We start from the raw sequence: 57,671 nt of genomic DNA, 5'->3' as shown, positions 1-57,671 counted from the left end.
TCAGGATATATTTATCGTTTCTTTTTAGCGGATAGGCTGCTTCGAAGGCATTCGGAACTTGTTTCATAGGTATCCCCCCGCTTCTGAGAATGGTTGTCATATCATCCGGGTCGATCTCCGCCCATCCCATTCCATCGAATAGATGACACCATGTACCAAAATAACTATAAACCGAACCGTCATCGTCTTTCAAAAACTGAGCATCAAGAGCCGGCAGCTCTTTTAGGCCGGTACCGACTTCAATAACGGGTTTTCCTGCATTCACAGGCTTCCAGGGGCCCATTGGCGAATCAGACACGTATCCGTAAATATTGCAACCGAACTGACAATTTCCCATGTAATAATAAAACCGACCATCGTCGCCCTTCTGAACATCGGGTGCCCAAACATTTGTAAGTCCTTCGGGAACATCCATATCCATCTCATAATTGAACCAGTTTACAAAATCCTTACTGATCCACACCTGTGGTTCTCCCGAAGCCAATTTTATTCCATCAGTTGTAGCATACAGGTAATAAGTATCACCAAATTTTTTGATGGTTGGATCAGCAAAATATCCTGGCAAAATGGGATTTCCTGCATCAGGTGAATCAAAAGTCATATCCTGAGCGTTCATAAAAATACACCCTGATATCAAAATCAATGACGCAAGCAGCTTCTTCCAATTAATCATTAACTTAGAATTTTAACATCTAATCATTATTACATTATAAACGCCCAGGAGCACTCCGAATGATTATCACTCTATTGTGACATTAAAAACAAAAGTAGCCTGAACCGATTTATTCGTTTCATACTCATATACCAGGGCCTGTCGGATTGTATACTCATCACCCACAGAACACTGATCGGGATATTGCCCTATTGAAAAACTGAAATTGGATTCATCAAACTCAGAAAACAATCTGGCTTCAGCGCCCCATTCACAAACACTACCATTGGCATTGAACCAATGTCCGTAGCCATTTGCAGTGGTATTGGCATTCAGAGTGCCATCGGGTTCAACCGCATAAAAAGAGACATCCTGGCCCAGTTGACCCGAAATATCTCCGGGCTGAAGGACAAAAGCTTTTGCCAGATCGGTCAGATCACTGCCTTCGATGGTAACAGAAGTTCCGGTGTACTCAGATGAATTAAAAGGGAAGCTGATATCATAAGTTAACTGAATATCTTTTGGTGTTTCAGAACCATCAAATGCAATATTCCCGTAAATATCCGTATTTGAAAATTTCACTTTATATGGCCACTGGTCATCATTGGAATTATCATCATCCCAGGCATGGGGGGAATAGGTATTCGGAGCACCGGTTACTACAAACCATAGTTTGCTGCAATTTTCAGGAACTGTAAAATCAACGATATTTTCTGTACCGCTATTCATTTCTCCATAAATCCGTGTTCCGTCAGCCAGCAAAGCCACATATCCGTAACGCCATCCAGCTCTGTCGGGGGTATCAACCTGATTGAAACCGGATTCATTTACCTGACCTGTAAATTCAGTGGAAACAACACTCCCGGCTTCAGGCACATTTAAAGGAATCACATTATAGCCAGTGGTTCCGGGACAGCGGTCATAAGCTACCTGATAACTCCCATCATCCAATTCATTATACTTAAATGTTTGTTTTCCGATATAATCCTCTCCCATTTCCCGAAGGGCATCAAAATCCCACGTTACCGATTTCGTTGCGGCCTCATAAATTTCGTCATTAAGTTGCGAAACGGAAATATCGGTTATTTTCATGTAGGTCTGAAGAGGATCTTCAGGTTTTTCAGCTTTTCTCCAAAGCTTTCCAATGATATCGATACCATGCTTTTCAGCCCAGTAATAATGAATAAAATAACTGGCATATCGATAATCTTCATGACACAAATGGCGATGATAATTGTCGCAATAAACCGAAAAATGATTTGAATTAAAGACTTCTTCAGGATAACTTTGATAGGCCTGCCATTGAGCACATTGTTCCCAAAAAGCATTGCCATCGTTTCCGCCAAAACCGTAGCGATATCCGGCAGTTCCGCCCAGATCACAATTCACCTGATACTGGAAACTATGCCCGATTTCGTGAGCTATTGTCGAACCTACAGGCTGACAGGTATTCGGACTTAACCATAAAGCACCGATAACGTCATCATATCCGGCCCCTGTTGCATTCCATTCCTCCTGGCAGAAAAGGAATATCATCATTTTGTACTCATCAAGGTTGGATTTTCCTACTCCTACTTCAGCGAATTTTAGTTCATTGACATTCAGATCATAAAATTCTTCAGCCTTTTCCAACAAATCATCAATATCTACACGGTAAGTTTCCGGCACTTCAGATGAGCCCGGATCTTTGTCGCCATATCCTTTTCCCCAGAACACAATAAAGTTTTCCGACTCCCGGCTCCGTTGATAACACCACGTACTGTTTTCGTCGTTGAAATCTATGTCACTAAATTCCTGAGGGATGTAAATATCTTTTGTGTCGGTTTCATCGATAATTTCTTCCTCTTCTTTATTAACCAGTTCCTGTTTATCATCACTACAGCCGATAGTAGTAACAAAAGAAAACATCAGAAAAACAAAAATTGAAAGATATAATATCGGATGATGAAAGTTTATTTTTTTCATAGCTTGTTGGATAATCTTGACAGAAACCTAAAGTTAGAGAGAAACTTAAAGATAAATTCATTCACAGATCATTATTCCTGAGATCACCGCAGAAAGAAACTGCGGTGATCAATCAGGATAATGTTCTCATTAGAGATAAAAAACTCGAACCAATCTATTAATTGTAAAGATAATTTACTCCAATGTGGCAGTAATAATGAAACGAATAAACTTCATCTCATCAGTTGTATCTCTGAATCCCAATCTGATTTTGTAGGTTTCACCAGCTGATAATGCAGGTGCTCTGCCGATATTTAAAACACCGTCACCGACATTGACCTCAGCGTATAAAGTAAAACCATCATCCCCCCAGGAACAAACCTCGCCATCAGCATTCATCCAATAGCCGGGGGGATTAGCCGTATAATCACTTGAAGTATCCCATTCTCCGGTTTCGTTGTCTATTACATACAAACGAATAGTACCACCTTCGTTACTATCGAGATTGGCAAGGAATTCATCTACAGTTAATCCCAAATTATATTGTATCACATCGGCATAATCGTAAAGATTAATTCCTGCTGCCGCATAGTCTCCTTCAGGAATACTAAGATTTGCAAGAATCAGTGACGGATCAATAGTGGCAACATTAAAAGTAAAGCGCACATAGTCGTCATAGTCAGGTCCATTCAAAGCAAAACCAACATTGAATGAAAAAGAATGACCCGCTTCGGCTTCATCAGCCACATCGACAATCAACTGCTTTGCATCCTTGTCAATATCAAGACTCGCAACATAATCTTCACTATCGGCCGATAAACCACCGGCAGAATTATAGTACCATCCGGTGGAGCCTTTAGTCGGCTCTGTCTTATCCCAATGCCCACGGGTAACGTTGATGTTATAGAATACTACGCTCCCGTCACTCAGTCCGTTAATAACTTCATCAACGGTCATATTCATTTGTTCCTGGAACAGGTCTGTATATTCTTCCAGATTTACAGTTTGTGCCTCATAACGCCCAACTTCAAATTCCATATCATTGGTAATAGTAGCTCCTACGCCCGTTTTGAGGTATGGATTCTCATCTTCTCCATACACATGCTTACTTGTTGCATCCTCAATACTATCCTCGCAGGAGTAAAAGGAGAAGACCAGGCAACTCATTAGTATATATAATAATTTACTTTTCATATTAATCTTTTTTATATCAAAATTAAATTTGACTATTTATTAATGTCTGTCCATAAAGTACCATTAGCTTCGTTACGCATACTGCCAAAATACTCATCCCAAAATGTCGGGACTCCGTTTTTAGCTGCTTTGCAAGCCTTTCAATTGGCGTTTTTTGAACAGACACACATAAGGTGAAAATTTTTGTGCGTTTATAGACGAATACTTATTAATTTCCGTAACCAGGATTTTGAATAAGATTCGGGTTTCCGTCCATAAATTCTTTGGGTATGGGGAAGATATCAGCATGATTGTCTGAAGGATCACCTTTAGCTTCTTTACAAAACCATGATTTTCCATTATATACATTCTGATTTGTACCTTCTATTCTAAATCGCACCAAATCCTGACGGCGATGGTGTTCGGCAACAAATTCCCATGCAAGATCATCTAACAAACCCCCTAATTCGATGTCTTCTCCACCTTCATTGGTTGTAATCCAAACATCTTCTTCTCCCATTTTTCCCTGGTTTTCACGGTAGCCGTAATCATAAACGCTTCCGCCCTTAAGTTCTTCGACAGTACGTACTGCTTTGGACGGATTGTCTTTAAAGGCTCGTTGACGCACCTGTGTTACAAGAGCAGCTGCATCTTGTTCTGATTCCCCTTTATAGCCGCCCAATCTTAACAAACACTCAGCCTTTATCATATAAGCATCAGCTAAACGGAAAAAAGGAACATCATCATAACTGGTACCAAAATCGCCTGGAAGAATCTCGTACTTTGTTAAACGTGCTCCTTCGAAAGGATAGCAACCAGGATTATCAATACTGTGAAGTTCTTTTGTATAAATTAATGGTTCTCCGTCAACCATTATTGGATTTCCATTCTGATCGTATTGTTGCCCAACAGTCCAGCAATCATTAAAGCGACTGTCATCTTCATCATAAGTATCAAGGAATTGCGGTAAAGCAGCACTTCCACCGGTTGCCCAGCCATTAAATCCCCAGACAGCTCTTCCGGCAGTATGTATCCATTTGTTGGCGTAATAATTGCCAGAAGCATATTTCTCTTCGAAAGGAATGCCAAAGATAATTTCAGGTGATCCCGATATATCTTCCTTAAAGTTATCGGAATAACTGGGTGCCAATGAGTACTTTCCACTACTTATTATTTCATTGATCTCGTCAATGGCTTTACCATAGTATGAGTTATCCGAATGATCGTTGAACCATGCATTATGATTCAAATACATTTTAGCCAGAATCATATTAACGGTATAATCGTTAATTTGCCCCATACCGTTATCTTCACCTACTTTACCTTTGATATCTTTTAATTCACTAATAATAAAATCCCAGGTTTCCTGCGGCTCTGCCTGATCAGGCAACCATCCTTCCGGATGATTATAGGTAGTATCCAGCGGAATATTCCGGAACAAATCAAACAAGATGTAATAGTATAAAGCACGGTAACCTCTCAACTGAGCAACTGCAGCTTCTGAATCCTGCACAGACTTAACGGCCAGAAGTTTATTACAGGCATTTATGCCTGCATAACCATAATTCCATTCCGTCCAGTAATGTCCAATCTGAGAATGGAATTCATGTTTATGCATGGATACATAAAGATCACCCCAGCCAATACCTATACGATAAGGGGTACACCAAAGATCGGATGATTCAGCCTGAATATCGCAATAGCCGTTCCATCCCCAATAAAGGTTACGTAAATTACTGTAGACAGGGGCAAACATACTGGCTGCATCCTTTTCTGAAAACTCATACTTTTCTGCAGCGATGGTATCATAAATGGTTTCATCCAAATCAGTACAACTACTGAAGGAAAGCACAAATACGCTTACTACTGCCACCACGATGGATATATATTTATTCACTTTCATAGATACAAAATTTAAGATTTTAAAATGTGACATTTACCCCGAATGTAAATGAACGGACTACAGGGTATTTATCTCTCCAATCGATTCCCAGTGAACGTACATTATTGTTGGAAAGTTCGGGATCCAGCCCATCATATCCGGTGATACAAAATAAATTATCACCCGAAGCATAGGCACGAATCTTCTTAATATAATTGTTTTCGCCTACAGGAATGGTGTATCCAATCGTTAAATTGGTAAGTTTCAGAAAGTCACCATCTTCCAGGTAATAACTAACGATGGTTTGTTTTTGTGAAGAAGACAAAGTATACTCGCCTCCATAAGGCGGCTTCTTTACTGATCTCAAGCGATTATAGGCAATAGAATTGTTTTCATAAAAAGCGCGTGGCTCATTCAATATTTTAAATCCTAACTGGCTGATCATTTGAAAACTTAAATCAAAATTTCCGTAACGGAATGAATTGCTCCATCCCAAATTCACATCAGGCATTCCGTTGCCAAGATACTGACGATAATCATCATTGTTAAGCATATTGTCAGTAAACTCTTCGGCTTCTCCGGTTTGAGGGTTTTCAATTAACCAAAGCCCGTTCTCGGAAACACCTACAGATTTAAGTCCGAAAAAATTACCAAGTTCTTCACCTACCTCCAGACGTTGTGTAGGGATGGTAATGGGTTCACCTAACCAGGCTTCATCCTGCTCATTGGCAGTTTCATACATATCATTGGATAAACTCAAAAGCTTGTTGGCATTATGTGAAGCAGTTAAAGTAGTATTCCATTCAAAATTCCCGGCTTTCACAGGTGTGGCATTAATGGCAACTTCAATACCTCTGTTTCTCATTTCTCCCACGTTTGCCAACGTTTGAGGATACAAATTCGGAGGAGTAGGTACATCAAACCACCAGAGCATGTCGGAGGTTTCTTTATTATATACATCAATAGACCCCCCCAAACGATTCTCTAACAAACTAAAATCTAATCCAATATTATACTCTGTAGATTTTTCCCACTTTAAATCAGGGTTCGGATTGGAAGCTACTTCTAATCCGGGCATCCATTCACCATCTTCGTAATAGTAAGAACTACCCAAATTATATCGCGTCAATGACAAATAAGATGAATTGGGAATAACACCAGTAACACCAACGCCTGCACGCAACTTCAGATTATTCAACCATTCTAAACTGCTCATAAAGTCTTCGTTACTGATAGTCCATCCCAGTGAAGCAGATGGGAAATTACCCCATTTATGATTTTCTCCGAATTTGGATGAGCCTTCACGACGGATACTGATCAATGCATTATATTTGTCAGCATATCCGTAACTGATTCTTCCAAAGAATCCGACCAGCTTGTTATCATTTTTGTAACTACCCATTCCTGCTTTACCTTCTTTCAGAGCAGCACCAACAGACAAATTATTATACTTAAAAAAGTCAGTTTGAAAATCGTAGTTATTAGCGTTGAATCCCTGATTCAGGTTATACTGATAACTATAGCCGACAAGCGCATTCAAACGATGATCATTAATTCTTTTGTTATATTTTGACGTAAGCTCAAGATTATCCGTTTTGCTGTCTGATTGTGAATGATAAGCATAACCGGTATGATTATCCATCTTCTGGCTGTAATATTTTGATGTATAATATCCTTTATCATGGGCATTTGATCTACGGGTAGCCAACATCAAATTGGTTTCCCACCCTTCGACAGGCTCGAAAATAATATTCCCGGTAATACGTGTCCACTCGGACTCGTAAGTACCTTTTCTTTCCTTTATCATTCCCACAGGATTGTAATAATAATTGACCTGGAAATCCTCGTAGTAGGTTCCGTCCTCATTCCAGATTGGTTCTGTCGGATTTCGGATAATGGCCTGCCTGTAAATATTAGATGCTCCGTTGTTACTGGCATTGGTAGCACTGTTTTCATGAAGTCCTTTTACAATATTCAGGTCCACCTTTAACATATCATTCAGCATCCAATGGGATATATCCAAATTCAACCTCATCTCTTCATTATAGGTATCTATAATAACCCCTTCTTCATCCCTGTAATTAATATTTGCTGAATAAGTTGTTTTCTCATTTCCTCCGGATATGTAGAAGTCATGATTATGAGTAAAAGCTTTACGCGTAACAGCATCCAGCCAATCTGTATCATATCCCTTATCCTTAAAGTCAGTCAATCCCTGACGTATTTCATCAGGTCCCATGAAATCCAATGTCTTGCCAAACTCAGACATCGACATATAACCTGAATAACCAGCACGTGTATTTGTTTCACGTCTTCCCGATTTAGTGGTTATGAGAATAACCCCGTTAGCACCACGCGTACCATAAATTGCAGCAGCTGATGCATCCTTCAGAACATCAATTGATTCAATGTTTTCGGGAGCAACTGTCCCAAGACTTCCTTCAACACCGTCTATTAAAACCAATGGCGTGGAACTACCTTCCAGCGATATAACGCCACGAAGCCTTATAGTAGACTCAGCGTTTGGGTCGCCTGTTCCTTTTGAAATTGTCAGTCCGGCAATTTTCCCTTTTACCAGTTCCGCAGCATCTGAGACTTTCCCCTGAATAAAATCTTCAGATTTGACACTTGAAACGGCACTGGTTACATCTCCTTTTCGCTGGGTTCCATATCCAATCACCACTACTTCATCAAGTCCGTGCACCTCAGGTTCCAGGGATACATCCAATTGGGTCTGATTCTCAATCACAATCTCCCTGGTTTTCATCCCAACGAAAGAGAAAACCAGGGCTTCAGCCTCCTGCGAAACCTCAATTGAATAATTACCATCCATATCGGTAATTGTTCCCTTACTGGTACCTTTTACCTGAATAGTTGCACCAGGGATAGGCTCTCCATTTTCATCAGTTACAATTCCGGTAATGGTTCTCTCATCCTGCTGAAATAAGTAATGCGTTTCAATAACACTATTATTTCTTTTTCCACTATCATCCGGATATTCTTTATCCTGATGATTGTCGGCAAACATGTGAACTGATCCTGCCACGAGTAGTAACACGGATATTTTCACAATCATTAAGGTTCGAATCACCGTATAAGACTCAAGTCTCATACAATTACATTTCTTTTTCATAGACAACTCAAATTTTTATTTATTTACAAAACACTTCCGGGTCAACAACAAATAGACCTTACTTAATTTGTAAATCAAAGGTTCTTTATTTGGAAGAGGTTAACTATAACACATGTGTAAAAAACTTACACAAATGTGTAAAATCCTTAAAAGCGCTGTAAAGACGAGTCACTTGATACTCATTTTAACATTTGCCTGACAAGAAATATCCGCCCGTAATCTCTACTTTTTACAACCAGAAAAGCTGTTCTATTCCTAACAGGAAGTTGTATTAATGGCGAATTTTTTTAACATTAGTTTGGAAGAGGAAAAAGAGGGTTAGACAGAAGATGGTTAGAGGTTAGTAATCGACAGGCAGAAGTTTGCCAGGCAGAAGGCAGAAGTGTTAAGTTTTGCAGATAAGAATTTTGCCGTTAGTACCGAAAATTGGCCTGATAAACAAAAATCCAACTCCGCAAAACAAATGATTGATATAGAGTGTTTTGTAACTTGAGTCAGATAAAAGATATTAGATTTTAGGAGCTTTATATGGTCTTGAAAATCTACCCTCCATAATATTCTCTTGGTGATTGACCGTAAAACTCTCTGAAGCAACGTGTAAAATATGCAGGACTGGAGAATCCTGTCTCATAGGCAGCTTCAGTAATATTACATTTACCGGAACCAATAAGTTTTGCGGCTTCTTTCAGGCGTATAATCCGGATAAATTCAGTTGCTGAGCAGCCGACAATTCCTTTAAGTTTTTTGTGGAGCAATGACCTGCTTACACCAGTCTCATTGATTAAAAATGTTACATCGAGTACTTTGCAGCTAAGATTATCTTTAACCAGGTTTGTCAGTTTCTCAAGAAAAATTTTGTCCGACTCGGAGCACTGTAACTCACCTGTTGAAAAGGCCGTATCATCACGAAAACGGTCAATAACACGCTGACGGGTATTTAATATATTCTCGATAACCTGTACAAGAATATCCGGATAGAAGGGTTTTCCAATGTAGTAATCGGCCCCTGTCATCAGACCTTCCAGTTCATTCTTAACGCCCGATTTGGAAGTAAGTAAAATTACCGGGATGTGAGAAGTGTTAAGACTGGTTTTGATCTGTTTGGTAAAGGTTATTCCGTCCATAACCGGCATCATAATATCGCTAATAATCAGGTCCGGATTAAATTCCTCAAGCTTATCCAGTGCTTCCTGTCCGTTAAAAACCGATTCAACAAGATAATTATCTTCCAGGATTTCGTTCAGAAACTTAACCAGTTCAACATTATCCTCCACCAATAAAACCGAAGGCTTCCCGGTACCAGAAATTAACGGATCGAAACCATTAATAGGTGATGGACTTTGGACAATCATCTCCGGCTCGTGCCTAATATCAGTATATTGTTCCTTCTTGTTTACAATTTCATCTTCAGAAAAATCGGACAGTGACGCCGGGATGGAAACAGTAAAAGCAGATCCTTCACCAGGCTTGCTCTCAACATTAACAGTACCCCGGTGGAACATAACAAGACTCTTCACATAAGCCAGACCAATTCCTGAGTTGAATGATTGACCATCACCATCATCCACCTGAAAAAAACGGTCGAAAACCTTGTCGATCATTTCAGGCTCAATACCTTTACCTGTATCGGACACACAAATGCTCAAATCCTGTTTTTCTTTTGCGAATTTTCCACCTCTTGGCTTAACATCAACAGAGAGCTCGACTTTTCCTCCTTCGCTCGTAAACTTAAATGCATTGGAAAGCAGATTAATGACAATTTTATCAATCTTCCCGCTATCGAACCATACTTCTGGCGGATTGTCGGGAACAAAAACGGAGAATTCAATATCACGTGCATCTGCCATCTCCATGAAAGAATCTGCTATATCCTTTGTTAAAATGGAAATATCGTGACACGAAACTCTGAGTTTATCCTTTCCGGTTTCAATCTTCCTGAACTCCAACAACTGATTGATCAGATGAAAAAGCCGCTGCGCATTACGCTCTATCCCGGTGAGACATTTTCGAAGTGCAGGACTCATCTTTTCTTCATTCATCAACCGGTTAAGGGGGCCGATAATCAATGTTAAAGGAGTTTTCAGCTCATGCGAAATATTTGTAAAAAAGTCCAGTTTCACCTGGTGGATTTCATCAGCATGTTCCCGTTCCCTTCGTTCAAGCATTAACTGGGCTTTCGACTTCTCTATATTCTTACCCACTCTTAAGACCAATATTGAGAACAAAATGGCCACTAAAAAATAGCTGACAAAAGCGCCTCTGGAGAGCCACCACGGAGGACGGACAATAATCTGCAATACCCGTCCACCTGAAGCACTTCTAATATCGCCCGATGAGGCTTTGACATGAAAATAATAAGTTCCCGGACTCAGGTTTGTATAAGTAGCAAAGTTTCGGGTGCCAACATAATTCCACTCATCCTCAAATCCTTCCAGATAATAGGCATACTGACAACGACCAATAGCCGAATAAGCAAGAGCTGCATATTCAAGAGTCAGAACATTTTGATCGTAGTCCAGTACAATTTTCTCCGATTTGTTTAATGATTGTTTCAGCCTGCGATCCTCTGCCGGTAAAACATATTCATTAAAAAGCTTCATCCCGGTAAACATAACCTGCAGATCTTTGCGTTCCTGCCTGGGACGATCCTCGTTGAAAGAAACCATCCCGTTATTGCCGCCAAAATATATATTCCCTTTGCTGTCGATGAATGATGCCCTGTAGTTAAACTGATTAAAAGGTATTCCGGAGTTACTGTCATATAATATATATATTTCCTCTTCAGGCGAAAATCTCACAAGACCTTTATCACTGCTTGCCCAAAACCATCCATCTTCACCTTCTTCCAGACTAAAAATCCAGGAAACCGGAAAACCGGTCTCTTCGTTGAAAAACTTTGTTCTCCCGGTTTCTTCATTGTACCTGCAAAGTCCTTTATAACAGTCGCCAAACCAAATATTTCCTTCCGAATCGGTTTTCACAAAGTTGATGTTATTCATCCCGGGAACTTTATCGAAGGTAAATAGTGAGTCGCTATGCGGAATATAACCATAAACGCCGGCAGCAGAGGTAAACCACAGTTTGCCGGACGACCTTGCCATGCTCTCGAACTGGAAAAGGCCCAAAGCATCGGACTTTAAGGGTGTAAATTTTTCGGTTGTTCTATCGTAAATAACGATTCCGAGCGAGGTGGATATGTAAACAGAATCTCCGACCGCCAAAAAAGAGTATATGGCATTCGATGTAAGACCTTCTGTGTTTTCCGGGGTAAGAAACCTGATATCGTTGGTTTTGGTATTTAAAACGTTAATCCCTCCTGTGTATGTTGCCATCCATAGTTCATGTTCGGAAACAAAAAGGAGATCGTGAAGATTGTTGTAAGATAAATGAGCGGGGCCTTTATCTTCAGCATAGTGAGTAATGACGCCGGAATCGCGATCATATTTGTTAAGTCCGTTATCCTCAAGACCGATCCAAAGATTGCCTTCCGAATCTTCCGTCAGACAACTAACAACATTACCTCGCAACTCTCCATCGCCCAAGCCGGGATTCCATGTCCTGAAAAAGCTCTCTTTATTGCTCCAGAAGTTAATGCCTCCAAAATAAGTTCCCAACCACATATTTCCCTCTGTATCGCAAAAAACGTCATATATCGGATTACTATTCAATCCGGTTGGATCATGCAAATCAAAACTATGCAACGACAGATGTCCTGTAACCGGGTCGTGAATGACCAATCCGTCTTCACTGCCGATCCAAACACGCCCCTGATGGTCCTCGGTAAGGCAGTGCACCAGATTATGGGGTAAATGATAAGGCTTCTCCAGTTTTTGCGAATACACCCGATACGTCCCTGTGGGTAGATGAAAGCGTACCAGACCGTACTCAAACATTCCCAGCCAGGCATTTTCTGCTGAATCGATAAAAAACAATGTGGATTGCTGGTCACCTAATTCTTCAGGAACATCATAGCTCTTAACAGCATCCCTTTCCTTGTCAATGACAACAATTTTCCCATTATCCGTCAGAATAACAATCCTTCTACCGGATTCAATTAGATTATTAAACCCCATCCTTTCCGGAAAAGAAACTGATGCAAAAACGGATTCAATAGGTTGCTCATTTCCTGTGGATGCATTCAGAAAAGTTATTCTGTCAGGCCGGCAAATCCAAAAACCACCTCTGGAAGGAACAATAGCAAGGACAGATCCCAATTGATTTAAAAGAGAATAAGGACGAAAACACTCCTGATACTCATCGAAGAAATAATATTTTTCTTTTATGGTACGGGTAATCAGAAGAGAATCAAAGGCCAGAAAAAGTCTATCACCGAAAATCCGGACTTTTTCATCAGCATTATCATAAGCAGGGAATTCCTTAAACGCCTGCCCATCAAACCGGGTTACTGCAGCCCTGGTTGCAAACCAAATGAAACCGTCGGCATCCTGAATGATGCTTTTTACATACGATGATGGTAAACCATCTTCATTTGTATAATGAACAAATTCTGGAGAATTAATTTCAGACTTAACCAGTGTTGCCAAAAAGCAGAAAAACAACAACCAAATCAATCGATTCATACACGTCTCCTAATAAACACCATTGAAATACAAAAAACATTCCTGAAAAAAGTTAAGATTTTAACGTGTAAGAATCCGTGTTTAATAAATCCAACACTCAAATAAACCCATACCGTATTTCCTGTAAAGATTGTTGAAATGTTTGTATATCAACATATTCTCAATTTTTAGATATCACAAATATAAGCATATTTTCAAACCACAACATCTCCCTTTCCTGGTACATAAAAGTCTTCTTTTGCTAACCCGCATTCATTTGCAACCCTTTTACAATAAGCCAGCCGTCCCGCATTCATATTTCGTGAATCGGAACCAAAGGTAAATTTCAGACCCTGCTCTTTACACATCAGAATGAATTCTTTGTGTGGCGTATGCGACATATCGTTGATCTCTATAGCAATATTACTGGCTTTGGCTGCCGATATAATCTTTTGCATTCGTTCCTGTGTCCAGAGTTTGTAATAATCGCGTGCAATACAAACCGGCAGAAAAAGAGGCCACCCAAAAATATTCAGTGGTTCATTCTCTAAAACAGAGATGGTATAATCCATATAGCGACGCATAAATTCATCGGTATCCTCCACATAGCATGACAATTCGTAAATGCGCTGAAATCTGCCTCGTCCAAGTGGAATGGTTTGGGGATCCATTAAAATATAATCCAGGCTTTTTAATAAATCGGGAGAAAATCTTTTTGTCCAGTTGGGAGTCATTGGTTGAAGTCCGACATAAACGGGATATTGCCGAAGCTTATTGATATAGGCTTTCAGATCGGCATCATCTTTGATTGCCCAATCAGCCGGATGTTCTACGACTCCAAACCTAACACCTCTTTTTTCAGAAAGTTCCATCAGATGGTCGATGGTAAAATCCCTGGTAAGATGAACGTGCAAGTCTGTAAGAGGGAAATCAAACTTTTCTCCGGAAGCATTGCAACTCCAGAGGGAGGGCATAGCCATCAGGCCACCGGCAATGCCGGCATTCTTTAAAAATGTTCGTCGATTCATAGTATAGAGTAAATGATAAAGTTTGAGACAGATAAAGTTAGCGTTTTTCTCCAATAATCTGATCAAATCTCAATCCGCTCAAACCCTCTCCGCGACCTGTTTCTTTATGGATGCCGATCCAGTTAAATACTTTTCCTCCATGCCACCTGGTTCGCTGGAAAGATTTTTTTACCTGAATACCTGCACGAGGAACCTCCTCTTCGAAGACGAAATAGGGGACTCTTTCATTTTCATCGAGACCAATACGCAAAATAGTAGTTCGCGGCTTTACGGAATTGAATGTATTATCGGCATTCATGCGCGGCATAGAAGCGCGCTGAAGTTGTATTTCACGTTGGGAATGATCAACATGAACAGGGATGAAAGGGATCCAGTTTTCGGGTACAGTATTCATTAACTGGTAACGAATATCGGCCATTGACTCCTGGTCATCACCGCCGTTATTTCCTTGAAACAGACGGTCATAGAAAGATGACAACTCACGGGCTGCTTCTATCCCTTTTTTGGTATCGCCAGAGGGCAAAGTAATATCCGTTTCTATAGCCCACACCATATTTGCTATCTCATCCCGAACAAAGACAACGCTTTCTATCGGAGGGCCCTCCTGAATTTTGAGAACAGTAGGTAACATCAACAATGAATGATCCGCTTGTGCGACGGCCTCGGTTCCTTCACGGTTCACTGCGAACATCGTCCACCGTTGCCAGTCGTTATCGGCCCCTCTTCCGGCAGGTTCGATCAATGTTCTCTCACCGAAACAGTTGGTCACCACTAATCCTTTTATTTCGGAAATAGATGCTGCAGGCAATGGTTGTGGAATCATAAACCAGTCGTTGGCATAAAAAAGAGTGAATTCCAGAAAGAGTTTTGAGATATCGGTTGTATCCGGTTTGATATCACCCAGGAAAGTTTTACGGTCCTCAAATTTCCACCAACGCGTATCCGGCATTCCTTCATAATCGATATTTACAGGGATAAAAGTAAATTTGGATTCTCCAACAGGAATTGTTTTCTCAGCTTTTTCATCCTCTGCGTTTGGAGAAGTATCCCCTTCAACATGTAACTCAGAAACAGAATCATCCAGGGTCAGGTTAAACCAGTCAAGGTGTCCCGAATGATAGCCATCTGCTTTGTAGACTTTCTCTCTTGCCTCAAATGGTACTGAACACCTGAATTGATATTCCAACCTGGAAGGAAGATATGCATTTTGTCCTTCATTCATTGGCTGAAGAAAGAAATTATTCACCCATTGGATAAACGCTTCGCGATATTCTTCGATGATTGTTTCGTCATCTATTTCAACCTCATCAACGCCCGGCTTACCTGTGGTCAAATACAGATAAAATTCATATCCGTCCATTTTTCGCGATGCGGCTGCAGCAAATTTCTGCCAACTTTCGGGATGTGCAAGAATATCAGCATGCTGTTCATCCACAGGCGATTCAGGAACTCTTACAGGATATTTCCCGGCATACAATCCCGCCAGTTCCCTATTGGCTCCGATAAGTTTAAGCCAGTATCTGCCCATCATAATCCTTATATCCAGTGAAAACACTTTCTCGTTCATCACAAAGGGAACGGGCATCTGCTCAACCAGTCCTTCCAACGGAATATTGTTCCTGTACATTTGCGAAGCATTGCCGGCCGGTTGAAATTTTCGCAGTCTTTTTTTGTTGCAATAAATTTTTGCCAGTATCGGAGACCCGGCATCATCGCCCAAAAATTCTCCCATCTGCCATTGCCGGGTCAACATCCATAACGGATCGCGAATTTCCGCACGTAAAGCTCTGGAAAAGTCTTCTCTTCTCGGACGGCCTTCCACGCGGTTCCACATAGTAATGGTGGGATTTATGCCAACCTGAAAATCGGGTAAAACCTGAAAATGTTTTCCGTTACTCATTGTATGGGTGTTTGATGGTTCATGTAATATTGATTGGATGACAGATAATTGGCCGAAATACTGACAGGCCGGGCCGTTATCGCAGCAATAGTGGCCGGCAAAAAGCAGGCATAGCCCGTTTTATCGATCTGTTGCGGCTCCACTCCGCGCATCTTTACTTCATCGAGTGTTTCATTCACAACATCAACCAAATCCTGCCACATCCAATTGGAGTTCGTTTGCGGCGACACAGCCAGCAACATGCTCTGTGGAGGTTCTGAATTGGGACGGTCGTAATGAAAAGCGGTTCCGGCTGTTTCTTCTTCCAACGGAACAGTCTCAGTCCATTCATCAACAAGCAAACCACAATAAGATGCATGCCCCGAAAACGGATGATGGTACCAGGCTGTGTAGAGCAAATGGTCGTTTTCCAGAAATACTTTCTTTAAATTTTCAGAATCTGACTCCGTTACAGCTCCAAACTCCATGGCAAACCAGGAACATGGTTCCACACAGGGAAACTGGGCCGGTGTTAGATCAACAGATATATTGTTGAATGCTTCAGCCCAAAACATGACTTGTTCAAGATGGCTTGCCTTTTCACGAACACGAGCTACCCCATGGAACCAATCATCCACAGGCAGTGGATTTTTACATTCCTGTTGCTGATAAGCCAGTAGCCTTCCTATACGATCGGAATCAACGGCATTTGCCCATTCTTCACTCCTTTCGGGAGTCATCCTGAAAAATGGAATAATCTTCATCTCTTCGGTCATCAGTTCAGCACACATTTGTTGAGCAATTTCCACTTTTGCCGCCGGGATGCTTTCTTCGTTGTATTGACCTCTTAAAACAGAATAACGTTCGAGCCGGCCACTAATATCTGCCTTCAATAATTTCGCTTTGGCATAGACATCTTCGGCGAATATCATACAAGCCTTGCGAATATCACTGACATCTATTGGAATGGCATCAAAGGATTCATAATTCGGAATCCCCTGATTTTGAAATTGAGTCAGAGCAAAACCGACCCCCTGGTAGGATTGTTTCAGAAATTTATCAACTTTTACTTTATAATTCTCGAAAGCTGTCCGTTGCACCAAAACCTCATTATAGAAAGTCACGGAATCGGACCATTGAGGAAGTTGCGTGGAAATAAGATTCCAGGCCTTTTTAAGGATATTGAGTTTTTCTCCCTCAGGTAAACCGGTATCGTATGTGTTTATTAACACATCGAACTCAGTGATTTTATTATTCCAGCGCTCCAATACTTCGCTAATTTTATCCGACAGGGCAGACATCTGAGTCTTTTCCCATTCCGCCAGGAAACCATAACCGGTATTAGGGAGGCCCGACAAAGAAAGAGCGTGCAATACCTGCCTCAGATCAGATATCCATCCGTCAAAATTATTTAAAACCTCATCTTCATTCAGCCAGGTGTCATTATTCCTGTTTTCTTCAATTTTCGAAACCAAATCAGTCAATGACTTGCCACTTCCGTTTTTATTTAATATTCTATCAAAATAATTCGATGCTCTTTCTAATCTTTGAATATCATAACCAATACCGGAGTCCTCTTCAGAAGTTATGTTCTCATTGGGCAGCATGACATCGGAAGCTCTCAGAGGGCGGGAACGTAACAAAACAGAATAAAGACTTTTGACCAGCGGAACCAATTCAAAAACAGAGACTTCATCGCCGGCTGCGGCAAGTCCGGGAACATAATATTTTATGCTGATGTCAGCATCAAGCCCCGGTTGAGGGGTAAAATGGTTCAGCACATAATGAACAATCAGGTCATCGAGGCCTGTCATCGACCGACCCGATTCATCACCTGTCAAAAACAAAAGATCGACGGGCTCTACTCCTAACATTTGCATGCTGACAGGATGATTTTTCACTTCAATGTTTAATCGGGGATTCTTCACAGATACATGACATATAATTTTATCGAGCTCAGGAAGAACCTCTTTCACGAATAAATTCAATCCCGGCTCTGTCATTGCCCTTGGCGAGTTACTGTTTTCAAAAGTCTCCTCCGGGGCCGGATTAATATGAATGCCCATCCTGTGTGTAACATTCACCCCGGTGCGCGGCGTTTGAACCACCTCCGGAATGTCCGGGCAACCACCTTTGCTGAAGGTATCAAAAGTACCGGCAGCTCTTTCATAATTTCCCTGAACCACCTGATGAATTCCTTCGGCAAGTGCAAGATCGGCAACGGCATCGTTAACATCCCGTATTTTGTTGATGGCATCAATAATCACTTCTCTTTCTTTATCTGAGGGATTGGTCAGTTCCAGGGCATCAAAATAATCCGATTCGCCGTTTGTTTCGATACGTGCTTCCACAAATTCAACAAGCGCAGCACCGTCTACAACATTGTTGGCTTCAATATTTTGAATGGGCGCATTAACATAGTCGTCCTCCTCAGTAGTTGTCGACTTCATTTTATCTGCAACAAGCGGAAACTGACGTCGAAGAGAATAGATGTGCCTGTGCGGAAAAGTTCCGTTAATGAATGCCTGATCCCGCAGATGTCTTTCAAACCGGTATCCCAATAATGCAGAGATATCCTGCCCCTGGCGAATGCCCTCCAAAATACCTAATGCATTCCGGACTCTTTCTGAAGACAGGTTAATGCCATATATTTCAGCATTTTCTTCAGAAGCATGCGACAGGTAGGCATTACGCAACACAGCTGCAGTAACGGCATGGTTTAATGACGGAGCCTGAATGTATCCCTGATTGGTATTGTCTTTATAAATCGGTTTATTTCCGTCCGGATGAAAGGCATCCTGAAGGTCATCATCGTCAAAGTCGGTAATGGCTGTAAGGGTTCTATTTTCAGGACGCACCTTTTCGAGCCAGCCATAAGCACCAAGATACAATCCACCCTGCCCGGAATAATCATCACCTTCATGCTCCTGCTGCTGATCTCGTAGCCGGTTGAGGTGATAATGAATCAGTCCTTCTTTCCAGGCATCTAAACGATATGAAACGCAATCGATATGCTCGGAAAGTAATCTTTCGAGCCGGGCAGTTGGCAAATCTTTCAAATATGTCAAAGCATCCAGTTGATCATTCAGATAACTTCCCGGAATGGCTTGTCCGTGAAGACTTTCAGAAATGAACTCGGAAACGGTCTGCTCACGATTTCCGGTGATGGCCTCTACTTTCTGTTCCAAAAAGTAATATCTGCTTTCACTGGGAAAAACAGAGTGAGCCGGTTTTCTTTCCGGTTGTGAGTTGTCTTTGTTCTTCAGTCCACTTATGTGAATAAAATCGGGCTCCCGCCGGGCACATCGAAGCATTTCTTCAGTGGTCAACAATTCATGCGATTGATAGAGTTGCAAAGCTGTAGAAAAATATCCCAGTTCCATTGCATGATGGAGCATTTTGTATAATAAGGCCTGAGGTTCCTTATTGTCCGAGAATCCCTCTCTGGCCCGGAGCTTACTCAGCGATTTACCCGCATCCATCAACCATTCAATATAATTGACCTGTTTTTCGGAAGGCTCATTGCCGGGAATAGTAATGGTTGCATAGTTTCTGAGCTTCTTTTCTTCCGACAGGGGTTGGTCGTCAATCAGACAATCAACCGGAAGCGCTTCACCTGTAAAAAATTTATCATAGATTTCAGGAATCTCACGTTGATCGTACCCCAGCTTACCCAGCAAATCCCAACCGGAATGGCTTTGTGCCCAGGCATCCAGATAGTTTTTACTGGCCTCATAAAGTCTTGTCATATCCATATCGGTCGTTGCCGTAGCATATTCCTCGTACAATAATTTGAACACATTGTACAGATGATTGAGACTTTGAGCCATCCGTGTGTGAAATTCCACAGACCCGCCATGATGTCCCAATATATCCATCATTTTCTGGTGGGGATTCTCACCTGGTTCAACGTGGGGAACCGATAAAGACATCCCTTTCCAGTCATCCTGAATTTTCAATAATACGGCATATAACTGATTCAGAAAATTGTGAAATGAGTTTAGATTTTTTTTCATGTGGGTCAGTTGCCCGTCGAATATTTCATAAAACCAGGAAATACGCGAAAAAACGGTTACCGGCAGTATCCCATAAGGCTGATCATCTATACGAATAGAAGAAATCGGGCCTCGTCCTGACACATATTGAGTAAAAAACCATCGAACGTTCTCAATCTGATCATCATTAAGTACCGGCCTTAACATTGTATCCAGCATATAACCGAGTGTGGCCGGCCAAAGAGCCGTATTCATGGCCTTTGCTTCCTGCTGATCGGTAGTGACCTTTGATTTCGAATGTTTCAGAAAATTTTCAGAAAATCCAATCAGCTTATTGAATACTTTTCTGTCCGACTCCTCAAAAGACTCATCGTTTGCAGCATCATCAGACTGAAACATCAAATCAAAAGAATCGTTTGAATCTTCACTCTCCGTATATCCCGATTCTTTATCCTGTATATTATTGGTTGCAGTACCCACTGGCAGTAAGCTAAAGCCCGAATTACCGAAATAATGATTGCGAAAAAGATTCTCAGCAAGTTCTTTCCCGGTTGTTTTATCTGCAGTTAACCTGATGCCAACAACAATAAGCCGGTCGTAACCTTTTTTTACATCATGATCATAATCGTCATCGTCGGAAATATCAAAAGCCATTCCTGCATTCTGAGCTTCATTAAAATCGACCATCCATTTCATTCCCTGTGTTATTTCCAGTTCGCCGTCAAGATAGTCGATCTTATCCCCTTCCTCCGCTGACGGATCGGGCCCACACTCCAACACCAGCGGCACCTTATTGCCCATTACTTTCAACTTTTCAACATTGTCGCGGTAACCAATGAGATAAAACCGCTCGGGCATGATACGAACCTTTGGTACCTGCGTCCAGGTATCCCGCTGAGAATCAACATCACTATCGGGAGAAAAAACCACACACATCACGGTAACTTCCGCACCATCTCTGTCTGCAATGAAAGAAAAATCATCTCCAATATTCCTGGGCACAAAATGCGAAAGCAAATAGTTTACCCGTTCTGCATCCCTTCCTTCCGAAAAGGTATTAAAGGCACTTGCAAGTCGTTCCACATTCCCGTTGGCCCGCCAAACCTCTTCCCAGTACAGCAAGAGTGCATTCTCTTCATTATCCTCCTCCTCAAGGTCACCCTGAACCACCGGAATGACCAGTTTCACATAATTCCCGTCATGCTCTTCGACATCAAAAAATTCGTTCTTATTCAAGGGCTGGTAATGATCATAAATATATTGTGCCCGCCCGGCGCCATGACTGTCGACCAATGTTCGCCAGGCCCCTCTTTTTTTTGTTTCATTTCCAGCGGCAACGGCCCAGTCTGTCCAAAAATCACGGGCATTTGCAATCTCTGCGTCCGAAAGAAATTCTTCAAAAGTATCGATGGAGCAATCGTCAGGAAATATTCTCACCCACAGATGGTTTATTTCTGCACTGTCAATTTTTTTAAAATTGTGTTTCAATTCTGAGTGGCATCATCAAAACCGGATATTGAGAGCTGAAAAATTTGGACATATTCTTCTCCGGATCTGCAACCGTTTCCTGAAAACGATTCCAGCTCTCATCCAGACCACTAAGTTTATTATTAAGAGACGCTTTAACTTCCGTTATTTCAGCATTCAGCTGTTCTTTCGATTTCTCAAGTTGCTCAAGCTTCAGCCGATGTTCAGACACATCAGAACGAAAATGTCGTTTCAGATCAAGCATCTGATTCTGAACCTTTTTAAGCGTTTCTTTTTTGAGATGCAGCTCCTTTTTTATAAGGTCGGTTTCCTGCCACAAAACATTGACTTCATGCATAATAAATCCTGTTAAGTTTTAAATTTTGCGAAGCATTTCACTACCATGAACAGCCATCATCACCGGTGCCTGGTAAAGAATGTAAGCAAGGTCGGATGAGTTGATGCGGCATCCTTCCCCATTACACCATTCTATCTGCTTATCTTCAAAATGTTGACGACGAACTTCATCCTTTTCACCCTCAGGATCGTCTCCGGTAATAGAAAACGAAGGCATATCTTCGACAATACGGATGAAATTTGACGCTGAATCATCACCGCTCCCGGCAATACTCCCCCATGTCAGATCGTTCCAGAAGGTTAGCTTTTCAGGCACAGTTTCACCTGCATCCAGACCAAAGCGGGGTTCACCCGGCCGTTCTTTAATAACAAAAAACCAGCCGGGTTCCGTTTCACCATCTTCACCAGTGCCTCCTTTTGCTGTGTCAGCATCCAGATCAAAGCCGAAGAAATAAATATCTGGTTCTGCTTTGGCCTCATAAAGTGGTGTTTTCACTTTAGTGCGGGGTGGGTTGTTTAACTCTTCTGTTTCCAGTTCCATCAGCAGGCGAGATTCTGTATTGTCAATATTCCCCTCATCGTCGTATTTCCATTTGGCCTTATGGGCGTAAATTACAGCATTCGGATAACGCTTCAGCAATTCTCCCCTAATGACCAAAACCACTTCTGTCTTATCTCCAACATCTCCACTTTGCAAGGTTTCCGAAAGCTTTTGCTTTTTATACGCCTCTCTGTGATCATGATCGCCCAGGTTGGAGAATTTAGACCATAAATGAAGTTTCGGAATATCTTTAAGGCTTTCACGTATTTCATCAGCAATAAAAGCCTTAATTTCTTTTTCGTCAGCATCCTCCCCAAGATGGGCTTTGGCATTATTATAAAATGCATTCAGCTCTTCTTTTTCATACATAAAATCGGACACGTCCCAAAACTGACGGAAATAACTGCCCCGCTGGTCGGTAGGATACTCCCTCCATAACAATTCACGGGCAAACTCATGATTAAGCCCCGTCATGTAAGCTTCAATAAAAGGCTGGTTTACCTCAAGTAGCGAAATAGAATTCTGAGCCACGTAATTGATATTAGGCAAAAACATATCGGAAGAAAAATCCAGCAGCGGCTTATACATAGGAATATCAAACTCAGGATAGGCCATTGCTTCTCTGAATACTTCCTTCTTAAATTCAGCCACCAAACGGGGAGGAAGCGAAACTCTTGCCTGAAGAATATAGCCGGGAATGGTAATATCGGGGTCGGTTTTTTCAAGAATAGCATCTGAAATAACATCCAATTTCAGAGGCGGTCGATATTGCTCCGATCCACGAACAGCATCCAGAAAATCCTGCAACAAAACATTGACTTCTCTAAGCGCTGTTTTGAACCTGGCCGACTCATCGCTATCACTGTCACCAACCGAAAAATGAGTGAAGTCGCCATAATTGGTCAACCTGAAATCCGGCTTTTGCGGTGATTCATCGATGGCTTCGGGCGTCTGTTTTTCCGTATCAAACATTCGTGAAGCACTCATATTCTTTTCCCACTTGCGAATGGACAGAAAAAGATAGATGAGCAGCAAAGCAATCAATAAAGCAGCGCCTGAGACACTGCCCAACCCGGGTGTTATAGAACTCAGTCCGGGTGCCACAAAAACAGACAAAAGGATAAGAATGATTAATGCAACAGCCAGAACAAGATATTTGAACCATTTGTATTTTTCGATCCATCGCAAAAGAAAAGCCGGAACTTTTTGCGGAAGAAACGAATCCTCCATTACACTGGTGGTGGCAATGCCCTCAGGCACCTCTTTGGGAGGAGCTGTCAAGACTTCGCTGTTATTTATCTTTTCAATTAATCCGGATGCCTTTTGGGAAGAGCTTTGCAGTCCTAATGCCTGTACCAGCCGGCTGCCCGGCCTGGAAAATTTGCGCATACTGTAAGAAAAGACAACAGGCGGTACCTTGCCGGTTTTTACCTGATGCTTCACAGTGGTTGCCTCTTCATTATCTGCCCCTGCCTTCGAAACAACCCGGGACTGGAGCGGTTGTGTGAGCCACAAGAAAGCACCACTATCCACATTGCGTATGGGTTTCAAATATTTATTATACCAGCGACGTGCTGCAAACTGTGCCAAACGGGCCTCCCGAATGCGACGATTGGCTTCCACAACTTCGCCCACCTGCTGCCAGGCCGATTCCATATACTCTTCCTGATGGGTCTGAATTATTTTGGTGCCAAAACCGGCGGCCACCCGGTAACGGGGATCCAGATTAAGTCGATGCACCCAGTTATTGTCGGGTATGCCATCACCCTCTTTCAGCAATTCAGGATTGAGCGCATGCCAACGGCCATAAAGCGGAGGCGTAATTAAAGGATCGGGATCGGAAGATTCTGTACCCAATTGTTTTATTTTTGTTGGTAAGTGGGGATCGGAGAGACTGTTTTTTACGCCCTGTTTTGAAAATTTCTCAGATAAGTTAATAAATGAAGCCAGCTCTTTTTGAAATTTTCGAGGATAAGGGACATCCCAGTTCTTATATTTCTCATACGTTTCCCGGTCTTCCCCCGAAATATTAATTTCCGGAATGCGCAGGACACCCCCTAAGCGAAGCACGCCGTTGAGTGACGGATATTTATCTCCATCCGGTTTGAGTTCATCATCCGAAATCCCGTCTATATAAACACCGGGCCTTGTTACATCCATATCACGGCGCCCAACTCTGGAATCAACCGGTTGTGGTTCAAGTAAACGCACCAGGTATTCAAAATCACCAACTTTACCGGTTCTAAAGTGCCACCTGTAATAGACAGGAAATTTCTGAGCTTCTACGCGTTGCAAAGTCTCATCTACCTGAGAAGCCCAGGCCGGTGTATATGGCGTATAGTCATTATTTTCAAAAATATCTTCCACATCGAGCCCCAGACCGGCCAATCGCCCACTTTCAAATGCAGGCACCAAAAACGCATGATAAGATGTATTCTCTTTGAGTTTAATGGGACAAATAACCCTGGAATAAGCCATATCGGGGTCCTGACCGCGTACTTCTTCAAATCGGGAAAGTACCGATTCCATTTCAGATGCATCAGCCTTTACCGTCTCTACTCCTGACAAATCGGGAGGCACCTCAATGTCCGGATCATCATTCGTGATCAGATCACGATTAACATGAACATGTGCCCAGGCCCACAATTCCCCGGATGGCTGGAAAACATTGACCGGTTCTATACCCTCTTTCAGCACGATATAGGGCAACGGCTTATTGGTCATATCCTTCCCGTTCTCAAAAACATCCTCTTCGAGTACTATCAATGCAAGCCATGGACGCAAACGGCCATGTTCGTCAGGCTGAACCGGAGAATAGCGCCAAGGAAAATCCTCATCGTAAAAATCGATGGATGGCAAATAATTGGGTTCAAAATTGGTAATCTGATCCCGCGGTTCGGTCTTTATTACGTTCTTCCTGTCGATACCAACGACATCGCCGGGGCCGTATAACCTTATGCTGCCTGCAATATCGGCATCAGGTTTATTCTCTCCGATACCGCTTCCCTGAATGGAAAAACCCACATTCAGTATGGCCCGGAGCTTGTCAATATCAGGATCCGTTGCCGTTTGATTGGCGATACCTTCCCTGAGCCAGGGAAGAAATGAATATGTGTCCGGTTTATTGCTCATACAGTAATATTAACTTCGTTAGCCGGTAAAATTTGTAATGCACCTGTCATCTCAGGATTATTCATCACTTCGTTGGCAAGAAAATGCTCAGCCTCGCTGTGAGTATCGAAAGCAACATCGGGTTTGTATGGCTTATTGTTCATGGCATTGACAACCATAAAACTCCCTTCTCTGATGGTTACTTTTTTATCGAATGGCTGATGCTCCTTTCTAAAACGGTCGGACAACAGCGACCTGGATGCAGCATTGTTGTGCAGGAAAAGAGAGAACAAACTCGTAACACCTCGAATAAATCCATGGAAAACACGTTTAAACGCTGTATCAATAATAATTTCTTCATAGCGTACATGACGCACTACCGCTGTCGATGATCTGATGCTCCCGTTATCGGGTTTCAGATAAGCGCCTCCCTTGTATTTCTTAGTAGCCGGTTTGCTCAATAACTCACTGGGACCCATATCGAAGAACTGACCGGGCGCAAACGATTCTTTAGCATCTTTATCAAAACTGAAATTCCCTCCGTCAAACTTCAATTCAAATCTATTGGCATCGGCAGGTTTCTGATTACCCACTTTGTCGATCTTTTTATCGAGCAGAACAGCCCGCTGACTAATTTTGATCTGCCCCACCGGATGCATGATAATATCCGTTCCGCCTGCACTATTTTGAGCTTCCAGGTCGCGAAGGGTAACCAAAATACTTCCGTAGGGAGGAAGAACGGCCTGCCAGTTTTGACTGTTGTTAAATTCTTTTGCCAGAATTGGAATAACTTCAACCGGAGGCAGAGTCGTATTTTTACTTTCTCCCCACTTCTTATCAAACCTGGCCTTAAATGTGACAAACAGAATTTTAATTTTTCCATAACCTTTAGCTCTCCAGGGAGTCGGACCTTCAAGCGAGAATTTCGCAGTAATGGAAAACAGTCCGGCACCGAATACTTTCAGTGAAACCTTTCCGGAAATCTCTATTATGAAGTAGAAAGGATCGAATTGAAACAAAGCATCAAAGCCGAGATACCCTTCAATTCTGAACTCACTGAACTTGAACCAGATATCTATTTTAGAGCCGAACTGAACGGTGTTGGTTGTGATGGCAAAATATCCTTCCAGCCGGATTTTTCCCCAGGATTTATTGAGGATACTAATGGCAACCCGCCTGGGTACCGGGAAAGGAAGTGGCGGTGGAGAAAAGCGTGGATGAAAACCACCGACGCTGATAATGAAATCGGGATTGTCCCCCCAGGCCACCAGGACGCCCATTTCTCCCTCTATCGTGAAAGCAAGTATTCTTGAGTCGAAAAGAGAGGCAAAAAAGAAAGCCCGTTTCGTAGTAAAATCAACTGCCCCGATAAAATTCACCTGCAAAGCAAGAACGGCTTTATCCTCTTCCGGAAGAATACATTTTATGACGCCAAGAATGGCAATACGCTCAAGGTTTCCTCCATCATCGGTCTTTATTTCCAGTATAATCCCGACAGAAAGACTGATCAGGGCCGGCTGTCCCCATCCCAGCTTGATCATCGGCCCTATCAAAAAATGATTCTGTTCTATGGGGAAAAAGACTTTGATATCGCTGATGATCCTGGGCGCATTTTCAACAACATTGGTTGGAAATAAGATATTGGCAGTAGCCCCGCTTCTTACACCTTCTGCAAGAGGCGTAAGTTTTGCAGTACGATGAAGTCCCAGTAATCCGCCGGCTCCCAGAAAAACAAACCCCATGCCTATCTGGATAGTAAATTCGGCTGTTATTATTATTAAAAGAGAAAATCCGTCCGATCCATCGGGCATTTTGGTGGAAATTAGTCCTATAGCCTTCAGCGATAAAAAATCCTGAAATGTGAGTTCAAGAGCGCCTGCATATTCACCACGGTCATGGTCAAAGAAAAGATAACCGGCTCCTTTAACAACGGTGGCATCCACAGATAGTGCTACCCCATTGGGGGGCTTGAATCCGAAATCAATATCAACAGGGCCGGCATTACCTTTCCGGTTATCAGGAAAACCAAAACGTGCCTCTACCCCGATGTGATCAACCGCAGCAAACAAAGGTCCCATTTTAGCTGCAAAGGAACTCGATATTTCAAGTGGTAAAGCCTTACCATCGACTCCTAACCTGAAATACAATCCGGAAATATCAAGAGGTCCGAGAGATAAATGGACAGGGAGCTCTATTTCCAGCCCGCCGCTGCCTTTAAAATAAACACCTTGCTGCCCGGACCATCCGACAATTATGTCAAAATTGGAATTAAGCCCGTCTGATGGTAATATCTGAGATAAAAAGCCATCGGCACCTTCCGCTTTAAAACTGAAAACGCCTTTCAGGATGCCGGCTTCAACAAAAAAATCGAAGGTATTGCTGCCGGTCAGACCAATGCCCGAAGCCACATAAAGTTTTTCTGCTGTCAGGTCTGAGCCACCGGGCAGACTCAAAATAGTAATTTTGTTGGCTTCCTTTTCACTGAATGCAAAAATAAGTTTCAATTTGCCCGTGGAACTCCATCCGTCACTCCCTTCTGAAAATAAACCGGAAAGAATCTGCATTCCCTGATCGGGCCTTATTGATAAGACAATGCCATCCTGCAAATCAATTTCCGACTCCACTTCAAAAGCCAAACGATCGGTAAGGGGAAAAGTTAAATCCGCTGTTCCCCTAATAAAAGGTGAAAAGGCCATGCCTGCGTCCGTTGAACCGGCAGATGTTTCACGCAGTCCAAAAAGGGACAACCCGATATCGGTTTCATCGTTGCCAAGCCCTTTCAGCAAATGGACAACAACTTGCGGCAAGGGATTAACCCCTCCTGCAATTCCGGTAATTTTTTCCTCCACTTTCAAAGGAAGTTCACGTAGATAAGCCTCTCCTCCGAAAGCAATAATAAATTTGGCCAGATTGGTAAGGAACAATTCTAACTTAATGTGATCGGTACCCCAGCCATAAACCTCTTCAGCAATATTTAACGGATCACTGAAAATTTTAAGCAGCATCGGGTATTCAATCTTATATCTAAGATGCCCGGTCTGAAAATTATCCGTGTCTGCATCTTTCTTTTCGATCGAAATCACTCCTAATAGCTCAAGAGAAGCAAAAAGTGGATAATAACTGTTTTGCAGATATTTGATGATTAACATATCAATCAACCTGACAAAGAATTCCTCCTTGATCCTGGTCTTTAACAGATAATCATTCGTTACGCCGCTGATATCTGAAACAACATCTATGGAGTTATGAATATTTCTGAGCAAGGTACTTAATGCAGACAATAACCCGGCATAACGCTCAGCCATCAGCATGATATCATTTTGCTCTTCGGAGGTAGATTGTAAGATGTTTTTCAGCTTTTCCAGAACATCTTCAATTCCCGAAACAGCAATCCCAAGGTCTTCAACGCCAGGCGGAAGCTCCCATCCGAGACTATTAATTAGTAATCTGCCCTGCCGGGGGCCTGCCAGCCCGGTCTTTAAAGGGGCAAGTAACCTGGCAATCTCCCTGGTTAGTATGTCAATTGTTGAAGCTTCCATTTTTTGCTTTAGTTAGTGCGTGTCTATAAACTCGCAAAAAATTTTTACAGTAGGGTGTGTCTGTTCAGAAAGTGTCAATTACGGGAACCGGTATTTATCAAAAATCCAGATTAAACGAGTTCACCTCTGTCATCACTTCCAGTACACTAAAATTGTTCTGTGGAACACCGGCTTCCCGCAAAAAATCGTCCGGGTCTTCTTCGGCATTCCATTCCAAAATTTTTGAACTGCTATGTACAGGTGGATTACTGCTAAGACCGGCAAGTTTTGCAGCCGCTTTATCTTTCCAAAGCTTCAACCATCCCTGCGAAGGCCGGTTGGTAAGCTGTGAATCACTAACATTGGAGATACCCAGATGCTCTGACCATAAGTTGCGTCGCAAATCATCAGGGACTTCACTGCCAGGCTGGCCATCAACATTGTTGTAGATAACGGCATTGAGCTCAATGGCCCGCTCTTCTCTAACATCACGATTAGTGACAGGAGGGATAATATGCTGACTCAGATTAAGAGAAACACCATCCAGATTGGCACTGCCTATAGTAGCCCATTTATTATCTACAATGGCTACTTTCGAATGCACATAATTCCTGATAATTCTTTGTTGCGGGGTTGTTTCATGGCTCCACAGGGTATAAATGCCGATACGGTCGCGGGCATTAGCCGCCTGAAGTTGACGCAGAAGCTGACGAACCAGAGAACGCTGCCACCCCTGATAAAAAGGAATATCAACCGCATTATTGATGAGCATGATCACCTGTAGATCGGTATTCCTCAGCATGGCAAGAAACAACGCATCGGCAATTTTTCTTTCAGTAAAATATTGATTTTCAACATATATGAAGTCTTCGGCATTTTTTATTGCCCTCAGGTAGGCCTCCAGGATTCCTTTTTCACCCTCGGGCACAGAATATGGAGCATTCACAAAAAGGTTTCCCGGTAAAGTCCGGACAATCTGGACTGCGGCATTCGAAGAAGGTGCAGGTGCAATGGTCATTGGCTTTTCAGTCCCTCCCAAATGCAGCCAGTGCATATTAAAAGTATCCTGCAAATCCTGAATGGCCTCTCCCTTGATAGTCAGACTCACATCATGAACTGGAACTCTGATGGCATTGCGGGGAAATGTCATATCACCCCGCCGGGGATTATTGATGGTATGCGTGGGATCATCGTAATATTCCTGTAACAAAGGCGAGGCATTAATATGTCCGAAATTCCCGTCAATAATAAAAAACTTAGCATGCATAGGTGTATTGACGGGCCGGCTGAAGCCTCTGACCTCGATGGAATGATTGCTTTCGTCATCGAAAAATGACTCAACTCTTCCGGCAGTATCGGTCGGATAAGGAAATCCCATAAAATCATTGAGGCAGAACTGAACATCCACATCACGATTCCGGTTGGCATTCAGAAGTGCATCTTCAAGTCTTTGACCTCCTCCCGGCATCTGGTCGGGCTGAGAGGGAGAAGAAAAAGTTAAAAACAACTCTTCCACGTCAAAATATAATTGCAATGCAACAACAATATCGCCGGCACTGTTGACATCCTGCATCAAGGCCTCCCAGGCAATTTTATTGTCAATTCGGGGTGTAATCAGGTTTTGCGAAATTCTGACATGAATCCCTGTGAGAAGCGTCACCAACCAGCCTTCATAATCATTGCGTGGTATAGTAATATTCCCGAGTGCAAGAGTCGTGTCCGTGACATTTTCAAACTCATCGGACTGATAAATCAGACGAGCAACGCGGTCGAAAACACGGATACGTATATCGGGTTCGCTCTCAAGCCATCCGTAAGACCAGGAAGAATAACTGACAGAGAAATTACCATCACCGGAAGAAGTCGTTGTTCCCAGGACTACATCATCATCAAGCGCTTCAACATCATAAACAACAACAATCAATCCGCCAATGCCATTTCCTTCGGTATTGACCAAGCGGCCGGAGACACCAGTATTTGCCATAACAATAAATCGTTAGATTTTTAGATATAAGATACAAGATGATTCTTATATCGTTGAAAATCTGCATTTTATTAAACAATACCCTTTGGCCACAAACAATTGATTTACAGTATATTGCAAAAGTTTAACGGACAATTGGATATACTACAATTTTAATAAACCTCTTTAAACGCAAAGAATTGATTTGCAAGGGATCGCAAGGCTTAACAGAGTATTTACATAACATACATGAGCCCGTTCAAAAAAGCATCTTTGTTGCCAAACTCTGTGTTGTTTTAAATTTTTGCAACCTCATTAACAACGAGTTAACTCCGGAACAAAAATTTAAAACGCCTTGATTTTGACAAAAATATGCTTTTTATACCGCACTCATACATAAATTACAACCCCCGATAAAACAGGTCGATTACCAGAAAATAAAAAAGTGGAAAAGCGTTTTCCAGAAAGAAACTCGGCAGCTTTCAATGCAGTTTGTATTGAATATATGGCCCTCAAATATTCACTACATCAATTAACTACAGTGGGTCAAACCGGCATTCGGTGCCGGTTAAATCAATGGGTCCCCTTTAATGTTCAATATTTCCGCAACCCAGGTAATTGTTGAGGATAATATCCTATAAATGAGAATGTATAATTGAAAGACAATTTACAACAATTGTTTTATTAATGGCAAGCGTTTTTTTCAGAAAATTGCAACAAGAAAGTTCTGCCGTCCAACGCGTAATGAAGATACTTTTTAAGAATCTGCTAAAATTCCATTTTCAAAAACACAAGAGGTGTGAATTCCACTGCCTCCGCATCGATATAAGCTGTATTCAACTGATCCAGCGGAATCCGCTCAAAACTTGAATATTTTACATTGTAATTATCCAATGCATTTAACAGAGAGATGCCAGCTTCCCCTTTAAAATTCTGAAAAGGAAAACGATAAACCAGCGCTAAATCCAGCCTTGAATAATCAGGTTCTGTATATTTTTCACTGATATAATTGGCATACAAGGGAAAGCCTGAACCAAAAACGAAGGTTGCCGAAAAGTGGAAATTTTTCAGGAAATGCACCAGACCCGTCAACTTCAACTCATGACGCTGATCATGAGGTGCCCGGCGATATTCCTGTTCAGGGAAGTATGGAAAAAGTTCCTCTGCTCTTCCAAGCGAATAAGAAGTCCAGAACGTATGCCCCTTAAAATCCTTCTTGATAAAAAGATCGATCCCATAGCTCCGTCCTTTGCCCGAATAAACGGATTCATCTCCGGTGGCCAGGCGGACATATCTGGTAAAACCGTTTACCGTTTTATAATATCCGTCAAGACTAATCATCAGCTCGTTCCCCGACCAGGTAGCACCAGCCACCCAGTGCTGTGATTTTAGCACAGGCACCTCATCTTCATCGGCCAGCGACCAGCTATATCGAAAATTTCCTGTTTCGTCGAACAAAGAGCTTTTTATTAGAAACTGATGGTAATGTCCCCATGCAGCATTCAGTTTTATTCCTGCCGGATGCTCCCATTTTACCCTGAGCCTCGGATCAAAATGAGTGGAATTGGTAAAAAAAGAATGATTGATTCGAAGCCCGGCTGTTAAATCAAATCCAGAGCCTAAAGTAATTCTGTCCTGGACAAAACCGGCCAAACGGTTTCCTTCCCCGGTCATAGATAAATATTCTACGCCCGACGAATCTTCTCTAAGATCGATATTATTCCTGATCCATGCTATCCCTGCACCTGGTTGATGAGACCGGTTCCCGGTAAAAATGTACTGATAATCGGCTGACATTTCTCCCACAACTGTTCTGGAACGATTATCTAAGCCCTGAAATGTTCTGTTAAACCTCAGATTCTCCAAATAGCGGCTTATGCTGTAATCCGATTGAAGAGCCGACCAGGCAATTTTCAAGTGAGAGCGATCACCATTGTTCAGGTTTTCTCCCCAAAAAAGAGACGCACCTCCTTGTTTATTATCTTCAGAAGTTTCCTGAAAAATAATATTACGCTGCCGCTCCTGACGCGCGGTATACGAAAAATTATCAGCAGCACCCATCATGCTTACATAGAACAAGCTTCCGTCATCTCCAAACCATGAATATTTTGCATTGACATCCCGGAAAGCATAATCGGGCTCAACATCTATCCTGTAACGTAAATTTTCAGACGCGTTCACCGATGACAGAGGCACATCATCCTCATCAAACAGGTTATAGTAGGTGTGCCGGGTTGCCAGTACAAGTGAAGATTGGTGTGAAACAGGCACCTCCAACATACCATTCAGGGTTTGATTATTAACAAAAAGATGAACATCGGTATTTGACCTGTGCCCGGTATTACCGGTAATACTGACCAAACCTCCTACCACATCTTCTTTTGAGGCATCATATCCACCCTTAAATACTTCCACATCCTTGGCCAAAAAAGGATTTACAGCACTAATATTGTCGTTAAAATTTTTAAGACCCCAAATTGTAAAACCGTCGAAAGTGACGCGACTTGTCCCCTCATAACTACCCCAGATAATCAGGTCGTTGGGCTGTTCACCGGCAGCAACTATTCCGGGTTGTAACCGCAACAGGTTGAATACGGCATTGTCTCCATTGCCAGGCAGGTAACCTGAAATGTAAGAATTCAATTTAATGAGTCCCGGGGCTTCCCCCATCTGCACCGAACGCTCCACCCGGTTATCCTTCACCACAATCTCCGGCAGATCATAAACCGACGGTGTCAGATAAAGTGTATGAAACCGGCCTGCGCTTAAAGTTGTGTCCAAAACAAAGCACCCCAGATGGGATGCTTTTACTTTTAAACAACGAATCATTGAAGGTAGTATAACTGAAAGCCCCTTTCAGGTCGGTCACCAAAGGATGATCGTCGATAAGCACGTGAGAAAAAGGGAGCGGTTCACCACTCGATCTTTCAAGAACCTGACCTTTAACAAGATATTCCTTCCGTCGGGGTGAAATCTCCACCGGAAAAATAACGAACACCTCTCCGGTTATTTCATAACTAAGCGGAAGACCGGCAAGAAGAGCTTCAACAAGAGTTTCAGGAGATGAGAACGTCTCATCAATGGTAATCGAATACCCGGAAAGGAGTCCGTCATCAAAAGAAAAATGCAGATCATAACGTTCACGAAGCTCGACCAGCAATTTATTCAGCGGCCGTTCTTTGCAGCTCACTTCGTATGGCTGGCCTTTAAGAACAAAAGGTATGAGCAAAAGAAAAACAAGTAAAAAACCGGTTTTCTGTAACACAATTACTTCTTTACAATCAAATAACCATTTTCAGTTTTTTCAAAGGTTAGTCCGTAAGGTCTGCAAACAGTTTTCAAAACCTGTTCCACAGGTTGGTTCCTTGTAAAATTACCCGTATAAAGATACGAATATTCACTGTCAATTTTTATTTCAACCGCATATTGCCGTTCAATCTCTCCGAAAACCAGATCAAGCGGGGTTGCTGTAAAAACAAACATGTTGTTCATCCACGATACCGGCATCCCGGCATCTTTCAGTCTGGACAGCCGAAGTGAACCGTCACTGTTCAGACTTGCCTGTTCGTGGGGCAGTATATCGAGCGAATGACCGCTGACGCGAGAAACTACCCTGACTTTACCGGTATAACAAGTAACCTGGTAATGATTATTTCTGGCATAAATATTAAAACTGGTTCCCAGTACTGTTGTTTTACCATGAGAGGAGATCACTTCAAACTTTTCCCCCTTTTCTACTTCAAAGAAAGCTTCTCCTTCCAATGTTACTTCCCTTTCAAGTATCCACCAAAAGGGATGATACGCCACTCTTGTACCGGCATTGAGTGTTACTTGCGAACCATCGGGCAATGTTGTGGCAAGGTGCTTTCCGTGCACTGCAACAATCTCTTCTGAATACAGCCGCATAAAAGCAATTACTCCCACCAGAACGACAACCGAGGCAGCCAACGAAAGCCAAATTCTTCCTGATGACAAATATCTCAGTGGAATATCCTCTTTATCGGAATCGATGGACTCCGATAATTCATTCCACACATCCTGATGCGACTTCCGGTAAGTCATATCAAGACCAGGAAGATTGCGGAGCATCTGCTCCATGTCATTTCGGCCAATATTTTTACTGCTTCTCATCCGAATAAAATCTGTTTGTTCAAGGCGATATAAAACTCATCCCGATTACCCGGGGTTTGTTTCTTCTGCCATCAAAGCATCTTTTAACATACGTAACGCTTTGCTCATCCGTTTTTCCACGGCTTTAACACTTAATCCAAGTCGCTCGGCAATTTCGCGGTTCTTTAACTCTTCAGTACGACTCATCAAAAAAACTACGCGCCAATTTTCAGGCATTTCGTTCAATACTTGTTGATATTTCTTTTTCAGTTCCGAATAGTTCAGCTCATCTTCAGGTGAACGGGATGTTTCATTCGAAAAATTCTGTTTAAAAGCAAACTCTTTTTCAACTCTGGAATGCCGGTATCTGGAGATAAAGATGTCGTGTCCCATCTTGTAGAGCAACTTTCGAATAGCTACTTCATCGCCCCCGGGCTGTTTTTCCCAGAGTTTCAGAAAGCAATCCTGTGCTATATCGGTGGCCAGCTCCTTATTGCCAGACCGGTAATAAAGATAATTCCGAAGGGAATCGAAATTGTTATCAAACAAAAATTTAAAAAACTCTTTTGTCACCTGGAGAAATCTTGATCGTAGCACAAAGATACAAAAATAAGTCCGGAGCATGTCAGCCCCGGACGTATTGCTTTCTTACTGTCCCGACTGATTTCGGTTGGATATCCGTTCTCTTATTCGTTGACCAATAACAAATTCTTTTTCTCCGTTTGCCCACCTGAAAGTTCCGTTATTGTCACAGGTACCATCGCCATAATCGACTGTTCCGAATGCTTGTCCGTTAGCCGAATAAACAACCTCACCGCTGACGATAAACCGGCAGCCTCCCCGCTTCTGTAATTGCCGGGTTATTTCACGGCGATATTCATTGCCATCGGAATCTGTACATAAACCAAACCCGGATATTGTCATTACATCATCTGCAAAATAGAATGGTGTACCCATACCTTGTTCCCAGGTACGTGTAATTTCGGCATAGCACTCAACTTCGGTTCCATCAGGCAATGTTATTACCAGGTCGCGGATAATATGTACTTCCCGACCATCTGTCACACTTATAACAGTTTTTTCAATGGTTCCGTTGATCATTAATGAGTCGACGCTAAAATCAGTAAAAGTTACTGTTCGCACGGCCCCTTCTGTATTCATCGGAGCCGATACAACAATTTCTATAATTCCGCTAAGAATACGGCCATTGATCAACTCTGTTTCCTCTCCGTAATCGAGCGTTACAGTGCGGGGGAAATCACCGTCAGTCCAATCAACGGCTACATCCGGCATATTCCCAAGCCGATAGCGTTCCCGCAATTGTTCCCTGAAAGTAGTGCCCGATTTAAGCTGATCATCCATCAGAGCATCGGCGCTCAGTTCGTCAATGATTGTAGTAGTTCCCGTGTACAGGTCAACCTCATAATCTGCTGATTCAACGGCATCTTCAACAGCTGCATCGGTTGTCACAACCGATTCCACGGTTACATTAAAATCCGGAGTTGTATAATCGGTAGCCGGCACTACCTCATCTTCGTTACAGGCTGTAAATAATACTGCGGTACCAAAAGCCAAACTAATAACTAACTTTTTCATAACTCAAAATTTTTAAGTTTGTGTTTATACAGATACCGCATGAGATAGAATTTACCCTACCTCAAAAATGTTTTTTTAAGGGAAGTAGGAAATAAAAAGCCGAACCTTTACCCAACTCTGACTCAATCCAAATTTTACCGCCCAGTAGCTCCACATAGGCTTTAGAAATGGAGAGTCCCAGTCCGGCCCCCTCATACCCGCTTGAGAAACCACTGTCAACCTGAATGAACCGCTCGAGAATAGCGTGTTGATTTTCTTTACTGATGCCTATTCCTGTGTCTTTTACAAAAAATTCAACATTTTCTCCCCTGATGAAATAACCGAATTGAATGGCACCTTCCTCAGTAAACTTGATGGCATTTTTGATCAGATTGGTTAATATGGCATATACCTTTTCCTTATCTGTCATTATTGCACACTCAGAATCTTTAAGCGACTTTACAACAGTAAGCTCAAGGTTTTTTTGTCTGGTTTCGGCCTCAAAAAAACGAAATAAAAAGTCAAGCTGCTCATTAATATTGGTCTCCTCATACTTAACGCTCATCTGTCCCGATTCAATCTTTGAAATATTAATCAGGTCGTTAATAATGTTAAGTAACCGATTCCCGCTTTTTCGGATGATACCGATATATTCGTTTCTTTCATCTTCTGAAAGATCAGGGTCCTTCAGCAAATCGGCAAATCCCATAATTCCATTCATAGGAGTTCGTATTTCATGGCTCATATTGGCCAGAAAAGCCGACTTCAGACGGTCAGATTCTTCGGCCCGCTCCTTGGCAATCACCAATTCCCTGTCTGCCTTCTTACGTTTCGAAATATCAATCCAATATCCGATTAATTCAACAGGTTCGCCATTTTCGGTATACACAATTTTTGTTTCATCAAGTACCCAGATATATTTTCCGTTCTTGCATTTAAAACGATATTCCATGATATGATGCCCGCTGCGAAAAACACGAGGGATTTCCTTTTTGATCTTTTCACGGTCTTCCGGATGAATATGGTTGGTCCAGAATCCGTCATTTCTAAGAAAGTCGGCGGGGTCATGCCCTGTCAGATTAGTAACATTCTCACTGATAAAAGTCCAGTTCCATGGTTCTTCGACTTCTGATGTGTAAATAACAGCAGGATTGGATGACAGTAAATGCTTCATCCGCTTTTCGCTTTTCTGAAGTGCCTCCTGTGCTTTCATTCTGTCAGTGATGTCCTCATGCATGAGTACAATATACTCCAGTTCTCCGGTTGACAAAAAGACCGGAAATAAAACAGAGCCAATGCAAATCGGATTATTCGGATATTTGGGGTCGGAAAGATGGGCATTGTACCAGATTGGCGGAATTTGAACCACCTCCCCTTTTAATGAACGCAATAACATATCATAAAATTCCTGTTGTTTTATTTGAGGATCGTCAAAGATAGACCATCCCTTATCGGGCTCTGTTTTAAAAAGCTCTAAAAAGGCTTTATTTGCTCTGACATGATGTCCCCGGGGGTTCAATATCTGGATACTGTAAGGGTTAAATTCAATAATCCGGTCAAGGACTTCGGCCATTTTGCGTGTCTCAGCCTGAAAGGTACGAACCTCAGTAATGTCCTGTGTTATACCAACTACTTCCACAATTCTTCCATCGCTTCTAATTTGAGAGGGGATCAGTTTAACTGAAAAATAGCGATTATCGAGCAAGAATTCCCTGTATTCCGCAAATTCTCCACCGAATGCCTTCTTGTAGTATGGTTCTATTCTTCTATAAGCTTCGTCTCCTATTATCTGCCTGACGGTCTTCCCTTTTACCTGATCTGTTCTTATACCATACTCTCTGGCAATCTCTCCCTCGCTGAACAAAAGAATAAATTCTCCCTTATCATTTTTTCCGCAACGAAAAATATGACCATCCAGGGTATCTATGATATCAAAAAGTTCTTTTTCTTTTTGCTGAGCATCGGCAAGTTTTTTTTCAAGATAGAGAATTTTCTTTTGCTCTTCGTTTAATTGCTCCCGGGTTGCCATGAGATTGGTTTTAGGGTGATAAAAAGTTGTGTATCTCTTCTACGAATATTTCCTCCTGTTCATAAATTTCCATATAACCGGACTGAACTGTTTTTGAAGGAATTCCGCTTTCTTCTAACAAATTACAAATCTTCTTTGTCTTTTGCCACATTACAGGGCAGTTTTTAAAAGAAAAGGCTATTACTGCATCAACACCGTAGTTATTTACCTTATTCATAATTTTTTGAAAATAAAACTCCTCAACACAAGAAGTTGACGTAATATCAATACTCTCCAAAATGTATTTCAAAGCCTTATCCGGAAAAGCATCATTTTCCCCAAGCAGACCAGCAAAATGGTCAAAATCATAATCGATATTTGTAATGCCCATATCAATTTCCTCACAAACAATCAGTGCATTACACTTCTCTATAAGCCGGTAAATTTCACCGAAGGGGGGCATAATACGGGGAGAGATCAGCATTACCCGTTTTTTCGTTCCGTTGGGATTGTACCCCTTATTATTTTTGACATTCTCTTCCAGCTCCCGGCGCAGCTTTTTAAGTACATGAAGCAATTTCTCAGGTTCTTCAACCAAAGCAAGCTGCTGTATCCACAAACCGTTTTTACCGTTAAGGGGCGGATTTGAGTGCCTTCGCAAAGAAAAAATAGCTTTGTATTCATGCCGAATGTCTGAAAACAAACGGGCATATTTGAGTAGTCTTTTATTATCAAAACCCTTACTGCCAGTTATTTTAGCCACCCACTTCTTTAATCCATTCACATCTACATTCAATTTACCATATTTCTCATTGGTCTCCAGACAATACAATTCAAACTCATCGGATATCTGAGGAATAATATCGGCAGCTTTTTTAACTGTCGGGCACATATCAGAAGCCAGAACATGGTCGGCAAGATTAAAGAATACACACATTCCGGTTTTAAGAAATCCGATCATTGACCTGGTAACAGAGCACATTCCTTTTGTGAACTCATCGGCATAGGGTTCCACTTCTCCTGCCCCCATACAAACGCTTACCGGTACGAAATTGCCCAAACCGTAAACAACCTCAGGTGGAATGGAATTACAAAGCAATGCCATCACATGATTGCCTTCTCTCCGGTAGTTATACAGATCTTTCACGCGCTGTCCGTGCATCCCGTTCATCATTTCGTCGATCAATTTCATGGTTTGCGGACGTTCTTTTTCTGCGGCTATCTCAGAAGCAAAACGTAATAGTTTATTTTTCATCGCCGCATTAAGCTTCATTTGTTCTGTTCGGGGAAGAAATCTTGCTTTGTTCTTGTTGAAGGCAACTTTGGATATAATATCTGCTTTTTCAAAATTTTTCATCTCACCAGGGTTTGCTGAATAACACTTAAATAATCACTGCTGTCCGACAAATTTAGTGTCTGTTCAGAAAGTGTCATTTACAAGGCTTGCGAAGTCCGAAAATACAGAGTTTACTCATCGTAAATGAGTAATTTTCCGACAAGCGTAACACAGTAAATGGCACTCTATGGACAGACACTAATTAATTGTTTGTAAAACAAAACAAACGACAACTATCTCATATTAAAAACTTTGCATCATTGCGTCTCTGTGTTTAGGCTTTTTTAACTTACTATTGGAACTTTATGACTGGACTCTAATCAGTTTTCTCTGACCAACAGGAGGCATCTCATCGGGATCAATTAAAACGTCAATAACCACCGGACAATTACAGTCGAAGGCCTGATCCAGAACTTCTCTCAACTGGTCAGGGTGGTCAACCCGAAAGCCCTTTAGCCCATAGCCACGGGCAATTAGGGAAAAGTCTGTTTTGTTTAATTTGGTACCTGTAGTTCTGGAATAGATTTTTTTATTAGAGAAATCCGGCATCCCGTAACGTTCGTCATTAAAGACAATCCATATAACCGGAATATTATATTGTGCGGTGGTCGCCACTTCGTTGCCCCCCATAAGAAAAGAACCGTCGCCGCAAATACAAACCACAGGGTTATCAGGATTGCTTAGTTTTATACCGATGGCCGAGCTGATAGATGCTCCCATTGCCCCCAGGCTCAAAGTAGGGAAAAAGTTACCCTTCTGTCCAATGGGCAAATAATGAATAGCCCAGGCCCAGTGGGAGCTCGAATCGGCAAGAAAAAAGGTATTATCCGGCGCTTTTTCTCCAATTTCGGCCAGTAATCGCTGAGGTTTAAGTGGCACACTGTTATCCTTCATTTTCAGGGGATCAATCAGCCTGCCCTTCTCTTTAATCAAAGCAGTCACTTCTCTTCCTGAAATTTTAACATCAATATTGTTCTTTTCGAGCGCTTTAAACAACTGTTCGGTAAGTGACTTAGCATCACCAACTAAACCCAGTTCAACAGGATAATTTTTTCCTATCTCGCGACTGTCGATATCGATTTGGATAATTTTTTTGTTTTTCAAAAAACGTTCATCCCAACCATAGGTTGAGAACTCACCAAAACTGGTTCCAATGGCAATAAGCAAATCCGATTTATTGAAGATATATTCTGAAGCGACCGGATGACCGCAAATTCCGACCACTCCCAGATAATAAGGATGATCGGCCGGAATGGCTCCTTTGCCCTGAATGGTTGTAGCAACCGGTATCTCAAAGCGCCTGGCAATTTGAATTACCGCTTTACGGGCACCTGAAAAAACTGCACCCCACCCTGCCAGAAGGACCGGTCTTTGCGCTTTGTTTATAAGGTTAACGGCTTGTCTCATTCCGGGCACCTCACTATATAGATCACTTATCGGGAAAGTACTCTTTTTGGTCTGAAACTCGTACTCTACGACAGCCAACTGAACATCGAATGGAATATTAACGTGGACCGGCCCCATACGTCCCGAGATGGCACTTCTGATGGCATACCTGATAATTTCTGGAGCTTTCAGGGGGTTTATGAGCGAAAAACTTTCTTTGGTAATGGCTCTGAAAAAATCGACTGTATCAATGGTTTGACCAAATCCTGTAGATTCCTGAAATGCTCCTTTCCCAAAATCGGCTGTAGAAACTTGTCCGGTAATAACCAGCAAAGGAACTGAATTCATATAGGCTGTTGCCACCCCTGTAGCCAGGTTCGTGGAGCCACCCCCGGTGGAGCCGCAACAAACACCTATCTTACCACTACCCTGAGCAAATCCGTAAGCCATAAGTGCGGCCCCTGACTCATGTCTGGCAGCTATAAATTCTAATTTGTCATAATCGAGTGTTGCATCCAGAAGCGGAGCAATAGTCTTTCCTGTTACACCAAATAAATAATCAACCCCCTCATTGATAAGTTCTTCGGCAATGACATTAACAACGCGTTTCTTCATATTAAAAATTAAAGGTTATTTACCGGGCAAAAACAATAATATGGGCGCTTCCCTGTATTATTGTTCCCGGAAGATTATAAAAACACCTTTAACCCTTTAGCTGAAAATCCTATGAGTCTACTCCTAAAAATCTCTTTTAGGAAAAGGCTCATCCTTTACAGAATTCAATATATGAAAAGTTAATGAAACCAGCAATTTTTCTCTTACTTCTTCAAAACATTCTCGAATTCCTCCCACAAGTTGTCATTTCGCGGAACGGGCGCTTCAATCACAACCTGTTCATTTTTTACGGGATGTACAAATTCAATACGTCTTGCGTGCAAAGAAATGCCACCATTCGGATTGGAACGGGGAAAGCCATATTTCAGATCGCCCTTAATCGGGCAGCCAATTTTGGCCAACTGACTACGTATTTGGTGGTGACGGCCGGTTTTCAAATCCACCTCGAGAAGATGATAATTGGCCGAACTCGAAATTAACCTGTAATGCAGAATGCCTTCTTTAGAACCGGGCCGCATTTTGGGTAAAGCATACGACTTGTTTTTATTGCTGTCTTTCAGCATAAAATGTCTTAGTTCCCCCTGGTCTTCCGGCGGAATTTCTTTAACAATGGCCCAGTATACCTTTTTCACATCCTTTTCCTGGAACATTTTGTTCATTCGGCTCAATCCTTTACTGGTACGGGCAAATAAGACCACTCCGCTGACAGGACGATCGAGTCTGTGAACAACGCCCAGAAAGACATCACCCGGCTTGTTATATTTCTTTTTCAGGTAGGCTTTCACTTTTTCACTTAGAGGCTCGTCTCCTGTTTCATCGCCCTGGACCAGGTCCGAACCGGTTTTATTGACGGCTATCAAATGATTGTCTTCGTATAATATCTCTAAATCCATATCTGTGTTGTTAATTAGTGTCTGTCCATAAAGTGCCATTTGCTGTGTTACGTTCGCCGCGTTAGCGGAACGCCACCGATAAACTCATGAGTAAGAACCATCTGAAAGAAAGGGGAATGAATCAATACTGCTCTCTCTCATTGGGAAAATCTCCCGATTTCACATCTTCGATATAGCTCCCTACAGCACCCGATATCTCGGCAAAAAGATTGTGGTACCGTCGCAGGAACCGTGGAGAAAATGCCTGGTTTATACCCAGCATATCGTGAAGAACCAGAACCTGACCATCCACCTGGTTTCCGGCTCCAATACCGATCACCGGAATTTTCAACCCGGAAGCTACCTTTCCGGCAAGTTTGGCGGGAATTTTTTCCAAAACCACCCCGAAACATCCGGTTTCTTCCAAAAGATGCGCATCTTCAACAAGCTTTTTGGCCTCTTCTTCCTGACGGGCACGGACAGTATAAGTCCCGAACTTATGAATCGACTGTGGTGTTAGTCCCAGATGACCCATCACAGGAATTCCGGCTGAAAGTATCCGTTTCACCGATTCGATAATTTCAACACCCCCCTCAAGCTTTACAGCATCGGCCGCCGTCTCCTTCATGATACGAATGGCTGATTGCAATGCTTCACGACTGTTTCCCTGATATGATCCAAATGGCATGTCAACTACCACAAGAGCGGTCTTCACGCCACGAACAACAGATGCCCCGTGATATATCATTTGATCGAGAGTGATGGGAAGCGTAGTTTCCCAACCCGCCATAACATTCGATGCCGAATCACCTACCAGAACAACATCAATCCCGGCCTGATCCACAATATTAGCCAGGGAATAATCGTAAGCAGTGAGCATCGATATCTTCTCACCTTTCATTTTCATCTCACTCAAAACGTGAGTGGTCACTTTTTTCGGTCTTTCATTTGCAGCAGACATATTTCATCTTTTTTATATCCAAATGGCAAAGTTACCACTTTTCCTGAGGACACAATTTTATTGATGACCAGATTTGCAACAGATCGTTGAATTTATGGATATTGAGTTTAGGTAAATTTTGATTTTTCAATATCTAATGGAAGTCGGATATAAGGTCTTATTGGTTTAGATCATAATCGAGGCAAATTATTATTTTTGTGGCTACATTTGTTGTTCATGACTCAAATAGGAAAAATAAACCGGCTACCGGTACTGGAAATTTCTCAGTTCGGTGCATTTCTCGACGGTGAAAACCTCGGAAAAATACTGCTTCCCAAACGTTATGTCTCCGGGGAGCTAAAAATTGGCGATGAGATCAATGTATTCATTTATCTTGACTCCGACGACCGGCTTGTAGCCACAACGGAAAGGCCAAAGGTGATGATCAATCAGTTTGCCTGGCTCAGGGTAGCCTCCGTTACCAATATTGGGGCTTTTCTTGATTGGGGGCTTCCAAAAGATTTACTTGTTCCTTTCAGAGAACAAAAGCAAAAAATGCAGGAAGGTACAAGCCATATTGTTTATGTTTACCTCGACGATGCTACTAAAAGAATCGTTGCATCGGCTAAGATCGAAAAATTTCTGGATAATGTTTCCCCCAATTACAAGCCCGGGGAAAAAGTTGAGCTTCTTATAGTCGGACCTACGGATTTGGGATACAAATCCATTATTAACCACGCGCATACAGGATTAATCTATAGCAACGAAATAAAAAGCCCTTTAAAAGCAGGACAAAAAACCACAGGGTACATAAAACGAATCCGGGAGGACGAAAAAATAGATATTTCTCTTGATGCCCTGGGATTAAATGCTATTGAAAACAATTCGCAGAAACTGCTTACCGAAATGGCTCAAAACAATGGCTTTTTGCCATTAACCGACAAATCGGCAGCTGAAGAAATTAAACTTACACTGGGAATGAGTAAAAAGGCTTTCAAAAAAGCGGCGGGAATGCTCTATAAAAAAAGAAAAATTATTATGGAAGAGGATGGCATTCGTCTCATTCGATAGCTCTCTTTTTCAGCTCAACCATGACAGGTAAATGATCGCTAAATCCGCCCAGATAATTGTATCCGGCATAGGTTCTGAATGGTCTGCTTCCTGGAAAATCGGGATCATCTTCAAGAAGAAACGGAGCAGTTACAATATGCATCACCGAATCTGTAACTGCATAACTGTTGTTGAGTGGTTTCAGTAATGATTCCGAAACTAATACCTGATCAAAACAACTCCATTCGTGCCGATGTTTTATAGTACCGGGAACATCGCCGTCAATATTATAAGCAAGATTCACAAGTCCCTCCCGATTCTCCGAAGGTTTCCGGCTTATCAGTCTCATGCTTTCATTCCACGGATTATCGTTGAAATCGCCCATCACAATTATTTTGGACCCGGCCGCATCAGAAAGGATGGAATCACAAATATTCTTCAATGTTTTGGCTGCGATCAAGCGCTTTGATCGGGTTGTGCCCTCGCCACCCCATCGTGACGGCCAGTGATTAACCATGATATGCAACGTATCGTTATTGTCAAGCACGCCACTAACGTAAAGAATATCCCGGGTAGGACGAGAATTCTCCGGCATCTCAACAGCAAGGGGAAAAGCATCCAGCACGCTAAAACGATCCTGGCGGTATAGTAGAGCTACATCGATTCCCCGGCGATCGGGTGACTCAAAATGAATAACCGAATATTTAAACCGATCCAGTCCTGTATCCCAGATCAACCCATCCAAAACCTTGCGGTCTTCTACTTCGCATAATCCCACGAGAACCGGAGGATTCCATTTTCCGGAAAATAAAATGACCCTTGAGATGTTGACCTGTTTCTCACTTTTTCTGCTATGCGTCCAGTGACGCGGGCCATCAGGCAAAAACTCATCATCGAGTTTTCCTTCATTCTTAGCAGGATTAAAAAGATTTTCCACATTATAAAAAAGGATGTTTGCTGTTTCAGGAGTCTGGGAAAAAATGGTTCCACATGCCAAACAGAAGTAGAGAAAAAATAATAATAAGAAGCGGGTCATTTTTTAGGGATTAGAATTAACGGTTTATTTTCCCTTCTTTATGAACAGACACCAGTTACTGCTTATCAATTCTCTCATAAGCGCCAAGGTCCGGTGCCTTATCCCTGGTACGGGAGTTGCCGAGAATATCTTCGGGATAATCTCGTCCCACGTCCCATGCACCTGCATCGCGAGCTACAGAAACGGAATCAAGTTGATAATTATACTTATTAATATCGATAAAAGCCGGCTCTTCATTAAAGAGAACACCCTCACCAAATGCATGAGACCAGGCTGTTTTTGCTTCCTCTCTCACTTTCAGAAGCGTATGATCAAAATTAACATTGATCCATTCAGCAAAATCTTTATTCTCATCAATCTTGAAATCAAGCTTTAGTTCATTGTCGTTTCGTCCGTAAACGATGCAGTTGTAAAAATTAGCAGCGTTGAGTGTATAAGGCCATTCTTTACCATTGGCATCGGTATAATAGTTGGAAATAACCAGAGCCGGTGTACTACGATAATTCCACGTAAAATAATTGGCAATGGTGCAATGATAAAATTTATAGTCCCCTCCTACCGTTAATGCCACCGAAGCACTACCGCAATCACCAAAAACCGAATTGGATGCAACTATAGAAGAATTCTGAGCAATAAGCCCCTGTGATGCAATATGCTCAATTCTGACATTGTTGAGATACAGCGGGGGATGTTCCTCCTCAATGCCAACCGAATCAACAACAAGCCCCATCGTGCTATTGCTGATGACGGCATTATTAATCACATGATCCCTGCTGCCCGGCATCAATTGAATGTATCCCCATTGACCGGGTTTATCCTTGTACCACTCATCAAGCCTGTCGCTGGTAAAAGTAACAGGCTCATCCACTTCACCATTAACCTGCAATGAACCAAACACTATCAGAGAGGCATCCTTATGGAAATGCAATCTTGTTCCCGGCTCAATAGTCAAAGTTTCCGTAGTATCTACTACAACCCAGTCGTATATCAGATAAGGCTTGTCTTTGGTAAAGGTCTGCGTTTTAAGCGTCTCTTTTCTTAACGGAATCACGTTTTGCCCGTAAGCCAGTAAATGTATGGTGTAAATTTGATCACGTGTATAAAAAAAGATGGAATCGGATACAACAAATGGCGAATTTTCTGAAGTAGGATTTACATTTACTTCAACAAAAACAAACAAGCTGTCGTTTCCGCGAACCGGAACATCATGAACCATACTTCCGGCTGTTCCGTTTACATTAAGAATAAAATCCGAATCATCGCCACCCACAAGTTCAACAGCATCAATTATCACATCTTCCTGTACCGGGTTATAAACCCTGAAGTTCTGAGTAGTAGACCCGATTGAAGTAAAAACCGTGTCAAAGGCCACTGTATCGGTGCTGAAACTTAATTCCTGACTGCTTCCCCGGAAAACATACTCTCTTTCACACCCCCAAAAAAGAGTGAAAGAAAGAAAAAAGAGTATTATGGAAAAGCGGAAAGACATATAAAATTTATTAGCCCCTTGATTTCAATTACTTAAAATAATCTAAAATTTTTATTTTGCATTCTCTTACACACCTGCAAAATAAGCAAGTATTCCTGAAAACACAAAGGTTTTTTTATTAAAGACCAACTATTTTTTACAAATATTAACAATGAAATTGTACGTTTGTTTTATATTTAAGTTTCAAAATGTGATTTTTTTCAAAGAACAAACGTGTAATTAGTGCGTGTCTATAAATTAGCAAAAAATTTTTACACTATGTGTGTCTGTTCAGAAAGTGCCAGTTGCAAGGCTTGCGAAGCCGACAAAAACGGAGTTTACTCTTCGTAAATGAGTTTTTTGGCGGCGAGCGTAACACAGCAAATGGTACTTTATGAACAGCCACGAATTATTAATACAGCAACTTAATCAATAAAAGCCAAAGAAAACATCCCATTTTAACCAAAATTTCCTCATGTCAACAACAAAAACCACGCCTGAAGATTTCGACAATTTTTTTTCAGGGAAACCATACACCTTCGATAAGGTGGTTCGTATGCTCATTGCAGGGCTAATTATTACCGGACTGGTTCTTTTGGTCCGTTATTTAAGCAACGTACTTATTCCTTTTTTTATTGCAGTTTTGCTTGCCTATCTGATTGATCCTCTGGTTTGTTTTGTGCAAAGAAAAATGCGTGTAAAACACCGCGGTACTTCGGTAATTTTGTCGCTACTGTTTCTGTCTCTGATTGTTTCACTTATATTGTGGTGGCTGGTACCACAATTTATCACAGAAATGCAAAAAATGGCGCAATTGGTAAAATCGTATCTCCAGAATACCTCATATCAGGATATTTTACCTCCCGCCATCGATCAGTGGCTACGTGACCTGCTGGCTCAGCAGGACCTTCAGAAACTGATCAATACATCAGACATCACTGAAACGCTTAAGGATATATCGAAACCGATATTGAAAATATTTTCAGGATCGCTGAGCATTTTATTCGGGACGCTGGGCTTACTGATTATTATTCTGTATCTGGTTTTTATCCTTATCGACTATCCAAAACTGGAATCCTCGTGGCCAAAACTCATTCCTGCCAAAATCAGACCCCTGGCAGAAGAAATTGCCGAAGACCTGAAACTTAACATGCGTATCTACTTCAGGAATCAGTTTCTGATAGCTATGACAGTGGGCATACTAATGGCTATAGGTTTTAAGATTATCAATTTGCCCATGGGGATCACTCTCGGCCTGTTCATCGGAGTGCTCAATATCATTCCCTACCTTCAAATGGTCGGATTTTTGCCGGCTATACTTCTGGCCCTACTCAAGTCGATGGAAACCGGAGACAGCTTCTGGCAGATACTTCTTTCGGTTTTTGTCGTGATTGCCATTGTACAAATCATCCAGGATACCATTTTAGTTCCTAAAATTATGGGAAAGGCTTACAATATGAATCCCGCTCTCATTTTGTTATCTCTTTCAATATGGGGATCTATTATGGGATTACTGGGCATGTTGCTTGCACTTCCTCTTACAACGCTTATTATTTCATACTACAGGCGTTTTGTAATAAGAGAGCCGATACAATCAGACCGTCTGCCTGCCAACCACAATAAAAACGATTAGTTTGCTTCCTTTACTCTGCCCAACCCTGAAATATTGGTAAACACTTCAGCTGGTTTCCCTTTGTAATCGACAGTACAGGCCCCGGACAGGTCAACATTCAGCTTTTCGGAGGCAAACACTTCAGCCTTTCCGGCTCCGGATAAATTGAGAGTAATATCCTCGGTAAATAATTCAAAAGCCGAAATCTTCCCTGCACCGGGTATCTTAAGATCAACTTCTTTCACTTCTCCTCTCAAATTCAGATCGGTAGCGCCTGCAAGCTTTCCCTCAAGCCGGTCTCCCTTTAAAACCATATCCATTTTTAAAGCACCGGCACTTTCTATGTATAATTCCTCAAATACAAAAGGTTTTTCACTGTAAAATTTTGCCGATGCCATAACACTAATTCTTCGAAGTGTGGGAGCTTTTATAGTGAGCTTAACTGGCGGATTGTTCTTCCAATTGTCCCTGTCTATTATATTTATTTTCAAAACCCCGTCAACAACCTGGGTAATTACCAGACTTTTCATTTCTTCATTTCCGGAAATCTCAAGCATACACGAGTCTGAATTTTCCAGTCTCACAATGTAGTTGCCATCTAATTCCAGCGCATTAAATTCTCCAGGTGCTCTTTCTTCGGAAACAAACGTTTCGTCTGAAAAAGAAGACTGACCATCGTATACACAGCCTGAAAGACCAAACGGTACAAGCAAAACTGTCAAAATAAAAATTTTTCGATACATAACTATCCTCCTCAGTTTTTTCTGAAATATATCAGATTCCGGGCCAAAAACAACAAAGCACTAACCTTAAATATTTTACATTCATGACAAAGATAAAGAAATGTCAAAAATATGTTCATTATTGAAAAAATATGTTCGTAAACGGACAAAAAAAGGGACCCTCACAGGGTCCCTCTTAAGAAATAAGGTAAACAGACCATCTTCAGGTTAAAGCGGTGTGTCAGCCAAGTCTTTCCAATACAGCCATTACTTCTTTGACATGTTGCCGGCTATTCTCAAGAAGTGTTTTTTCATCTTCGTTAAGGTCGAGTTCAATAACCTTTTCGATACCTTCCCTGCCAAGGATCACCGGTACTCCAAGGTAACAATCATCAATCCCGTATTCGCCTTCGAGTTTCACACATACCGGGAACACGCGTTTCTGATCGCGAACAATAGCTTCAACCATTTGGGCAGCAGCTGATCCGGGGGCATACCATGCAGAAGTACCCATCAACTTAACCAACTCTCCACCCCCGAATTTTGTACGTTCAATAATGGCATCAAGCTTCTCCTTTTCAATCATCTCGGTAACAGGAATGCCACCAACGGTTGTATACCTGGGGAGTGGTACCATAGTATCACCATGCCCTCCCATCAGTACAGCCTGAATATCTTTTGGGGAAACATTTAACTCTTCAGAAAGAAAAGCTTTATACCTGGCAGTATCAAGAATACCGGCCATACCCATTACTTTTGTGCGTGGCATTTTTGAGGTGATATGGGCCTGGTAAGTCATCACATCAAGTGGGTTGGACACAACCACGATAATTGCCTCCGGAGAATATTTAATAACCTGCCCGGTAACAGATTTAACAATTCCCGCGTTGGTTTCGATCAGATCATCCCTTGTCATTCCAGGTTTACGTGGCAAACCTGATGTGATAACAACAACATCAGAACCGGCGGTCTTTGAATAATCGTTGGTTACCCCTGAAGTGTGTGTATCATACAGGTTTATTGGTGCTTTCTGCCAAATATCCAAAGCCTTTCCCTCGGCCATACCTTCTTTGATATCAACAAGAATCACTTCATTGGCAATCTCACGATAGGCCAAAACATCGGCACAAGTCGCGCCAACATTCCCGGCGCCAACAACGGTTACTTTCATAAAATTAAACTTTTGAGAATTTATAAATTACTATTTTTACTTCTTATTCGTATAAAATTTATTTATGAGGGTGGTATAAAAAGACATATTTTTGTCAAAATCAAGACGTTTTAAATTTTTGTACCGGAGTTAACTCATTGTTAATGAGGATGCAAAAATTTAAAACGACAAAGAGTTTGGCAACAAAGATGCTTTTTGGACCGCACTCATTTATTAAAGCCGAAAAGAAATCGTCCCGGATAATCGGGACTTGTTTCATGTCCATTTTTTCAGGGGGCAAATATAAACAAGCCATTTTAATTACAGAAAAATTTCTTCATTTTTTATATTGATTTAACACGGGCAAGACAGAGAAGGTTTTACAAGCCGCAACCAGGCAAAACCGCTTGTAAGTAAAGAGCATACAAATCCATCATCCAAAAACAAGAAACCGCTACTGGCATTAAACACAGGCCAATAGCGGTTTGTTCAGTATTTTAATAATTTATCAAAAGAATCTCTGGTAATAAAAACTTTCTTATTACAGAACTATTGATCATTCAGGTGGCGTTAACACTACTTTATCACCTTCGTTCAATCCTTTCACAATCCTGATGAATTCATCATTTTCGCCCCCTGTCTCCACTTCTTGTTTTACAATACCCAAAGGCGTTTTTTTGTAAACAACCTGTTCGGCCCCCTCTACAAAAACGGCTTCGCGCGGTACCATCAATTGATCATCCATTTCCCGGATAATAAAACGATTGACGGAGGTCATTCCGGGCAGAAGTTCAAACCCCTTAGGATCCACCTCTATTTCCACTTTAAAACCATTAAGAAATTGTCCCTCTATCTCTTTTCCTATATTAGCGACAGTCCTGACTGTTCCATTAAATTCTTCTTCGGGGAAAGCATCAATAGTTATCTTCACGGGCATTCCCACATAAACTTTGGTCACATCAATTTCTTTCACATAGGTAACCGAGAGAATGGTGGATAAATCAGGAAGAATAGCTATCCGGGGGTCCCATCGACTTACAGTGGAGCCTACTTTCCTTTTTTCTCCGTTCCATTCTCGTACATATACCACAATCCCCGATGCCGGCGCTCTAATGATCAGGTCTGATTTTAATTGCATTAAAATTTTTAGGTTATTTTCTTCCTGACGGAATTGTTCCTCAATACGTTGTACACTTATTTCATTTTTTCTTTTCAACTGCCGGTAATTTCTTTTTTTCTGTTCCAGATTACGTTGCGCTTTTTCCAGTTCAATCTGTGCCTGTCGTTGAACTGCTTTGCTTTCGTAAACAGATTGCTCTACCTTGATCTCTTTGTCAAGAACATTATCTTTTGCCTGACGAATGGCATCCCTTGCTTCCGAAAGATTTAACGAGCTATCCATTCTGGCCTGTTCAAGATTGGCTTCAAGCATATCAAGAGTTTCCCTGGTACTTTTTATATGCTCTTCAACCCCTGAGGGATCAAGAGTGGCAACATAATCGCCTTTTTCTACTTCGGTACCCTCCCTTACCAGGTCGTTTATGGTTATATCCCTAATCCTGACAGTACGGTCTGTCAAAACATCCGGGATTAATATATCTGTAGATTTATGAGCTTCAAGTTCTCCAATAGAGGTAACATATTGCTCAAATTTACCGCGAATTACTTCTGCCACCTCTACTCCGTCGGTCTCATCAGCCCAAAAAAGTCTGTAACCGATAAAAGCAAGAATAACCAAGACAAGAGGTAACAATATCCACAAACGTTGCTTCATATAAAATTTAAATTTATCTAAGTGATTGGCCTGGTAAAGAAGTAATCGGGATTTGTTTCATGTTGTTCTCTGCCCGAAAATGTTCATTGCTGTTGCAACAACTCATCCAGTTCCTTCATCAAAGGCCGGTCATTAACAAAATCGTACAAGGTGATCTGTCTCATCTGAAAATAGCTTCTCCAGTATTGCTGCAACGAAGAAATATAATTCCTGCGTGCTGCATCCAAAGAATTTCTTGCTGAGTTTAGCTTAATAACATCAACTTTGTCTATCAAAAACCGCTGCTTGGTAACATCATATCCTTTTTGAGCAATTGTATCAGCCTTTGCCGAAATTTCCACCTGCTTTTCCTGCATATTGAACTCCATGATTCGAATAAACAAATCCTGCTCAAAATCAACTCTTTCCTGCTTTACTGTTGCTTCGGTTACATCGCGATTAGACCTGGCCATTTGTATTTGCCCTTTCCTTAATCCCCAGTCAAGTATTGGAATATTGAGCGACACTCTGATCTGTTGCTGATCTCCAAAGGGACTACCATAAGCCAGGCCAAAATCGTCGGAATTTTTATTGATACCGAAATTGGCTCTTATATCGGCACTCAGTCCGCTCTCGGAGCGGGCACGAGCAATGTTCTGCTCTGCTTCCATTAAGCGTTGTTGGTAATCAAGAATTTCCGGATTGTTTTCAATAGCAAGGGCCATGGCTCTTTCGGGCTCAATTTTCAGAGCAGGCACTTCATCCGGAACAACACAATCAATTATCACATTGTCTTCAAGGGCCAAAAAAGAGTTCAAAGCCGCTCTTGCCTGTCGCAGGTCTATTTTGGCTCTGGTCACTTCCATTTGAGCATTTAGCAAACCGAGTTCAAGGTCGAGGAGTTCGTCCTGGGTAACCGTCCCTATTTCAAAACGGCCCTTTCCGATATTATATAAGGTATCGGCATTGGAGTAATTTGTTTCGGCAATTTTCAAATTAATCTCGGCTGTTACCTGTCCGAAAAAATAATCGGTAGCCTGGATGGCAATGGACTCCAACGACTGCAGATACTCGCGTTTGGCCTTTTCAAATTGTAAAGGCTCAATACGCGATTCCCACTTAAACCGGTTATAGCCGTTAAGTGGCTGGGTAAAACCAATGCTTACCGGAACACTAGCGTATTGTGTATCATCACTGTCATCCAGGTTTTGTGAACGCGATAATGATGAGGTAATATCAAATACACCGCCTGTCCAGGGGACATTCTGGCGCACCGACAGAGACGCATCCGAAGTGAAATATGACCGTTGGTCAAAATATTCGCCCCGTTCCTCATCAAAACGGCTTACGACAGATTTATCGTAATTCACGGGGGTTGCATCCAGGCTCAGGATTGGCAGACGGTCGGCTTGATAGCTTCTGAACTCCCAATAACGGGCCAGATACATATTCCTGGAACGGAAACTGTAAAGCGATTGCTCATGGGCCAGGTCAATCACCTCTTCCAGAGTCATTTCCACATGTACCGCATCTTCCGGTTCTTCAAGAAAATAGTTTTCCTGTTCCTGAGCTTTAATCAGTCCAAAAAAACAGAAAACACAAAATGACATCAATAGCAATCTGGTCGTCATCATTGGTAATATTTTCTAAGATTTAAATTTGTCTGAATCCAATTTTTAAACAGCATCATGCTCTGAGGGATTCCACGGGATCCTGTTCGGCAGCTCTTTTTGCGGGAAGATACCCAAAAACAATGCCTACAGTAGCCGAAACACCAAAGGCCACAACGACCGAAAATAAAGTAACAATCGTTTCTATACCGGCCATTACATGAATAAGGTGAGCCATCACAACACCCAGTACAATTCCTATCATACCTCCGCTAACACTTATCAGGGTTGATTCGGAAAGAAACTGGACAATGATATCTTTGCGGGAAGCTCCTATTGCCTGACGTGTTCCTATCTCACGAATACGTTCCCAAACCGACGCAAGCATAATATTCATAATACCGATTCCACCCACAATAAGCGAAATACTTGCAATAGCCCCCAGAACGATATTAAATATATCATTGGTCTTTTGCTGTTGCTTAAGCAAAAGTTCGGGAACTGTCACTTCAAAATCATATATTCGGGAATGCCTGCGTAGCAACATTCTCTTAATGATGTTGGCAGTTGAGCTTAAAAACTCCGTTTCGTCAACCTGTACTATTATTTTATCCAGCTGATCCTTTGGTTGATCAGTGTTATTATTCTCTTCTCCATTTCCACCGCCACGTGAAACCTGCTCAAGAACTTCGGGATTTATGCGGGCGCGGTCTTTAAACCGGAGTAACATGGTTTTCACAGGAACAATAATCTTGTTATCCGTACTGCTGATACCCAGTTCGTCGGATGCAGATGCAGTAAAATCCCGTCTTTCGATAACACCAACAACCTTTACCCATGTTTCGCCACATTTTATATATTTCCCAATAGGGTCCTCAGTGTTAAAAAACCGATTCCTGATATTATCGCCGATAACTGCCACTGGTTTTCCTGCCTCGGCTTGCTGTTCGCTGAATATATTTCCTGAAACAAGATTGATATTCAGAAGCTCAAAATACTCCGGTGAAACGCCTTCAAGTACCACAGGATAACTCCTGGCACCAAGAATGGCATGATAATTCAGTGATACAACAGGACTAACTTTGGCAACCGAGGGAATTGTTTCCCTAATCGAGCGGGCATCCAGAAGGGTCAATCCCGGAGAAAACCGCTTGGTACTTTCCCCGCTTCCGCTGCCATTACCTCCATCAATAGCCATCTCGGTAGGTGTTACAATAATATTATTAACGCCTACCAGTTTTATTTGCTCCAGGACTTCCTGCTGTGCGCCTCGTCCTATAGCGAGCATACTTATTACGGCGGCAACACCAAACATAATACCCAGCGCTGTGAGGAACGATTTCAGCTTGTTGGCCAAAATAGCCTCCACAGCTATGAGTACATCGTGATAATATCTCGATATCAGGTATTTAATTCTTCTCATTGTGGTCTCCTCCCTTCCTCCATACGTTCACCTCCTTGTCGTTGCCAGGGCGGGGTCTCTCCCCGAGCTCCTGGTTCCCGGGCCTTATCTTGTTCTTCCTTTTCTTTCTTTTCTCTTTCTAAAGCCTCATCTCTTAAGGCTTTGTAAATATCATATCCTGCAAAAGGAAGCTCATCTGAATTGGCCGGTTCAGTCAAAGCAACTTCCATGTCTTCTTCAAGCCCCTCTTCAACAACCACAAAATTTGCATTTTCAATACCAAAACGGACTATTTGTCTTATCCAGTCATGTCCTTTTCTTTTATAGACGAATTCGGCAGTATCGTTACTAAAAACCGCTTCCAGGGGAATATACAAAGCCTCTGCCAATGAGTCTGTTATAATTTCATTGCTTGTTGTCATGGCAGGTCTTAAATCCGAATCGGTCGAGTTTAGTTTAATAATTACCTCAAACACCTTGGAATCACCGTCGGGAAGCACCTGACCAATATTGGCAACAGAAACAACTATTCCATCAAACGACTTTTCGGGGAATGCATCAATTCCGACTTTGGCTTTTTGCCCTGCTTTAATCTTAGAAATATCAATCTCATTGATGAAAGTTTTTGAAATCATGGATGACAGGTCCGGAAGTTCAGCAATGGTGGGTGCCCATCGGCTTACAGTGGAACCTGCCTGTATTTTGTTGCCAAATCTGTCGTAACTGTAAATAACCATTCCGGGCTTTGGAGCTTTGACATCCAGTGCCTCAAACAGTGCCTCTATTTCCTGAATCCTTTCCCGGCTTTTTCTCACTTCTTCCCACGCCCTGTTCACATCGTAGGCGGCCTGCTGCTTTTTCAACTCGTAATTTCTCAGGGCCTGTTCCAGGCTGCGTTTGGCGCGCTCAAGGTCCAGCCTGGCCTGACGCTGTACTGCAGGAGATTCATAAACCGACTGCTCAACTACCAGTTTCTTCTCTTCTACAGTCACACGGGCATCCAGCAGTCCGTCTCTGAGATTACTTAGGTTTATATTGGTATCTATCCTGGCATCCTGATAAGCTTCCATAGCCTGCTCAAGTTCGTCCTGTGCTTCAGTCATTAATTCATCCACTGCACTGTGATCCAGAACGGCTACAACATCGCCGGAATCAACAACCGTCCCCTCTTCAACAATATCTGTAACCTGAATTTCATAAATACCAAGTCTCCTTCCCGATAAAGCGGAGGGCACTTCAATAGAAGTAGCATTTTCGGCCTGTAGCTGACCCGTTGAAATAACTTTGGAAACAAAGGAACCGCGCTCAACAGGAGCGGTAATCATAATATTTTCATTTACAACCTTGTCTCCCATCGACCATATAAGCAGAATGGCCACGAGAATAATTACAGGGATGTAGTAAACCGGCTTAAGAAGTCGTTTCATTCGTATAAAATTTACTTAAGTTGTTGTTCTAATGGAACTCGCATGCAAAAACTTATACATGTTCTTGTTGTGGCAACCTTTGCCATGCTCGTTTCATCAGTATAAAATTAGTCTAAGTTATTATTCTGAAGTCTGCCTCAATTAATCAGGAGAACCGGGATGTAAGCGGTTTTACGATGCTCTTCGAATCCCTTAAGAAAATTCTGATCAATTAACATAGACAATCTTTACGTTGGCAAATTTTTGATTTTGTATTATTTCAAAAAAGTAAAAACTAGAATCATAGTTTAAGACAGGATAAAACAGCAATAGTTTAAGGCAAAAGGTTGAAACTTCTTTAAAATAGATCATTAGATTTTTAGATGTTAGATTTAACCTGCTTTATTCATAAGTTTTC

At 42.0% G+C, this 57,671-nt stretch carries 33 protein-coding genes (1 of these 33 running past the window's edge); 2 read left to right on the top strand and 31 right to left on the bottom strand.

Annotated features, from left to right (window positions below):
• The 23 genes from OQ5_RS0118150 to panB all read right to left on the bottom strand — a co-directional run.
• Nucleotides 1-673: the 5' portion of a family 43 glycosylhydrolase gene (locus OQ5_RS0118150; RefSeq protein WP_026055392.1), read on the bottom strand. 611 nt of this gene lie to the left of the window's left edge; 673 of the gene's 1,284 nt are visible here — the first part of the coding sequence; it begins with the start codon at nucleotides 671-673; its stop codon lies beyond the left edge, outside the window.
• Between the two features lie 66 nt (nucleotides 674-739).
• Nucleotides 740-2,617 carry a DUF4859 domain-containing protein gene (locus tag OQ5_RS0118145; protein WP_016778853.1) on the bottom strand — a complete coding sequence of 626 codons (1,878 nt, stop codon included), beginning with the start codon at nucleotides 2,615-2,617 and terminating at the stop codon, nucleotides 740-742.
• 174 nt (nucleotides 2,618-2,791) lie between these two features.
• On the bottom strand, nucleotides 2,792-3,790 hold the full coding sequence (locus OQ5_RS0118140; protein ID WP_026055391.1) for a DUF4859 domain-containing protein: 999 nt from the start codon (nucleotides 3,788-3,790) through the stop codon (nucleotides 2,792-2,794).
• A gap of 208 nt (nucleotides 3,791-3,998) precedes the next feature.
• Nucleotides 3,999-5,672: a RagB/SusD family nutrient uptake outer membrane protein gene (locus OQ5_RS0118135; RefSeq protein ID WP_016778851.1), complete on the bottom strand. Its 1,674-nt coding sequence runs from the start codon at nucleotides 5,670-5,672 to the stop codon at nucleotides 3,999-4,001.
• A 19-nt stretch (nucleotides 5,673-5,691) separates the two neighbouring features.
• Entirely contained in the window at nucleotides 5,692-8,763 is a 3,072-nt protein-coding gene (locus OQ5_RS0118130; protein WP_016778850.1) for a SusC/RagA family TonB-linked outer membrane protein, read from the bottom strand.
• A gap of 563 nt (nucleotides 8,764-9,326) precedes the next feature.
• A complete protein-coding gene (locus OQ5_RS0118125; protein ID WP_016778849.1) occupies nucleotides 9,327-13,364 on the bottom strand; it encodes a hybrid sensor histidine kinase/response regulator transcription factor in 4,038 nt (1,345 codons plus the stop codon).
• Between the two features lie 194 nt (nucleotides 13,365-13,558).
• The gene (locus tag OQ5_RS0118120; protein ID WP_016778848.1) at nucleotides 13,559-14,371 is read right to left on the bottom strand and encodes a twin-arginine translocation signal domain-containing protein; all 813 of its coding nucleotides are present in this window, start codon (nucleotides 14,369-14,371) and stop codon (nucleotides 13,559-13,561) included.
• Between the two features lie 37 nt (nucleotides 14,372-14,408).
• The gene (locus OQ5_RS0118115) at nucleotides 14,409-16,271 is read right to left on the bottom strand and encodes a hypothetical protein (protein WP_016778847.1); all 1,863 of its coding nucleotides are present in this window, start codon (nucleotides 16,269-16,271) and stop codon (nucleotides 14,409-14,411) included.
• Complete coding sequence (locus OQ5_RS0118110; protein WP_141638897.1) at nucleotides 16,268-21,682, bottom strand: hypothetical protein; 5,415 nt, start codon at nucleotides 21,680-21,682, stop codon at nucleotides 16,268-16,270. Before OQ5_RS0118110 ends, OQ5_RS0118115 begins: the two co-directional genes overlap by 4 nt.
• 34 nt (nucleotides 21,683-21,716) lie before the next feature.
• Nucleotides 21,717-22,070: a hypothetical protein gene (locus tag OQ5_RS0118105; RefSeq protein ID WP_016778845.1), complete on the bottom strand. Its 354-nt coding sequence runs from the start codon at nucleotides 22,068-22,070 to the stop codon at nucleotides 21,717-21,719.
• 18 nt (nucleotides 22,071-22,088) lie between these two features.
• On the bottom strand, nucleotides 22,089-25,742 hold the full coding sequence (locus OQ5_RS0118100) for a DUF4179 domain-containing protein (RefSeq protein WP_016778844.1): 3,654 nt from the start codon (nucleotides 25,740-25,742) through the stop codon (nucleotides 22,089-22,091).
• A complete protein-coding gene (locus tag OQ5_RS22125; protein ID WP_016778843.1) occupies nucleotides 25,739-29,260 on the bottom strand; it encodes a DUF6603 domain-containing protein in 3,522 nt (1,173 codons plus the stop codon). Before OQ5_RS22125 ends, OQ5_RS0118100 begins: the two co-directional genes overlap by 4 nt.
• Nucleotides 29,261-29,357: 97 nt before the next feature.
• Nucleotides 29,358-31,223 (bottom strand): phospholipase D-like domain-containing protein, encoded by a 1,866-nt coding sequence (locus tag OQ5_RS0118090; RefSeq protein ID WP_016778842.1) that lies wholly within the window; start codon nucleotides 31,221-31,223, stop codon nucleotides 29,358-29,360.
• Between the two features lie 747 nt (nucleotides 31,224-31,970).
• Entirely contained in the window at nucleotides 31,971-33,983 is a 2,013-nt protein-coding gene (locus OQ5_RS21610) for a TonB-dependent receptor plug domain-containing protein (RefSeq protein WP_255297630.1), read from the bottom strand.
• Nucleotides 33,922-34,467 (bottom strand): STN domain-containing protein, encoded by a 546-nt coding sequence (locus OQ5_RS25035; protein WP_016778840.1) that lies wholly within the window; start codon nucleotides 34,465-34,467, stop codon nucleotides 33,922-33,924. Before OQ5_RS25035 ends, OQ5_RS21610 begins: the two co-directional genes overlap by 62 nt.
• A gap of 2 nt (nucleotides 34,468-34,469) precedes the next feature.
• Nucleotides 34,470-35,333, bottom strand: a complete 864-nt coding sequence (locus OQ5_RS0118080; RefSeq protein WP_016778839.1) for a FecR family protein — start codon at nucleotides 35,331-35,333, stop codon at nucleotides 34,470-34,472.
• Nucleotides 35,334-35,378: 45 nt separating this feature from the next.
• On the bottom strand, nucleotides 35,379-35,885 hold the full coding sequence (locus tag OQ5_RS0118075) for an RNA polymerase sigma factor (protein WP_100221960.1): 507 nt from the start codon (nucleotides 35,883-35,885) through the stop codon (nucleotides 35,379-35,381).
• A 75-nt stretch (nucleotides 35,886-35,960) separates the two neighbouring features.
• On the bottom strand, nucleotides 35,961-36,908 hold the full coding sequence (locus tag OQ5_RS0118070) for a hypothetical protein (RefSeq protein WP_016778837.1): 948 nt from the start codon (nucleotides 36,906-36,908) through the stop codon (nucleotides 35,961-35,963).
• Nucleotides 36,909-36,969: 61 nt separating this feature from the next.
• Nucleotides 36,970-38,916, bottom strand: a complete 1,947-nt coding sequence (locus OQ5_RS0118065) for a sensor histidine kinase (protein WP_016778836.1) — start codon at nucleotides 38,914-38,916, stop codon at nucleotides 36,970-36,972.
• 10 nt (nucleotides 38,917-38,926) lie between these two features.
• On the bottom strand, nucleotides 38,927-40,252 hold the full coding sequence (locus tag OQ5_RS0118060; protein WP_016778835.1) for a 2-hydroxyacyl-CoA dehydratase family protein: 1,326 nt from the start codon (nucleotides 40,250-40,252) through the stop codon (nucleotides 38,927-38,929).
• Between the two features lie 282 nt (nucleotides 40,253-40,534).
• Nucleotides 40,535-42,232 carry a thiamine pyrophosphate-binding protein gene (locus tag OQ5_RS0118055; protein WP_016778834.1) on the bottom strand — a complete coding sequence of 566 codons (1,698 nt, stop codon included), beginning with the start codon at nucleotides 42,230-42,232 and terminating at the stop codon, nucleotides 40,535-40,537.
• 203 nt (nucleotides 42,233-42,435) lie between these two features.
• A complete protein-coding gene (locus OQ5_RS0118050; RefSeq protein WP_016778833.1) occupies nucleotides 42,436-43,125 on the bottom strand; it encodes an RluA family pseudouridine synthase in 690 nt (229 codons plus the stop codon).
• 121 nt (nucleotides 43,126-43,246) lie between these two features.
• Nucleotides 43,247-44,065 carry a 3-methyl-2-oxobutanoate hydroxymethyltransferase gene (panB, locus tag OQ5_RS0118045; RefSeq protein WP_016778832.1) on the bottom strand — a complete coding sequence of 273 codons (819 nt, stop codon included), beginning with the start codon at nucleotides 44,063-44,065 and terminating at the stop codon, nucleotides 43,247-43,249.
• A 216-nt stretch (nucleotides 44,066-44,281) separates the two neighbouring features.
• On the opposite strand from panB, the gene OQ5_RS0118040 reads away from it, so the two are divergent.
• Nucleotides 44,282-45,115 carry a CvfB family protein gene (locus OQ5_RS0118040; RefSeq protein ID WP_016778831.1) on the top strand — a complete coding sequence of 278 codons (834 nt, stop codon included), beginning with the start codon at nucleotides 44,282-44,284 and terminating at the stop codon, nucleotides 45,113-45,115.
• Here OQ5_RS0118040 and OQ5_RS0118035 read toward each other — a convergent pair.
• Nucleotides 45,105-46,130 (bottom strand): endonuclease/exonuclease/phosphatase family protein, encoded by a 1,026-nt coding sequence (locus tag OQ5_RS0118035; RefSeq protein WP_016778830.1) that lies wholly within the window; start codon nucleotides 46,128-46,130, stop codon nucleotides 45,105-45,107. The two genes, OQ5_RS0118040 and OQ5_RS0118035, sit on opposite strands and share 11 nt — an antisense overlap.
• A 55-nt stretch (nucleotides 46,131-46,185) precedes the next feature.
• On the bottom strand, nucleotides 46,186-47,619 hold the full coding sequence (locus OQ5_RS0118030) for a hypothetical protein (RefSeq protein ID WP_016778829.1): 1,434 nt from the start codon (nucleotides 47,617-47,619) through the stop codon (nucleotides 46,186-46,188).
• 454 nt (nucleotides 47,620-48,073) lie between these two features.
• Between OQ5_RS0118030 and OQ5_RS0118025 the strand changes: the two genes are divergently transcribed.
• Nucleotides 48,074-49,231, top strand: coding sequence for an AI-2E family transporter (locus tag OQ5_RS0118025; protein ID WP_016778828.1), 1,158 nt, complete (start codon nucleotides 48,074-48,076; stop codon nucleotides 49,229-49,231).
• Here the strand turns inward: OQ5_RS0118025 and OQ5_RS0118020 are convergent.
• From OQ5_RS0118020 to OQ5_RS0117990, 6 genes are all read right to left on the bottom strand, one after another.
• Nucleotides 49,228-49,953: a head GIN domain-containing protein gene (locus tag OQ5_RS0118020; RefSeq protein WP_016778827.1), complete on the bottom strand. Its 726-nt coding sequence runs from the start codon at nucleotides 49,951-49,953 to the stop codon at nucleotides 49,228-49,230. The genes OQ5_RS0118025 and OQ5_RS0118020 overlap by 4 nt on opposite strands.
• A 220-nt stretch (nucleotides 49,954-50,173) precedes the next feature.
• Nucleotides 50,174-51,103: a malate dehydrogenase gene (gene mdh, locus OQ5_RS0118015; RefSeq protein WP_016778826.1), complete on the bottom strand. Its 930-nt coding sequence runs from the start codon at nucleotides 51,101-51,103 to the stop codon at nucleotides 50,174-50,176.
• 535 nt (nucleotides 51,104-51,638) lie between these two features.
• Nucleotides 51,639-52,856, bottom strand: coding sequence for an efflux RND transporter periplasmic adaptor subunit (locus OQ5_RS0118005; protein WP_016778824.1), 1,218 nt, complete (start codon nucleotides 52,854-52,856; stop codon nucleotides 51,639-51,641).
• Between the two features lie 83 nt (nucleotides 52,857-52,939).
• Complete coding sequence (locus OQ5_RS0118000; protein WP_255297628.1) at nucleotides 52,940-54,469, bottom strand: TolC family protein; 1,530 nt, start codon at nucleotides 54,467-54,469, stop codon at nucleotides 52,940-52,942.
• Between the two features lie 52 nt (nucleotides 54,470-54,521).
• Nucleotides 54,522-55,868: an ABC transporter permease gene (locus tag OQ5_RS0117995; RefSeq protein WP_016778822.1), complete on the bottom strand. Its 1,347-nt coding sequence runs from the start codon at nucleotides 55,866-55,868 to the stop codon at nucleotides 54,522-54,524.
• Nucleotides 55,865-57,274, bottom strand: coding sequence for an efflux RND transporter periplasmic adaptor subunit (locus tag OQ5_RS0117990; protein WP_016778821.1), 1,410 nt, complete (start codon nucleotides 57,272-57,274; stop codon nucleotides 55,865-55,867). The genes OQ5_RS0117995 and OQ5_RS0117990 overlap by 4 nt, the downstream gene beginning before the upstream one ends.
• Between the last annotated feature and the right edge of the window lie 397 nt (nucleotides 57,275-57,671).

Origin of the sequence: Anaerophaga thermohalophila str. Valhall, assembly GCF_000250735.1 — a bacterium.
GTDB classification, from domain to species: domain Bacteria; phylum Bacteroidota; class Bacteroidia; order Bacteroidales; family Marinilabiliaceae; genus Anaerophaga; species Anaerophaga thermohalophila_A.
The sequence above is the reverse complement of the archived record's forward strand: the minus strand, read 5'-3'. Positions and strand labels throughout refer to the sequence as shown.

Coding starts and splice junctions, on each gene's coding strand:
- OQ5_RS0118145 (WP_016778853.1), bottom strand. CDS start 2,617: ATGAAAAAAATAAACTTTCATCATCCGATATTATATCTTTCAATTTTT.
- OQ5_RS0118140 (WP_026055391.1), bottom strand. CDS start 3,790: ATGAAAAGTAAATTATTATATATACTAATGAGTTGCCTGGTCTTCTCC.
- OQ5_RS0118135 (WP_016778851.1), bottom strand. CDS start 5,672: ATGAAAGTGAATAAATATATATCCATCGTGGTGGCAGTAGTAAGCGTA.
- OQ5_RS0118130 (WP_016778850.1), bottom strand. CDS start 8,763: ATGAGACTTGAGTCTTATACGGTGATTCGAACCTTAATGATTGTGAAA.
- OQ5_RS0118125 (WP_016778849.1), bottom strand. CDS start 13,364: ATGAATCGATTGATTTGGTTGTTGTTTTTCTGCTTTTTGGCAACACTG.
- OQ5_RS0118120 (WP_016778848.1), bottom strand. CDS start 14,371: ATGAATCGACGAACATTTTTAAAGAATGCCGGCATTGCCGGTGGCCTG.
- OQ5_RS0118115 (WP_016778847.1), bottom strand. CDS start 16,271: ATGAGTAACGGAAAACATTTTCAGGTTTTACCCGATTTTCAGGTTGGC.
- OQ5_RS0118105 (WP_016778845.1), bottom strand. CDS start 22,070: ATGCATGAAGTCAATGTTTTGTGGCAGGAAACCGACCTTATAAAAAAG.
- OQ5_RS0118100 (WP_016778844.1), bottom strand. CDS start 25,742: ATGAGCAATAAACCGGACACATATTCATTTCTTCCCTGGCTCAGGGAA.
- OQ5_RS22125 (WP_016778843.1), bottom strand. CDS start 29,260: ATGGAAGCTTCAACAATTGACATACTAACCAGGGAGATTGCCAGGTTA.
- OQ5_RS0118090 (WP_016778842.1), bottom strand. CDS start 31,223: ATGGCAAATACTGGTGTCTCCGGCCGCTTGGTCAATACCGAAGGAAAT.
- OQ5_RS0118080 (WP_016778839.1), bottom strand. CDS start 35,333: ATGAGAAGCAGTAAAAATATTGGCCGAAATGACATGGAGCAGATGCTC.
- OQ5_RS0118070 (WP_016778837.1), bottom strand. CDS start 36,908: ATGAAAAAGTTAGTTATTAGTTTGGCTTTTGGTACCGCAGTATTATTT.
- OQ5_RS0118065 (WP_016778836.1), bottom strand. CDS start 38,916: ATGGCAACCCGGGAGCAATTAAACGAAGAGCAAAAGAAAATTCTCTAT.
- OQ5_RS0118060 (WP_016778835.1), bottom strand. CDS start 40,252: ATGAAAAATTTTGAAAAAGCAGATATTATATCCAAAGTTGCCTTCAAC.
- OQ5_RS0118055 (WP_016778834.1), bottom strand. CDS start 42,232: ATGAAGAAACGCGTTGTTAATGTCATTGCCGAAGAACTTATCAATGAG.
- OQ5_RS0118050 (WP_016778833.1), bottom strand. CDS start 43,125: ATGGATTTAGAGATATTATACGAAGACAATCATTTGATAGCCGTCAAT.
- panB (WP_016778832.1), bottom strand. CDS start 44,065: ATGTCTGCTGCAAATGAAAGACCGAAAAAAGTGACCACTCACGTTTTG.
- OQ5_RS0118040 (WP_016778831.1), top strand. CDS start 44,282: ATGACTCAAATAGGAAAAATAAACCGGCTACCGGTACTGGAAATTTCT.
- OQ5_RS0118035 (WP_016778830.1), bottom strand. CDS start 46,130: ATGACCCGCTTCTTATTATTATTTTTTCTCTACTTCTGTTTGGCATGT.
- OQ5_RS0118030 (WP_016778829.1), bottom strand. CDS start 47,619: ATGTCTTTCCGCTTTTCCATAATACTCTTTTTTCTTTCTTTCACTCTT.
- OQ5_RS0118025 (WP_016778828.1), top strand. CDS start 48,074: ATGTCAACAACAAAAACCACGCCTGAAGATTTCGACAATTTTTTTTCA.
- OQ5_RS0118020 (WP_016778827.1), bottom strand. CDS start 49,953: ATGTATCGAAAAATTTTTATTTTGACAGTTTTGCTTGTACCGTTTGGT.
- mdh (WP_016778826.1), bottom strand. CDS start 51,103: ATGAAAGTAACCGTTGTTGGCGCCGGGAATGTTGGCGCGACTTGTGCC.
- OQ5_RS0118005 (WP_016778824.1), bottom strand. CDS start 52,856: ATGAAGCAACGTTTGTGGATATTGTTACCTCTTGTCTTGGTTATTCTT.
- OQ5_RS0118000 (WP_255297628.1), bottom strand. CDS start 54,469: ATGATGACGACCAGATTGCTATTGATGTCATTTTGTGTTTTCTGTTTT.
- OQ5_RS0117995 (WP_016778822.1), bottom strand. CDS start 55,868: ATGAGAAGAATTAAATACCTGATATCGAGATATTATCACGATGTACTC.
- OQ5_RS0117990 (WP_016778821.1), bottom strand. CDS start 57,274: ATGAAACGACTTCTTAAGCCGGTTTACTACATCCCTGTAATTATTCTC.